At 45.4% G+C, this 57,671-nt stretch carries 56 protein-coding genes (2 of these 56 running past the window's edge); 17 read left to right on the forward strand and 39 right to left on the reverse strand.

The annotated features are described in order from the left end of the window. Positions 1-597: the 3' portion of an oxalate decarboxylase family bicupin gene (locus CGZ90_RS17040; RefSeq protein ID WP_094253727.1), read on the forward strand. It extends 606 nt beyond the left edge of the window; the window shows 597 of its 1,203 coding nt (coding positions 607-1,203); its start codon lies off the left edge, out of view; its stop codon occupies positions 595-597. 79 nt (positions 598-676) lie between these two features. Here the strand turns inward: CGZ90_RS17040 and CGZ90_RS17045 are convergent, their stop codons facing one another. The 13 genes from CGZ90_RS17045 to CGZ90_RS17110 all read right to left on the reverse strand — a co-directional run bounded on the left by CGZ90_RS17045 (position 677) and on the right by CGZ90_RS17110 (position 18,764). Next, entirely contained in the window at positions 677-2,122 is a 1,446-nt protein-coding gene (locus CGZ90_RS17045) for a S8 family serine peptidase (protein WP_094253728.1), read from the reverse strand. Positions 2,123-2,313: 191 nt separating this feature from the next. After that, complete coding sequence (locus CGZ90_RS17050; RefSeq protein ID WP_094253729.1) at positions 2,314-3,783, reverse strand: protein adenylyltransferase SelO; 1,470 nt, start codon at positions 3,781-3,783, stop codon at positions 2,314-2,316. 62 nt (positions 3,784-3,845) lie between these two features. Continuing rightward, entirely contained in the window at positions 3,846-4,985 is a 1,140-nt protein-coding gene (locus tag CGZ90_RS17055) for a Ger(x)C family spore germination protein (RefSeq protein ID WP_165766895.1), read from the reverse strand. Continuing rightward, positions 4,982-6,073 (reverse strand): GerAB/ArcD/ProY family transporter, encoded by a 1,092-nt coding sequence (locus tag CGZ90_RS17060; RefSeq protein WP_094253731.1) that lies wholly within the window; start codon positions 6,071-6,073, stop codon positions 4,982-4,984. Before CGZ90_RS17060 ends, CGZ90_RS17055 begins: the two co-directional genes overlap by 4 nt. A gap of 18 nt (positions 6,074-6,091) precedes the next feature. Next, complete coding sequence (locus CGZ90_RS17065) at positions 6,092-7,633, reverse strand: spore germination protein (RefSeq protein WP_094253732.1); 1,542 nt, start codon at positions 7,631-7,633, stop codon at positions 6,092-6,094. A gap of 468 nt (positions 7,634-8,101) precedes the next feature. Continuing rightward, positions 8,102-9,175 (reverse strand): D-xylose ABC transporter substrate-binding protein, encoded by a 1,074-nt coding sequence (xylF, locus tag CGZ90_RS17075; RefSeq protein ID WP_094253734.1) that lies wholly within the window; start codon positions 9,173-9,175, stop codon positions 8,102-8,104. A gap of 20 nt (positions 9,176-9,195) precedes the next feature. Further along, positions 9,196-10,716: a response regulator gene (locus CGZ90_RS17080; protein WP_094253735.1), complete on the reverse strand. Its 1,521-nt coding sequence runs from the start codon at positions 10,714-10,716 to the stop codon at positions 9,196-9,198. After that, the gene (locus CGZ90_RS17085) at positions 10,691-12,157 is read right to left on the reverse strand and encodes a sensor histidine kinase (RefSeq protein ID WP_094253736.1); all 1,467 of its coding nucleotides are present in this window, start codon (positions 12,155-12,157) and stop codon (positions 10,691-10,693) included. Before CGZ90_RS17085 ends, CGZ90_RS17080 begins: the two co-directional genes overlap by 26 nt. A 2-nt stretch (positions 12,158-12,159) precedes the next feature. After that, complete coding sequence (locus tag CGZ90_RS17090) at positions 12,160-13,131, reverse strand: sugar ABC transporter substrate-binding protein (protein ID WP_094253737.1); 972 nt, start codon at positions 13,129-13,131, stop codon at positions 12,160-12,162. Between the two features lie 467 nt (positions 13,132-13,598). Next, positions 13,599-14,774, reverse strand: a complete 1,176-nt coding sequence (locus tag CGZ90_RS17095) for a sugar ABC transporter permease (RefSeq protein ID WP_094253738.1) — start codon at positions 14,772-14,774, stop codon at positions 13,599-13,601. A 12-nt stretch (positions 14,775-14,786) separates the two neighbouring features. Continuing rightward, positions 14,787-16,307, reverse strand: a complete 1,521-nt coding sequence (locus tag CGZ90_RS17100) for a sugar ABC transporter ATP-binding protein (protein WP_094253739.1) — start codon at positions 16,305-16,307, stop codon at positions 14,787-14,789. A 96-nt stretch (positions 16,308-16,403) separates the two neighbouring features. Continuing rightward, entirely contained in the window at positions 16,404-17,504 is a 1,101-nt protein-coding gene (locus CGZ90_RS17105; protein WP_094253740.1) for a sugar ABC transporter substrate-binding protein, read from the reverse strand. Between the two features lie 297 nt (positions 17,505-17,801). Next, the gene (locus tag CGZ90_RS17110) at positions 17,802-18,764 is read right to left on the reverse strand and encodes an NAD(P)-dependent alcohol dehydrogenase (protein ID WP_094253741.1); all 963 of its coding nucleotides are present in this window, start codon (positions 18,762-18,764) and stop codon (positions 17,802-17,804) included. Between the two features lie 128 nt (positions 18,765-18,892). Between CGZ90_RS17110 and CGZ90_RS17115 the strand changes: the two genes are divergently transcribed. Then, a complete protein-coding gene (locus tag CGZ90_RS17115; RefSeq protein WP_205727418.1) occupies positions 18,893-19,513 on the forward strand; it encodes a DUF3885 domain-containing protein in 621 nt (206 codons plus the stop codon). A 151-nt stretch (positions 19,514-19,664) separates the two neighbouring features. On the opposite strand, the gene CGZ90_RS17120 is transcribed toward CGZ90_RS17115, so the two are convergent. Together CGZ90_RS17120 and CGZ90_RS17125 are read right to left on the reverse strand one after the other, a co-directional pair. Continuing rightward, positions 19,665-19,895: a hypothetical protein gene (locus tag CGZ90_RS17120; RefSeq protein WP_094253743.1), complete on the reverse strand. Its 231-nt coding sequence runs from the start codon at positions 19,893-19,895 to the stop codon at positions 19,665-19,667. Between the two features lie 35 nt (positions 19,896-19,930). Further along, the gene (locus CGZ90_RS17125; RefSeq protein WP_094253744.1) at positions 19,931-20,983 is read right to left on the reverse strand and encodes an LLM class flavin-dependent oxidoreductase; all 1,053 of its coding nucleotides are present in this window, start codon (positions 20,981-20,983) and stop codon (positions 19,931-19,933) included. Positions 20,984-21,110: 127 nt separating this feature from the next. Here CGZ90_RS17125 and CGZ90_RS17130 point away from each other — a divergent pair, with 127 nt between their 5' ends. Continuing rightward, entirely contained in the window at positions 21,111-21,482 is a 372-nt protein-coding gene (locus tag CGZ90_RS17130) for a VOC family protein (RefSeq protein ID WP_094253745.1), read from the forward strand. 496 nt (positions 21,483-21,978) lie between these two features. On the opposite strand, the gene CGZ90_RS17140 is transcribed toward CGZ90_RS17130, so the two are convergent. Further along, on the reverse strand, positions 21,979-22,386 hold the full coding sequence (locus tag CGZ90_RS17140) for a hypothetical protein (protein WP_094253747.1): 408 nt from the start codon (positions 22,384-22,386) through the stop codon (positions 21,979-21,981). A 227-nt stretch (positions 22,387-22,613) separates the two neighbouring features. Next, complete coding sequence (locus CGZ90_RS17145; protein WP_094253748.1) at positions 22,614-25,757, reverse strand: DEAD/DEAH box helicase; 3,144 nt, start codon at positions 25,755-25,757, stop codon at positions 22,614-22,616. Positions 25,758-25,924: 167 nt separating this feature from the next. Here CGZ90_RS17145 and CGZ90_RS17150 point away from each other — a divergent pair, with 167 nt between their 5' ends. Both CGZ90_RS17150 and CGZ90_RS17155 read left to right on the forward strand, forming a co-directional pair. After that, on the forward strand, positions 25,925-26,362 hold the full coding sequence (locus tag CGZ90_RS17150; RefSeq protein WP_094253749.1) for a GNAT family N-acetyltransferase: 438 nt from the start codon (positions 25,925-25,927) through the stop codon (positions 26,360-26,362). 102 nt (positions 26,363-26,464) lie between these two features. Next, on the forward strand, positions 26,465-26,851 hold the full coding sequence (locus CGZ90_RS17155) for a GNAT family N-acetyltransferase (protein WP_165766898.1): 387 nt from the start codon (positions 26,465-26,467) through the stop codon (positions 26,849-26,851). Positions 26,852-26,902: 51 nt separating this feature from the next. Here the strand turns inward: CGZ90_RS17155 and CGZ90_RS17160 are convergent, their stop codons facing one another. Beyond that, a complete protein-coding gene (locus CGZ90_RS17160; protein WP_094253751.1) occupies positions 26,903-27,880 on the reverse strand; it encodes a bile acid:sodium symporter family protein in 978 nt (325 codons plus the stop codon). 1 nt (position 27,881) lies between these two features. Then, the gene (locus tag CGZ90_RS17165; RefSeq protein WP_094253752.1) at positions 27,882-29,273 is read right to left on the reverse strand and encodes an FAD-binding oxidoreductase; all 1,392 of its coding nucleotides are present in this window, start codon (positions 29,271-29,273) and stop codon (positions 27,882-27,884) included. Positions 29,274-29,445: 172 nt separating this feature from the next. Between CGZ90_RS17165 and CGZ90_RS17170 the strand changes: the two genes are divergently transcribed. After that, positions 29,446-29,871, forward strand: a complete 426-nt coding sequence (locus CGZ90_RS17170; RefSeq protein ID WP_094253753.1) for a VOC family protein — start codon at positions 29,446-29,448, stop codon at positions 29,869-29,871. 65 nt (positions 29,872-29,936) lie between these two features. Next, positions 29,937-30,545: a cupin domain-containing protein gene (locus tag CGZ90_RS17175; protein WP_094253754.1), complete on the forward strand. Its 609-nt coding sequence runs from the start codon at positions 29,937-29,939 to the stop codon at positions 30,543-30,545. Positions 30,546-30,581: 36 nt separating this feature from the next. On the opposite strand, the gene CGZ90_RS17180 is transcribed toward CGZ90_RS17175, so the two are convergent. Next, on the reverse strand, positions 30,582-30,938 hold the full coding sequence (locus CGZ90_RS17180; protein WP_094253755.1) for a glyoxalase superfamily protein: 357 nt from the start codon (positions 30,936-30,938) through the stop codon (positions 30,582-30,584). A gap of 18 nt (positions 30,939-30,956) precedes the next feature. After that, entirely contained in the window at positions 30,957-31,418 is a 462-nt protein-coding gene (locus CGZ90_RS17185) for a hypothetical protein (RefSeq protein ID WP_094253756.1), read from the reverse strand. Between the two features lie 254 nt (positions 31,419-31,672). On the opposite strand from CGZ90_RS17185, the gene CGZ90_RS17190 reads away from it, so the two are divergent. Then, complete coding sequence (locus CGZ90_RS17190; RefSeq protein WP_094253757.1) at positions 31,673-33,184, forward strand: multicopper oxidase family protein; 1,512 nt, start codon at positions 31,673-31,675, stop codon at positions 33,182-33,184. A 43-nt stretch (positions 33,185-33,227) separates the two neighbouring features. Here CGZ90_RS17190 and CGZ90_RS17195 read toward each other — a convergent pair whose 3' ends face one another. After that, positions 33,228-33,623 carry a VOC family protein gene (locus CGZ90_RS17195; RefSeq protein WP_094253758.1) on the reverse strand — a complete coding sequence of 132 codons (396 nt, stop codon included), beginning with the start codon at positions 33,621-33,623 and terminating at the stop codon, positions 33,228-33,230. Positions 33,624-33,810: 187 nt separating this feature from the next. Between CGZ90_RS17195 and CGZ90_RS17200 the strand changes: the two genes are divergently transcribed. The 3 genes from CGZ90_RS17200 (at position 33,811) to CGZ90_RS17210 (ending at position 35,541) form a co-directional block, all read left to right on the forward strand. Then, the gene (locus CGZ90_RS17200) at positions 33,811-34,242 is read left to right on the forward strand and encodes an SRPBCC family protein (RefSeq protein WP_094253759.1); all 432 of its coding nucleotides are present in this window, start codon (positions 33,811-33,813) and stop codon (positions 34,240-34,242) included. Positions 34,243-34,631: 389 nt separating this feature from the next. Beyond that, positions 34,632-35,273: an HNH endonuclease family protein gene (locus CGZ90_RS17205; RefSeq protein WP_094253830.1), complete on the forward strand. Its 642-nt coding sequence runs from the start codon at positions 34,632-34,634 to the stop codon at positions 35,271-35,273. 25 nt (positions 35,274-35,298) lie between these two features. Next, entirely contained in the window at positions 35,299-35,541 is a 243-nt protein-coding gene (locus CGZ90_RS17210) for a hypothetical protein (protein WP_094253760.1), read from the forward strand. A gap of 77 nt (positions 35,542-35,618) precedes the next feature. Here CGZ90_RS17210 and CGZ90_RS17215 read toward each other — a convergent pair whose 3' ends face one another. The 3 genes from CGZ90_RS17215 to CGZ90_RS17225 all read right to left on the reverse strand — a co-directional run bounded on the left by CGZ90_RS17215 (position 35,619) and on the right by CGZ90_RS17225 (position 38,517). Further along, complete coding sequence (locus CGZ90_RS17215) at positions 35,619-36,326, reverse strand: DNA alkylation repair protein (protein ID WP_094253761.1); 708 nt, start codon at positions 36,324-36,326, stop codon at positions 35,619-35,621. Between the two features lie 199 nt (positions 36,327-36,525). Then, entirely contained in the window at positions 36,526-37,503 is a 978-nt protein-coding gene (locus tag CGZ90_RS17220; RefSeq protein WP_094253762.1) for a tRNA dihydrouridine synthase, read from the reverse strand. 129 nt (positions 37,504-37,632) lie between these two features. Further along, positions 37,633-38,517 carry a LysR family transcriptional regulator gene (locus tag CGZ90_RS17225; RefSeq protein ID WP_094253763.1) on the reverse strand — a complete coding sequence of 295 codons (885 nt, stop codon included), beginning with the start codon at positions 38,515-38,517 and terminating at the stop codon, positions 37,633-37,635. A gap of 116 nt (positions 38,518-38,633) precedes the next feature. On the opposite strand from CGZ90_RS17225, the gene CGZ90_RS17230 reads away from it, so the two are divergent. After that, complete coding sequence (locus tag CGZ90_RS17230) at positions 38,634-39,257, forward strand: class I SAM-dependent methyltransferase (protein WP_094253764.1); 624 nt, start codon at positions 38,634-38,636, stop codon at positions 39,255-39,257. A 229-nt stretch (positions 39,258-39,486) separates the two neighbouring features. On the opposite strand, the gene CGZ90_RS17235 is transcribed toward CGZ90_RS17230, so the two are convergent. Further along, positions 39,487-39,861 carry a hypothetical protein gene (locus CGZ90_RS17235; protein WP_094253765.1) on the reverse strand — a complete coding sequence of 125 codons (375 nt, stop codon included), beginning with the start codon at positions 39,859-39,861 and terminating at the stop codon, positions 39,487-39,489. A gap of 407 nt (positions 39,862-40,268) precedes the next feature. Between CGZ90_RS17235 and CGZ90_RS17240 the strand changes: the two genes are divergently transcribed. Beyond that, complete coding sequence (locus CGZ90_RS17240; protein ID WP_094253766.1) at positions 40,269-41,045, forward strand: hypothetical protein; 777 nt, start codon at positions 40,269-40,271, stop codon at positions 41,043-41,045. A gap of 147 nt (positions 41,046-41,192) precedes the next feature. Here CGZ90_RS17240 and CGZ90_RS17245 read toward each other — a convergent pair whose 3' ends face one another. The 4 genes from CGZ90_RS17245 to rlmD all read right to left on the reverse strand — a co-directional run bounded on the left by CGZ90_RS17245 (position 41,193) and on the right by rlmD (position 45,456). After that, positions 41,193-41,861, reverse strand: coding sequence for a Type 1 glutamine amidotransferase-like domain-containing protein (locus CGZ90_RS17245; RefSeq protein ID WP_094253767.1), 669 nt, complete (start codon positions 41,859-41,861; stop codon positions 41,193-41,195). Positions 41,862-42,017: 156 nt separating this feature from the next. Beyond that, positions 42,018-43,451: a DUF4367 domain-containing protein gene (locus CGZ90_RS17250; protein ID WP_094253768.1), complete on the reverse strand. Its 1,434-nt coding sequence runs from the start codon at positions 43,449-43,451 to the stop codon at positions 42,018-42,020. Further along, positions 43,417-43,962 (reverse strand): RNA polymerase sigma factor, encoded by a 546-nt coding sequence (locus CGZ90_RS17255; protein WP_094253769.1) that lies wholly within the window; start codon positions 43,960-43,962, stop codon positions 43,417-43,419. Before CGZ90_RS17255 ends, CGZ90_RS17250 begins: the two co-directional genes overlap by 35 nt. A 105-nt stretch (positions 43,963-44,067) precedes the next feature. Then, on the reverse strand, positions 44,068-45,456 hold the full coding sequence (rlmD, locus tag CGZ90_RS17260; protein ID WP_094253770.1) for a 23S rRNA (uracil(1939)-C(5))-methyltransferase RlmD: 1,389 nt from the start codon (positions 45,454-45,456) through the stop codon (positions 44,068-44,070). 139 nt (positions 45,457-45,595) lie between these two features. On the opposite strand from rlmD, the gene fosB reads away from it, so the two are divergent. Together fosB and CGZ90_RS17270 are read left to right on the forward strand one after the other, a co-directional pair. Then, positions 45,596-46,018: a metallothiol transferase FosB gene (fosB, locus tag CGZ90_RS17265; protein ID WP_094253771.1), complete on the forward strand. Its 423-nt coding sequence runs from the start codon at positions 45,596-45,598 to the stop codon at positions 46,016-46,018. Positions 46,019-46,044: 26 nt separating this feature from the next. After that, entirely contained in the window at positions 46,045-46,275 is a 231-nt protein-coding gene (locus CGZ90_RS17270; protein WP_094253772.1) for a hypothetical protein, read from the forward strand. 35 nt (positions 46,276-46,310) lie between these two features. Here the strand turns inward: CGZ90_RS17270 and CGZ90_RS17275 are convergent, their stop codons facing one another. Further along, positions 46,311-47,213: a diacylglycerol kinase gene (locus CGZ90_RS17275; protein WP_094253773.1), complete on the reverse strand. Its 903-nt coding sequence runs from the start codon at positions 47,211-47,213 to the stop codon at positions 46,311-46,313. Between the two features lie 159 nt (positions 47,214-47,372). Further along, on the reverse strand, positions 47,373-47,552 hold the full coding sequence (locus CGZ90_RS17280) for a hypothetical protein (RefSeq protein WP_094253774.1): 180 nt from the start codon (positions 47,550-47,552) through the stop codon (positions 47,373-47,375). A gap of 212 nt (positions 47,553-47,764) precedes the next feature. Here CGZ90_RS17280 and CGZ90_RS17285 point away from each other — a divergent pair, with 212 nt between their 5' ends. Beyond that, positions 47,765-48,253 carry a GNAT family N-acetyltransferase gene (locus CGZ90_RS17285; RefSeq protein WP_240515465.1) on the forward strand — a complete coding sequence of 163 codons (489 nt, stop codon included), beginning with the start codon at positions 47,765-47,767 and terminating at the stop codon, positions 48,251-48,253. Positions 48,254-48,317: 64 nt separating this feature from the next. On the opposite strand, the gene CGZ90_RS17290 is transcribed toward CGZ90_RS17285, so the two are convergent. Next, on the reverse strand, positions 48,318-48,821 hold the full coding sequence (locus tag CGZ90_RS17290; protein ID WP_094253775.1) for a GNAT family N-acetyltransferase: 504 nt from the start codon (positions 48,819-48,821) through the stop codon (positions 48,318-48,320). Between the two features lie 245 nt (positions 48,822-49,066). On the opposite strand from CGZ90_RS17290, the gene CGZ90_RS17295 reads away from it, so the two are divergent. Continuing rightward, complete coding sequence (locus CGZ90_RS17295; protein ID WP_094253776.1) at positions 49,067-49,510, forward strand: DinB family protein; 444 nt, start codon at positions 49,067-49,069, stop codon at positions 49,508-49,510. A 244-nt stretch (positions 49,511-49,754) separates the two neighbouring features. Here CGZ90_RS17295 and CGZ90_RS17305 read toward each other — a convergent pair whose 3' ends face one another. The 6 genes in view from CGZ90_RS17305 to CGZ90_RS17330 are tightly spaced (each overlapping or abutting the next) and all read right to left on the reverse strand, a layout consistent with a single transcriptional unit that may run on beyond the window. Further along, positions 49,755-51,554: an IucA/IucC family protein gene (locus CGZ90_RS17305; RefSeq protein WP_094253778.1), complete on the reverse strand. Its 1,800-nt coding sequence runs from the start codon at positions 51,552-51,554 to the stop codon at positions 49,755-49,757. Then, entirely contained in the window at positions 51,538-52,722 is a 1,185-nt protein-coding gene (locus tag CGZ90_RS17310; protein ID WP_094253779.1) for an MFS transporter, read from the reverse strand. The genes CGZ90_RS17305 and CGZ90_RS17310 overlap by 17 nt, the downstream gene beginning before the upstream one ends. Continuing rightward, positions 52,698-54,035 (reverse strand): lysine N(6)-hydroxylase/L-ornithine N(5)-oxygenase family protein, encoded by a 1,338-nt coding sequence (locus CGZ90_RS17315; protein ID WP_094253780.1) that lies wholly within the window; start codon positions 54,033-54,035, stop codon positions 52,698-52,700. The genes CGZ90_RS17310 and CGZ90_RS17315 overlap by 25 nt, the downstream gene beginning before the upstream one ends. After that, positions 54,001-54,594 (reverse strand): GNAT family N-acetyltransferase, encoded by a 594-nt coding sequence (locus tag CGZ90_RS17320; protein WP_379675190.1) that lies wholly within the window; start codon positions 54,592-54,594, stop codon positions 54,001-54,003. Before CGZ90_RS17320 ends, CGZ90_RS17315 begins: the two co-directional genes overlap by 35 nt. Next, positions 54,578-56,326: an IucA/IucC family protein gene (locus CGZ90_RS17325; protein ID WP_094253781.1), complete on the reverse strand. Its 1,749-nt coding sequence runs from the start codon at positions 56,324-56,326 to the stop codon at positions 54,578-54,580. The genes CGZ90_RS17320 and CGZ90_RS17325 overlap by 17 nt, the downstream gene beginning before the upstream one ends. Then, positions 56,323-57,671, reverse strand: the 3' portion of a protein-coding gene (locus CGZ90_RS17330) for a pyridoxal phosphate-dependent decarboxylase family protein (protein ID WP_094253782.1). 145 nt of this gene lie beyond the right edge of the window; the window shows 1,349 of its 1,494 coding nt (coding positions 146-1,494); its start codon lies off the right edge, out of view — the gene reads right to left on this strand; the stop codon is at positions 56,323-56,325. Before CGZ90_RS17330 ends, CGZ90_RS17325 begins: the two co-directional genes overlap by 4 nt.

The raw sequence follows: 57,671 nt of genomic DNA on the forward strand, positions 1-57,671 counted from the left end.
CCGGATAAACAGCTGTATATTTTCCAAGGGCAGATCCCAGGGCCAATTGAAACACAGGCAGTACCGGACCCCTATGGAACTGTGCCGCAAAGCTTCTCACACCGGCTGCTCGCGCAAAAGCCGCTCGAGTTTCCAGGCGGAAATGTTCGAATTGCCGACTCATCCAACTTCCCCGCTTCCGTTACAATCGCTACGGCATTTGTAGAAGTTAAACCAGGCGGAATGAGAGAACTGCATTGGCATCCAAATGCAGATGAGTGGCAGTACTATATCTCAGGTAAGGGGCGTATGACCGTCTTTTCGGGAGTCGGTACAGCACGGACCTTTGATTATCAAGCCGGCGATGTTGGCTATGTGCCGCGTGCATTTGGCCACTACATCCAGAACACAGGAACAGAGAGTCTTTGGTTTCTGGAGATGTTCAAGAGCAACCGCTTTGAAGATGTGTCGCTCAACCAGTGGATGGCACTCACACCGCAGCAGCTTGTTCAGCAAAACGTGAATGCAACCCCTGAACTGATGAACTCACTGCGCAAGGAGAAATGGCCGGTGGTGAAGTATCCGGGGTATTCGTATTATCCACGGTCGGGGAAATAACTAGTCGGGGTACGGTACACGCGGAAATGGAACGCAAAAAAGTGCACCCCTTTTCTAATAGGGGCGCACTCTTTTCGTTTTACTTATTACTCTTCAAGAAATTATAAATGTTAGCTTCTCCTGAACCATAAAGTGGATCAGCTCCGACCTTACCAAAATCAATTGCACTTTTTCTAATCGCGGCAGCAACTTGTGCTGGTGAATATTCAGGGTGCGCAGATTTAATGACCCCTGCCACTCCAGCAACTTTAGGGGCAGCCATTGACGTTCCGTGCAAGTAGGAGTAGCCGTGCCACTTTCCATCTGAAAATTGAGTTGTCGCATTTGAACCTACTGGATAAGAAGGATACGTAGACAGCGTTCTATAAGTAAAGTCACGCTTATTCAAATAATCCCCTGTTGGATTTTGACGGTACAAGCTGTCGTATACTGGCCCGTTATCTCCTCCAGGGCCTGCAACGTCAATCACACTTCCATAGTTAGAATAGAATGCAATGTTCTCATCTGACCACTGATTGGAAGAAGAAACCGTTACGACTCCTGGAATCTGTGCAGGGACTACACGAGATGGTCCTTTAATATCAAGGTTATATCTTGTCTTCCAGTATTCCTGCATGTCATGGATATTGTTAAGGTCCATAGAATCGTTACCAGATGATACAACAACCGTTGCGCCCTTTTTGATCGCATATTGAATTGCACGATGATAAGCGACCATTGAAGCTGAATCGCCTTTTTCATCTAAATTATGTGCCATCCAGCGCCAGCCGCCGATAGACATGTTAATGACTTCTACACCATCGTTTGCAGCAGCAACGATCGCATCTGTGATCCACGATTGCTGAGCACCGCCTGTTGCTCCAAAAACACGATATGCTCGAACCGTTAGATCAGGCCCTACGCCTTTTACTTTACCGTTTGCCGCGATGGAACCAGCAACGTGTGTGCCGTGCCCGTTTTTATCCCAAGCATCAGTCGTTCCAGGCACAAACGTCTTAGATCCCGCCAAGTCAGCGTTTGCCGCAAGATCCGGATGGCTAAAATCAATTCCGGTATCAATAACCGCAACAACTGTATCTTGATCTCCATCATTGATATTATATGATTCACCATTGTTGGTTAAACGGTGCATATCCCATTGCTTGTCCCAATAGCTAGGAGCTGCTGCGTCAAGCGTAACTTTATTTCCGTCGGCATTTCCTGGAGTAAATGCTGTTGAATCCTGGGGCTCTAAATAAGCCTCCAGCTCTCTGTCAGCAGCGTGTACATTGCTGTCTTTTTTTATTTTCGACAAAAATTCAGGATCGTTTGACTGAACTTCTACAATGCCTACTTCTTCTATGACTCGCTCTACTTTTCCGCCTGCTTTTGTAATCGCATTAGAAAAGTTAGCGGGAAGATTCCCTTTATAGGCAATCACATATTGATCAGACCCTGGAGCAGCATTTGTTTTTTCGGGCTGAACTCCAGCCAGTAAAGAAAAGGATAATGCCGTACAAACAGATAAAACAGCTAGCTTTTTCATCAACATCTCTCCTGCCATCCTTATTGTTTTTACTCACGCAATATTGTCATTTTAAAACCAAATCTATTAATTTATTGTCGAAAGATGGAGGTTAATAGATAGAATTTTTCGACAATAGTATTTTAGGATAATATACCTAAAAATGACTTGTCTCTGTAATGAGACAAGCCATCCATTTTACCTATTTTTTCTCATGTCCCGCAAAACGTCTTATAATCCCCAGCAGAAGGCCCCGGCGGCTTAGCATACTCCGCCTGCTCCGGAGTATGTGCATAAGGATTCTTCAGCACAGTAAGCAGTTTTTCCATCATACTATAATCTCCGATGTTAGCCGCAGCCAGCGCCTCTTCAACCCGGTGGTTGCGCGGGATGATGGCAGGATTGCTATTACGCATCAGCTCATCAGAATCAGCTTTTGACTCTTCCTGCCTGCCTCGTCTAGCTTCCCACTTTTCATGCCACTGAGTGAACTCCGCGGCACAGTTCATGCCCGTGTCCTCCAGCTTATTAAACGTCAGCGCCACAAGCGTATTCGTATAATCCGCTTTATGTTCCTGCATCAAATTAAGAAGCTCTCCGATCAGTGCCTCATCTTCTTTTTCCTCATGGAACAATCCAAGCTTAGCTCTCATTCCCGCAAGCCAATGAGCTTGATACAAGTCAGAGTAACCGTACATTGCCTCCTGTGCCATTTCAACCGCTTTCTCCTGCTCTTCATGGAACAGCGGCAGCAGTGTTTCTGCAAAACGGGCGAGGTTCCACCCGCCGATGCGCGGCTGATTTGCATAAGCATAACGGCCCTGTCTATCAATAGAGCTGAACACCGTCGCCGGATCATACGTATTCATGAACGCGCACGGACCATAATCAATCGTTTCCCCGCTGATCGTCATATTGTCCGTGTTCATGACCCCATGGATAAAACCGGCCAGCTGCCACTTCGCGATAAGAGCTGCCTGCTGCTTGATTACTTCCTTAAGCAGAGCCAAGTAAGGCTGATCCTCACCTGCCGCTTCTGGATAATGCCGCTTAATCGCATAGTCTGCCAGCGCTTTCACTTCGTCTACTTTACCTCTTACATGCGTTGCAAACTCAAACGTCCCGACACGAAGATGGCTCTCCGCAACACGAGTAAGAATCGCACCCTTCAGCTCCGTTTCGCGATAAACCGTCTCACCTGTTGTCACCACAGCCAGACTGCGGGTCGTTGGAATGCCGAGTCCGTGCATTGCCTCACTGATAATGTACTCACGCAGCATCGGGCCAATCGCCGCACGGCCATCTCCGCCGCGGGAGTAAGGTGTCCTGCCTGATCCCTTGAGCTGAATATCGAACCTCTGACCCTCTGGAGTGATCTGCTCTCCAAGCAAAATCGCCCGGCCGTCCCCTAGCATCGTAAAGTTGCCAAACTGATGACCAGCGTATGCCTGCGCCAGCGGCTCACCGCCAGCAGGAGCCGTGTTCCCTGCAAACACAGCCGCCATGCCTTCATTTTTCAGTTCTGCAATATTCAATCCAAGCTCCTTGGCAAGCTGCTCGTTCACCACAATTGTGTTTGGAGCCTCGACAGGATTAAAACTGACTTTTGTATAAAAAGCTTCCGGCAGCGAGGTGTAGCTGTTTTGTAAATTCCAGCCTGCTGCGTTTTGATTTGTATTCATGTGAGCTCCTTTAAGCTGTGACGTTTATTTACCGTGATTATACCCTGAACCCGGAGCAACCACTAATTTTGTGTATTCTTTTTCCCGATCATCCCGTAATCTTGAATGGTCAAATCCGCATGATATGTGACTTCCGCCTCGCTGAACGTTTTGTCCCAATCGCCCTTGACCTCATTCCATAATCTCGGATAATGGATGCGAAGCTGGCTGCCGAAGCCGGCAACGTCCACTTTATATTCTTCTTGCATCTTTTTGACGACATTACCGACGAGCCGCACTACTTCCTTTTCTGCCTCTCTTTCGATACTTCTCACATTTTTATTTTCAAACGCGGGGCGTTCATGCGGGTTCCAGTATTCTGCAACCCTTCCGTCTGATTTGATTTTCACGTCAAATGAGATTCGACCATTGATGACTTTCGGCGTTATCTCGCTATCTAACGTTTTTAATTGAAAAAAAACAGGATGCTCCTTTTTCGACCGGTATGCTTTGACCGTGCCGCTTTTACTGTCGCCTGTCAGCCAGTTGATGCCTTCAATCTCTTTTTTGTTAAACGTGCCGATCATCTTTCCGGTCTTTCCTTTAATAATGGCGGCACCATCAAATTTGACCTCGCCTTTTTTCGTTTTCACGATCTGCTGCATCAGGAAGCTCGTGCCGCTCTCGAGCTTGGCGAATGTATCTGTTAAAGTAACCGGTTTTAACAGGCGCGTGGTAAGCTGCTGGTTCGCAATTTCATTAATGTGCATAGCAGGTATGCTTTTGTCTGACAGCTCAAGAGTGTCACTCGCTCTTCCTTTGGCGATGAACACGTTCGCACTCCCGCGAATATCTACGTCTCTGTAATGCAAGTCCATGAGCTCTTCCAGGTTCAATTCTTTTGCTACGTCACTCGCTATCACGATCGTTTTCTGGTGAGCGCCGAATATGAACCCTTCTTTTTTCAGCGTCATTTCCCAGCCGATTGGCTCAAGTGAAACTCCTTTTTCTGTGATGTTCACATACGGCTTAACGGCCGTTCCTCCGCCTTTATTGTTTTGCAATGCTGCAGGAACGACATATTGCAGCGTCGAACTAAGTTTATTCCCTTCTTCCTTATCTACCGCGGACCCGACAATAATATTCAGCTCTTCAATCGGCTTACTGCTCCAACACCCCGACAGAAGCGGCACAAACAACAGCACATACAGACACCTTCTCATGTGTTCTTCCTCCTTATATACGATAAAAGGAGGAGCAGCCCCGGTATCGTACCAAACAGCACGAATCCGAACTTCGAGATCCATCCGCCGAACGCGAATAATGAGTTAATATTTTTCGGTGTCATAGCAATCAGATAAACAACTGGGAGGACACCCCAATAAAAGATTTTCGTGTCTTTTTTAAAAACTTGAGCGAGCCCCATCGCCACAGCAAAGTATGACACTATAAACGTTGAAAAGATCTCCATAATCCAAATGACAAGCAGCAGTGAATCGAACCGTTCAAAGAAAAGACCCGTAATCTCATAGCCTCTTATAAACGTTAAAACAGGCCACGTCTGGCTGAGCACACCTTCTACGGAGAGAGCCCCCACAATCACGACCAACGTCAACGTGTAAAAGATGAGAGGAACGCCGATTCCGATCAAGACTACTTTTTTCGCTTTCTCCTGGTTTTGCATGAACATGTAAATAATTAAGATAATTTCATAGCCGCTGTAGGATAAAGCGGTCGCCGGCACACCATCAATGATTGGTTTAATGCCCATACCGAGTACTGGGCGGAGGTTATCAAGCTCGAAAATCTTCAGTCCGAGAAAAACGACCACAATAAAAAAAAGGACGGTGATGGGAAAAATGATTTCCAGCAGCCGCGCCACCGCGTTTATGCCCCCTAGCGTCAAATAAAGCCCAATCCAGATAAACGGCATGATGATGGCCCATATTGGAGTTCCTTGCAGCAGAAATAGACCTGTCGTTTCCGCCATCACGCGAACCTCAAGGGCAGCGAGGAGAAGAAAATAAAAGACGACAGCCAAGCTGATAATTGATCCGAGCGTTTTACCGACGATCACCTGATTGTATTGATAAAATGTCTTGTCCGGATACTGTTCGCAAAGCTTTACCATGATTAGTGCGATGACCATTGATATGAGACCGCCGACAATGACCGCAATCCAGGCATCCGGTGTCATCATTTTTTCGGTTGCCACCCGCGGCAGCGTAAGTATACCGGCTGCGAGCATCATGTTAATTAATATAATGGTGGTCTGTGAAGTGCTAATCCTGTCAGCCGGAAGCCTGTTCATCATCTGCATCTCCTTTCATCACTTTCTAGTCTGGTCTTTTGTCTGAAGCTGATCTGGCCGCTTTTTCATTAAGAAGAGCGGTGCACGGATGATCATGTCGAGCCAATCTTTAACTCGATACGGCGAGACTGGGCTCAAGTACGGCATTCCAAAACTTTTCAGCTTCACCAAATGAGCTCCGAGCAGCAGGAAGAACAAGATGACCCCGTACAACCCGAACACAGCAGCAAAAAACATGGCAATAAAGCGCAGCATTCGCAGCGCGATGCCGGCGTTGTACTGCGGAATGGAAAAGGACGTGATCGCAGTGACCGCCACCACGATGACCATGATAGGACTGACGATACCGGCCTGAACCGCCGCCTCACCGATAATCAAGCCTCCCACGATTCCGATGGACTGGCCGATTGCCTTAGGCAGGCGCAGTCCCGCTTCACGCAGAATCTCGATCGAAACCTCCATGATCAAAACCTCGATTAATGGTGGAAAAGGCACCCCTTCACGGCTTGCAGCAATGGAAAATACGAGCTTCGTCGGAATCAAGCCTTGATGAAACGAGACAAACGAAATGTAAACAGCTGGCGTAAACAGCGAAATAAAGGCCGTTAAATAGCGCAGCATCCGGATGAGCGACCCGATCATCCACCGCTCATAATAGTCCTCTGGCGTTTGCAGCAGCATATTAAATGTGACCGGAGCAATCAGCGCGAACGGCGTTCCGTCCAGAAATATAGCCACTCGCCCTTCCAGCACCGCGGCAAGCACCCGGTCCGGACGCTCTGTGTTCTGCACCTGCGGAAATGGGCTTAGAAAATCATCCTCGATCAGCTGCTCGATGTACCCCGACTCCTGCAGCGCGTCAATCTTAATTCGTGTAATGCGCCTTTTCACTTCCTCCAGCAGCTTCGGGTCCACGATGTCACTAATGTACGCGATCGCGACCTCTTTTTTCGCACGATCGCCGATTTGGTACGATGTGATGGCCAGGCTGTCCGTTTTGGCTAGCCTTCTTAGCAGTGCCGTATTATGACTGAGACTCTCAATAAAGCCGATTCGCGGTCCCCGAACCATCGACTCTGACGGCGGTTCCTCCATGTTTCGCTTGAGAACCTGCGATTCGCCGAACGTGAACCCTCCGGCCACACCCTCTACGAGCAGTCCAGCAGCTCCCGTCATTACGCTAGACGTGAAACTGTTGATGGTGCTCGCTTCTTTCAACTCGCAGATCGGCATAGCGCGGTCAAACAAGTAATCTCTTAATTCATGGTTATTAATGTGACGGCCATCACCGTCCATCAACAGCATGTTCACGATATAGTCATTAATCAGCTCTTTATCGGATAAACCGGCCACATAAACCACCACAATCGGAATCTTGTCCGGTCCAAACCGGTACTCACGAAAACGGACATCGGAGTTGTGGCCGATACTCTCTTTGACCGCAGCTAAATCGGCTAATATAGATCCCGATATGGGCTGGTGATCAGGATTAGCTGCCGCATGCGGTTGTAACGATTCGTTTTGTACCCGTTTTGAACTTTTCCTGCCTCTCCACCTCATCTGCCTCACTCTTTCTCTAAGGAATGCATCCAGCTATAAAACATCGCGATGCAAAACGGCACCAGGAACACAACAATTGCCTGAAAAAACACGTATTTATCCGGAATAAAAGGGGCAATGACCTCCCACACACCCATCACCTCTCTGCAAACTTATCATTCTTACCCATCATCACCAGAAAAAGTGGGTTTTATACTAGATTGAGAGGATTTAGAGTTGTTAGATTCCGGGATTAAGAGGGGCGCAACGGTGTGTTTTGCTTGTTTGCGTGGGGATTTTACTTGTCGCGGGCGTGTTCTACACATTTGCGGCCGTGATTTGGCTGCGCGCGGGCGCGATCTCGATATTCGCGGGCGTAAACCAGACATCCGCGGGCGCAAACTGCCCATACGCGGGCATAATTCCGTTATTTTCCAAAAACTGCACCAACTCCTCCCCCAACAAAAAAAGCAAGGAATCTAGAATCCCTTACTTTTCAACCACCTTATAAACTTCTTCCTTCGAGTGAAACCCATCCGCAATAATCGTTTGATCAATATTTCTCTTATTCACCGCGATCGGTGAAAGCAGCACAGACTGCACCTCGATTTTCCCGTTGTTTATCTTTCGGTCTGCCTTAACTTCATCGCCTTTAGCCATCATGACCGCCAGCTCTGCCGCTTTTTCGGTCAGTGCTTTAATCGGCTTATACACTGTCATGATCTGTGTGCCTTGGACGATACGCTGTACACCTGCTAACTCTGCGTCTTGTCCGGCAACTGGAATTTTGCCTGCAAGCCCTTGAGCCGCCAGTGCCTGGATGACGCCGCCGGCTGTTGCGTCGTTTGCAGCAATTACCGCGTCGATTTTATTTTGGTTCGCTTTAAGAGCCGCAGTCATATTCACAAGCGCATTAGCCGGCGTCCAATCCTTAGACCATTGATCATACACTACTGTTATATCGCCTTTATCAATAAGCGGCTGCAGAACTTTAAAGACGCCTCTTTTAAACAAGTGAGCGTTGTTGTCCGTTTCCGCACCGCCAATGTACACATACTTCCCTTTAGGAACGAGCTTTGTTATGGCATTGGCCTGCATCTCCCCGACCTTTTCATTGTCAAAGGACACATACAAGTCGATTTCACTGTTCTTCACGAGACGGTCATACGCGATCACTTTAATGCCGGCCAGATGCGCCTTTTTCACGATTGCCGCCATCGCTTCGGCATTATGAGGAACAACAACAAGCAGGTCCACGCCTTGACTGATGAGTGTTTCCGCTTGCTCGATCTGTACAGCATCATCCCCATTGGCTGCCAGAATCTCTACTTCCGCACCGAGCGATTCGACTGCCTCTTTAAACAGATCACGGTCCTTCAGCCAGCGCTCCTCCAATAATGTATCCATTGAAAAGCCGATTTTAATTTTGTCTGTTTCTTTTTCCGCAGCTTTTGGTGCAGGAACCGCTTTACCATCATTCCCATTCTGGCTGTTGCTCTCTTCACAAGCCGAAACTGCAAAAATCAAAGCCATTAAAAGAAGAAGCTTTATCATTTTCCCCATCCATGATGCTCCTTCTGTCCTCATACTCTTTTACCAAGAACGGTCTTGCGGTATTCAGTAGGTGAAAGCGCCACCATTTTTTTGAACACTTTGCTGAAATAGTTCGGTTCGTGATAGCCGACCTCGAACGTAATCTCTTTTAAGCTTTTCTCAGGATCCGCCATCAGTTTCTTTGCCTTTTCGATACGGCATTCTGTCAAAAAATCGATATAGTTGATGCCGAGCTTTTCCTTAAACATCTTGCTGATATAGATCGGGCTCAAGCCGACTTTTCTGCTCAGTGCGTCAAGAGAAATGTCTTCATGAGAATGCTCTGTGATGTACCGCTTGATCTGCTGCATCGTATCGGCCTCAAGCTGTTCATAGTGGGCTTGGTACGACTGCTTCATCTGTTCAAGCAAGTGGCTTGTTTCATTGCGCAGCTGCCGGAAATCCTGAGATTGATAGGAAAAGAGAGGCGTTTCCGTTTCCACGCCGATCTCGCTCATCACCCTTGCTGCGATCCAGAGCAGCTCAAGGACACGCTGCTGTGTTTGCAGCAGATCAGCGCCTTCATTCTCGCAGCGCTGTATCAGGTCCATAACATGCGTACGGATGTTATCCCATTTTCCAAGCCGGATTTCATCAAAAAACTGTTTCTCACGCTGTTTCGTGAGCGGCTTGTCATCCGTATTGCCCGATACACGAACATCCGAATAAAAACGATATTTTACAGGCAGCGACGTATCCATCGTCGCAATAAGCGATTCTTGATAAGACTGGCGCACTTGATTTAAAGAGCATGATACGTTCCCGATCCCAACAAACCAGCCTGCTCCAGGGTTTGTTTTGGCAAGAGACAATATCTCGTTAGCAAGTGCTATCGCTTGAGAGCGAAACGACCGGTCTTGTTTCCGAAACACGATAATCGGCAGCTGGCGTCCGTACAAAGCACCAACCCAGGCACTTTCTGCCCGTCTGACCTTTTCTTTTACTGCGGTATAGAGGCTTTCCCCACCCTCTGGCAGCAGGATGCTCATCACAAACTGTTCGTCTGTTGAAGGGATGTCCAGCATTTCAACGAGCATATCAAGGTGAACGTCATGAACATGGTCGAACAGCAGCTGTGTTACGACATCCGTCTCAACGAGCGGCATCGCTTTTTCTAAAACATCCAGTGACCTCCGCTCTTCCCGGATCTCGTCGAGCACTTTTCCGACAGTAGCCACAATTTCGCTCACTTTGCTCGGCTTCAGCAGATAATCCTTTACGCCAAGCTTGATCGCCTGGCGGGCGTAATCGAACGTATCAAAAGCTGTAATCATCACAAATTTAGTCCAAGGATCGGCAGCCGTAATATGCTGTATCGCTTCAAGACCGTTCATCCCCGGCATCTGGATGTCCATTAACACTAAGTCAGGCTTAAGTTCATCTGCCATCTGTACGGCGACTTTACCGTTCTTCGCTTGAAAAATTTCAATTTCAGGAAATGACTTTTGCAATATGACTTGCAGCCCTTCTCGTTCAATCGGTTCGTCATCCACGATCATTAGCTTTAACATGCTGTTCGACCCCCTTTGTTTTCGGTATTTTCATTATGATTTTGGTACCGTACCCCATACGGCTATGTATCTCCATAACGTCCTCTACGCCGTAAAAAAGCCGCAGCCGCTTCACGACGTTCGTGAACCCGATACCCGTCGAAGCGCCGTCTGTGTGGACAACCTCACCCGCAAGTATAGGCTGAATCTTGTGCTCCGGAATGCCTGGTCCGTCATCTTCCACCTCTACCATGACCCGCTCATCGCTGTCTTTAATACGAATCCATATAACCCCGCCATCCTCCCGCGGTTCAACCGCATAGATGACGGCGTTCTCAATGATTGGCTGCAATGTCAGACCTGGAATCTGAACATCGAGGCATGATTCGTCTATTTCCATATTCAATGTCAGGCGGTCGGTAAACCTTGCTTTTTGAATGTTCATGTATTGCTGAATGACCATGACCTCATCACGAAGAGTCACGGATCGGTCCAGCCACTTTAAGTTATAGCGCAGCAAGCCCGCGACGTTCACGAGCAAATCGCTCGTTTCTTCTGATCCCTCCAGATACGCCTTTTTAGAAAGCGTATTGAGTGTATTGAACAAAAAGTGCGGATTGATCTGGCTTTGCAGGTTTCGCAGCTGGCTTTCCTTCAGCAATAGCTTGCTCTCCTGCAGCTCATGCTCGAGCTGTGCCTTCTGCTGGATTTCCTGAAAAAGATTATTAATGTTAATCCGCATACGGTTAAAGGTCTGTGCCAGGAAGGAAATTTCGTCGTTCGAGTCGACCTTGATCTCTTTATCAAACTTCCCGGCAGAAAGCTCGTTTGCTGCGCGGGTCAGCTGCTGCACCGGCCTCGTTATGCTTAGACTGAACCAATACGTGATCATGAGCAGCAGGAACGTGATGAGCAGCATGAGCCAGATGCCAAGCTTCTTTAATTCAGCTGACTGATCGATAATGCCTCGGTAAAAGCGGTCATACGTTTTCAGCTCAGTATCGATCAATGTGAGCGTCATCTCGGATATGTATTTTGAGATGCGCGTCGCTTCCGTAAACTCTCTGTTCGATGCCTCTGTATCGCTCTCCGAGTAAAACATGAGCGACCGGTCGGTTGTCTCGATTAAGCTGTCGATCAAGTTCATATAGTTGGTCAGCGCAAATTCGTTCTCAGTATTTTTTAATTGCTGCACGTCATCTTTTGCCCGCCTGATGTTCGCTTTGCTGTGGTCAAGCTTGTCCAGGTTCACTTCAGACGGCTCCAGCAAATAGTTATTCAAGTCCGTCACTACATGCTGGCTCGCACTGGTCACTTCATTCATCCTTAAGTATCTCTGCAAAATGTCGTTATATTGGCTCTGCGTTTTCTGGTTGTAGTATGTAAGCGTTATCCAAATAACCGCCATGATGACCAGAACGACCGCAGCAAGCATCCATATTTTCTTTTGAATTCTGTTCATGGCTAGTCCTTCGCCTTCAATATCCGAACATCGCTAAGGTAGCCATCCGCGTCGAGCGGAACCTTTTCGTTGCTCAGCCATTTGATCAATAAATTAACGCTCTTTCTCCCCATCATCTCTGGCGACTGTTCGATCATCCCGTCGATCTTTCCTGACTTAAGGAGTGAAATCGATTCAGAACCGTCGTCGAACGAATAAATATGATAAAGCTGAACCTGGCCGCGTCTGCCGATTTCCTGAATCATCGCGCCTGCGATATTCGCGTTTACGGCGATAAAGCCATTTGTATCTGGATATTGGTTCAGCAAATCCTGTGTTGTAGCGATTACCTGTTCCCTCGTATCAGCCGTTTCCGCATACACCGTCTTGACGTTTGGGTAATCACTGAACACTTCTCTCATGCCTTTTAGACGCTGCTCCTGATAATATTCCTTTTGGCTGTCACTCAACAAAACAACGTTCCCTTTAGGTCCCATATCAGACAGCATCAGCTGGGCGAGCATCTCACCAGCCAAGTATTGATCAGAGCCAACATACGTCTTTCGCAGGCTTTCCGCTTTCGGCACATCATTTGCTACCGTAATAATCGGGATTCCGTAAAAAGCCGCTTTAATTTTCGTCAAATCCTTAAACTTCTGAGTGTCGAGCCCTTGTACGATGATGCCGTCCACTTTTGACTGAATGGCTATTTCAAGCTTCTTTAAAAAGTCTTCTTGGTTTTTGCCGTAGCTTCCCCATACCTCAAGGCTCGCGCCATCTCTTTGCGCCTGTTCTTTTGCACCTGCTCCGACTTTGTCCCAGAACGGTGTTTCAAGTTCCTGCGTGATCAAAACAAGGCGGTAGCGCTCTTCTTTTTGAGTTGAAGCGGCAGGCAGCTCCCAATCTGACTGGAAGGCTTTTTGTGCTGTGATATATGTGAAATAACAAAGGATGATACAAAGCAAACTTAGTGTAATTATGCCAGCTTTCCGCAAGTGAAGTATCTCCTTTTTTTCCGGTAATTTACTATCCTTATTTTAGCATATCATTTGTGTAAAAATTTCTTTTCTGGTATCACAGGTTGTTTAATAAAAGAAACCGAAGAAGCCGTTGATCTCCGTTTCAGGCGCACGCTTTCCGCGGGGCGGGCGGTGAGCCCCTTTGCCGCTACGCGCCCTAAAGGGTCTCACCTGTCCCACTCGTCCCGCTGGACAAGGAAGGCTACGGCAGCAAGACATCGCACGAAGAAAATGTAATTTTCATTTTCGAGGAGTCGGCGCCTTACACTCCGATCAACTTATTCAAGGAAGCTTATGAAAGAAAAAACCTCAAAAATTTCCTGACAAAGATAGCATTTGTGTTTTGCAAGAAGCAGCAAAAGTGGATGTAGAGTTATACATTTAAACAGAAAGAAGGACGTTCAACGTGTGCATTGAACGCCCTTTTATTTGTATGAGTAGAACTATCCTCTCTTTTTACGTGTCATGACGTCAAAGAGTACGGCTCCGACGAGTACGCCGCCTCGGATGATGTATTGTGTGGATACGCCGACTCCTAGGAGGTTCATTCCGCTGGAGAGGGAGGCCATTACAATGGCACCGATGATGGCGCCGGTTACTTTACCTACTCCGCCGGCGGATGATACACCGCCTACGTATGCTGCAGCGATTGCGTCGAGCTCAAAAAGTGTTCCTGCTGTTGTTGTCGCTGACTGAAGTCGTGATGTGAATAGGATTCCGGAAAGGGCTGCGAGCATTCCCATTGATCCGAACACGATGTACGTAATTTTGTTTACGTTGATTCCGCTCAGGTGCGCTGCTTCCGGGTTGCTTCCGACTGCATAAATGTGGCGGCCGAGCACGGTTTTTGTTGTTAAGAAGTGATACGCGATTACGACGAGCAGCATGATCACAACCGTCCAGGAGAAGCCGTTATAGCCTGCTAAAATATAAGTAACATAAGCGATGATTGCTGAAACAAAGACTAGCTTAATTGAGAAAATCCCTTTAGATACCACATCAAATTGATACTTGATCTTGTTGCGGCGTGTAGAGATTTCGCTGTACACATAAAATAAAATAGAAATTAATCCTAGAATAAGAGATAGCAAATGCAGTCCGTTCACAACCATAAGTGACGGGATAAATCCGTTTCCGATAGCGTTGAACGCGTCGTCCTTAATAATGATCGTCCCTGTCTGCTCGGTTACCTGGAGCAGTGCACCGCGGAAGATCAGCATCCCTGCAAGTGTTGCGACAAATGATGGGATCGCGTATCGGGCAATCAGCAGGCCGTTGAACAAGCCAATTACGATTCCGAGTACGAGAATAATAGGAATAGTTGCGTAAATTGGCATTCCCATTTTTGTTAAAAGGATAGCTGTGATGGCGCCGAGGAATCCGGCAGCGAATCCAACTGATAAATCGATGTGGCGGATGACGATAACGAGTGTCATACCTACCGCTAATACAGCGATGTAGCCTGTAGAATCTAATAGATTGCTGATGTTTCTTGATGACATGAACAGCCCATCCGTCATGATGGAGAACGTGAGCATAATCACGAATAAAGCGATATACATCCCATAATCACGGATATTCTCTTTCACTAACGATCTTGCTTCATTGATAAATTGCATGATGTTTACCCCCTATTGCGTTGCAAGCTGCATGATGGATTCCTGACTGGCTTCTTCAATCGGCAGCTCGCCTTTAATCTTGCCTTCCGCCATAACATAAACACGGTCGCTCATCCCGAGCACTTCACCGAGCTCAGAAGAAATCATGATAATGCTCATCCCTTGGTCAATCAGCTTGTTCATGATTGTATAAATCTCAAATTTAGCACCTACGTCGATACCGCGTGTCGGCTCATCGAGAATGAGCAGCTTCGGTCCGACAAACAGCCACTTGCCGAGAGACACCTTCTGCTGGTTGCCTCCGCTCAGGTTTCCGACCGTCTGTTCAAGTGACGAGGCTTTAATGTACATCGACTGCTTATACTCTCCAGCTCTTTTCACTTCTTCATTCTCGTTAATGACGCCGTTATCCGCTACGCTGTTCAGGTTTGCCGCGGTAATGTTGTTCTTAATGTCCTGAATGAGGAACAGCCCGTCGCCTTTACGATCCTCCGTTACATATGCGATGCCCGACTTAATGGCGTCACTTGTATGCTTAAACGTCTTGACCGCGCCTGCGACCTTCAGCTGTCCTTCCAGCTTGTAGTTCTTCGGATTGCCAAAAACACTCAGCGCAAGCTCTGTGCGGCCCGATCCCATCAGACCAGCGATTCCGACAATCTCACCTTTTTTAATATTAAAATTAACGTCCTTTACGACATATCGGCCTAGCTCGGTACTGTAAGCCGACCAATTGCTCATCTCAAGGATTTTTTCGCCAATCTTTTTATCAGGACGCTTCGGATAAATATCATCAATATCGCGTCCGACCATGTTTTTGATAATCACGTTCTCTGTAATCTCACCTTTAGAAGCATCCAGTGTGCAGATGGTCTTTCCGTCACGAAGCACCGTCGCATGATCCGCGATCGCGATGACTTCCTTCAGCTTGTGCGAAATCATGATACTTGTGATGCCTTGATTCTTCAGCTCACCCAGCAGGTTCAGCAGGTTTTCGCTGTCATCCTCATTGAGTGCCGCAGTCGGTTCATCGAGAATAAGAAGCTTAACGTCCTTGCTCAATGCTTTAGCGATCTCGACGAGCTGCTGTTTTCCTACACTCAAATCTTTTACGAGTGTTTCAGGGTTCACGTCGAGCCCTACCCGCTTTAGCATTTCTTTCGCCTGCCTGATTGTCTGGTTCCAATCCACCAGATTTCCGCGCTTTACTTCATTGCCGACAAAAATATTTTCATAAACTGTCAGATCCGGAAACAGCGCCAGCTCCTGATAGATGATGACGATGCCTGTTTTTACGCTATCACTTATCTTGTTGAACTGCTGTACGCTGCCCTCGAACACGATGTCGCCCTCATATGTTCCATAAGGATATACGCCGCTTAGCACCTTCATGAGCGTGGATTTTCCTGCTCCGTTCTCTCCGATCAAGCAGTGAATCTCGCCTTTTTCGACTTTAAAATTAACATTGCTGAGCGCCTTCACTCCTGTAAACTCTTTGGAAATCTGGTTCATCTCCAAAATATATCCGCTCATCATGATCCCTCCATTCGCCAAACCATAGACAACATTGTGAAAATAGTGATAGACGAAGTATCTATCACTATTCCCGCGTCCTGCTATGCTATTTTCTTATTGAAGACCAGTGAACTCGTCAGCTTTGTAGTATTTAGAATCGATAAGCTCTTTCTTCACATTGTCTTTGTTTACAACAATAACGTTTGTCTGTTTCGCTTTAACTTCAACCTTGCCGTTGTCGTAAGAACCAGTTGTTTCCACTTTCTTATCATCAAGAATATCAACAGCCATTCCCATTGCATCCTTTACAAGCGTACGAACATCTTTAAATACTGTCATAGATTGCTTGCCATCGATTACGTATTGAATTGAAGCTTTCTCGGCATCCTGTCCTGTTACAAGGAAGCTAGTAACAGCGCTGTCAGATCCGAAAACATCTGCGATTGAACGAGCTGTTCCATCGTTTGGAGCAAGGATCGCTACATCACCTTTAGAGTCTGCAGCAGCAGCTGTCAAGTGAGTCTGTGCTTTGTTTTTCGCTTCGTTTGCATCCCAGTTTGTTGTAACCTGGCCGATGATCTTGCTTAGCTCATCGCGTGAAAGCTCAGCTTTGTCTTTTAGAGCTTCAGCTTCGCTAGAGTTAGCGATCTTGAATGTGCCGTCAGCGATTTTTGGCTGAAGAACTTTCCAAGCACCTTCGAAGAACAAGAACGCGTTGTTATCAGAAGCCGCACCAGCGTAGAGGTAAAGCGGCGTGTTAGCACCTTTAGCATTGTCGATCAAGTACTGACCTTGCGCTGCACCTACTGCAAGGCTGTCGAACGTTACATAGTAATCTACTGCATCCGTGTTAGTGATCAAGCGGTCATACGCGATAACCGTAATGTCATCCTTCTTTGCAGCTTCAACTGCAGCTGCAGCAGCACCGCCGTCTTGCGGGCAGATGATAAGAACATCAATACCTTTGTTGATCAAAGTCTCAACGTTTTCTTTTTCCTTAGCAGAAGAACCTTGGCTGAAAAGAATTTCAGTTGTGTAATCTGTACCTTTCAGCGCATCTTTAAAGCGCTGCTCATCCTGCACCCATCTTGGCTCATCTTTAGTTGGCAATACGATACCAACGCTAACCTTGCTCTTACTGTCACTGCAGCCAGCTGCAACGAGCATAACCATGATCACAGCAAGAAAAAGAGATATTAATTTACTATTCTTCATTTCAAATCCCCCTTTTGTAAGTGTTTACAAGTTAATTATAGGTACAGGGGAACCATGTTTGAAAGCGCTAACAATAGCACTCTTTTAACATTATCTGTACTTTTTTGTGGTTGGGGAATCTCAACATAAAAAAAGAGGCTGGCGTGGGCGCCAGACCTCTTTGGGATTTGTATGTTTTTAGGATTTGCCCGTAAATTTTAATTTTTGACCGCAAATTCAAGTTTTTAGCCGTAAAAATTGATATTTGTCCGTAAATCTACTTTTTTGCCCGCAAACGCCACAATCAGAACAATTTCATCACATCAAACAATTAACAACCACTTTCCCCTGCGCATGTCCTTCGGCAAAATAAGCGAATGCCTGCTGAATCTCATCGAGTTTATAGCGACGGTCGATAACAGGCTTTACTTTTCCCGCTTCAATTAGTTCTTTCATAATTATAAGATCGTTTTGATTAGGCCGCTGCAGAAAGGTTTTGATTTTCTTTCTGTTCGTTATACCCCGCACCATCGTGTTGAACATCTGCGAACCCGATCCGCCAACGTGAACAAACACGCCGCCGGGAGTTAGTTTACTTTTATAAACGGAAATTGGCTGTGATCCGTTTGTGCCAAGGATCAAGTCATATTGTTGTTTATGATTTTTAAAGTATTCCCTTTTATAATCAATCACGTGGTCTGCACCGATTTCTTTGGCAATGTCGACGTTACGGGTGCTGCACACCGCCGTGACCTCTGTCCCGTACGATTTAGCGATCTGAACGGCAAACGTGCCCACACCGCCTGAGGAACCATAAACAAGTACCTTGTGTCCGGACTGAATATTGCCTTTATCCCTCAGCGCCTGTAGCGCCGTGACGGCTGCCATTGGGACTGCAGCCGCTTCTTCATATGATAGATTAACGGGCTTATTAGCTAATGCACTTTCCGGAACAGCCACATATTGTGCAAAGCTTCCCCAGCCGCTGCTGGCGAGATCGCCATACACCTCGTCACCTGGCTTAAACTGCGTAACATCCTTGCCAACGGCTTCAACCCTGCCTGCCACGTCACCGCCAGGGATAGGGAATTTGGGTTTGGTAAGTCCAAAAGCAAATCGAGCCAAGAACGGCTCCCCTTTTAAAAGCACGAGGTTGCCGAAATTGAGGGATGCTGCATGAACTTTTACTAATACTTGATTGTCTTGAGGAACGGGCTTTTCCACTTCTTTTAACTCCAGAACTTCCGGCGATCCGTATTTGGCAGAGACGATGGCTTTCATTATATTCCTCCCAGCAATTTTGCTCATGAAATCTGATATAACATATTCTGCTGGAGGGGAATTATACCTTGGGGAAATGGTAAAATGAAAAAAACAATCGAGGTGTAAATGTGTTTTTAGATGACTTTATGAAAGAGAATTTTCCTAGCTTACAACTTAGACAGCCTTTGTTTTACAACTGGAAAAATGCGATTCGGTTTGAATTAGGAGTTGTGGAGCTTAGAGATTATGAGAGAGATAGTCTTTACCTTGAGAATGTTTATAATAGAGCGGTTACTATTTTTAAAGCTTTGCATTCAAATAATGGTGACATTTTTGTTGTAGCTAATGTGAGTGATTATGGATATGGCATAACACCGAAACATAAGATAAATATCTTCTCAAAATATGTAAAGAAAAAATCAGTGTTGAGTAAATTAACTCAAACTACAATCCCTTATGTTTATCCTGAAGATGATGATGAGGGAGATTGTAAAACACATAGATTTACCCTTAGATGTAAACCATCAGATATTAAGTTTCAATCGATGATAAGAGCAATCTGTAATCAGGATATAGGCGTTCGTCCAACAATTCCTCATGAAATTTACTTTATCAATATTAATAGTAAGACCATTTTCTCCGTATATGATGATAGAGGCTGTGATCTTGTGGGAAGTTGTGTAGACTCTATAAGGAACATTTATAAAGAATACAATGATTGGATTTTAGATTACGATCGGAATGAGATTGATAAAATTTTTAGATGATACATTGTGTTTACAGTATAAAATATAAGAAAATGACCAGATTTTCGTCTGGTCATTTTCTTATGCCCTTATTCAGCTAATTAAAAAATTACAATATGTTCTCAGTCCTAAACTGCTCATTTCTAAAATAACACCCTAAATTAATCCTTTACTAATAAATAAAGTAACCCAAACATAGAATGCATAACCCTAAAGAAAGCAGCATCATAAATAGTTTCTTTAAATACCACGGCAGTAAATTAATAATATAAAGCAATATCTCCCCTAAAATACCAGGATCGGCATTAAAAGATTCATTTTGATAAAACTCTTTATTTTTAACTGAAAAATAAATCAAACCTAAAAATGAAAAAACGCCAAATATAATCATTAAAATAGTCATATTGACCCCTCTGCAATTCCCTCTAGTTTACATTTCTATATCTGCTCCGCTTCCCACTGAGAAACTTCTTCCCTAACTCGGGGTGCGACTTCTTTTCCGAAAAGCTCGATTGCGTTCATGACTTGTTCATGCGGCATCGTGCCGACTGGGACATGCAGCATGAAACGTGTGACGCCGACATTTTTGCGAAGGTGGATGATTTTTTCCGCAACGATTTCTGGGTCTCCAACATATAGAGCACCGTTCATGCTGCGTGCTGCATCAAACGTGTCTCGTGTATACGGACCCCAGCCGCGCTCTTTTCCAAGCTTGTTCATCACCACGGCAGTAGAAGGGTAAAATTGATCTGCTGCTGTCTCCGTGTCTGCGGCAATAAAGCCGTGTGAATGAGACGCCACCTTTAGCTTGGATGCATCATGACCGGCGTGCTCGGCTGCTTTTTTATAAAGCTGAACGAGGGGAGAAAATTGCTTTGGACTTCCGCCGATAATCGCCAATACGAGCGGCAGACCGAGCAAACCAGCTCGCACAACAGACTCTTGATTCCCTCCGCTCCCAATCCATACGGGCAGCTGATCCTGCACGGGACGCGGATATATACTAAGGTTTTCAATAGCCGCACGGTGCTTTCCGCTCCAGTTAACGATTTCATTCTTTTGCAGCGTTAAAAGCAAGTCCAGCTTCTCCTCAAACAGCTCCTCGTAATCTCGCAGATCATAGCCAAACAGCGGGAAGGATTCGATGAACGATCCCCGTCCTGCCATGATTTCTGCGCGTCCGTTTGAAAGTCCGTCAAGCGTTGCAAAGTCTTGAAAAACGCGGACTGGATCGGCTGACGAAAGGACGGTAACCGCACTTGTCAGCCGAATTTTCTTCGTCTGCATAGCAGCAGCAGCCAAGACAACGGCTGGGGATGACGCCGCAAAGTCCTCACGATGATGCTCACCAACTCCGAATACATCAAGCCCCACTTGATCAGCAAGAACGATCTCCTCTACCACTTCACGCAATCGCTGCGCATGGCTGATCACTTTACCTGTTTCCACATCCGGCGTTGTTTCAACAAACGTGCTGATTCCTAGTTCCATAGATTGTTCCTCCTGCGTATTGTTCATGTTAAATCGAATTATATCATTTTTGGCATTCTTATCCTTTTATCTAGCATTCGTGTTGTATACTGATACTATCTGAAATTTCTTATTATAAGGAGGAACTATGAAACTAGGTGCGTTCTCAGTAAGTTTAACGGTGAAGGACATTAGCAAGTCAAAAGCTTTTTACGAGAATCTAGGATTTGAAACGCTGGGCGGCGAGCTGGCTAACAATTGGCTCATCATGAAAAACGGAGATACGGTCATCGGTCTTTTTCAGGGAATGTTTGAAAAGAATATCCTCACCTTCAATCCAGGCTGGAATCAAAATGCTGAAAATCTTGATTCGTATACAGACGTCCGAGACATACAAAAGCAGCTTCTAGAACAAGGCGTGACACTGCAGACGAAAGCAGATGAAACGACGGAAGGTCCTGCCCATATCACGCTGGAAGATCCGGATGGGAATGTTATTCTTATTGATCAGCATAGGTAGTCATTAAATTGATGAGAAGTTTAAACTGATTAAGTGGGTACGGCTGTGGCAGTAAGTATTAGCAAAAGCTTAATGAAAAGACAACTCTACGGCTATAGCTGCGAGTTGTCTCTTTTGTGGTTTATGATGTTTCAATATAGAATCTCTGCAAATACTCCATTAACAGGCTTCTCGTGAGAAACGTCAACTATTAAGAAGGGACTTAAATTAACCTTATTTTCATTTTATATAATCTTTATAAACTAAATAATGACTTACCGTTTTTAAATAGGTCTTCCAGTCTTTATATCGATTCTGGATTTTCTGCTCCAGATAAGAATCAATGTATTTTTCTTCGTTATAAATTTTATTTTTCCTCATACTTTTTAGCCTATTAACATACTGACCAGCCGAGATTTCTTTTAGCTCTCGTTCGCCCTTAATTAAAAGGTGCTTCTTTAACAGAAACTCTCTAAAATTCATCTAATAATCACACCTCTTAATTATTTCTAAACGATTAACTACACCTACATCTTTGAAATCCAAAGTTAAAATTAAACGGCGTATTACATGATGGACAAACTTTATTGGATTTAATTTTTTTCACTTTTTTATATCTTACATAGGGTGTTTTTTGAGCGCGATTTTTTAAGTCCTCTTGAATTAATCTAAGGCGTTCTTCTTCTTCCTTCTTTTTAATTAATTCCTCTTTATTCTTTCTTTCAATTTCGTCTCTCTTTGGGTTATAAGAATATTTATAAATTTCTCTTTTAACACTAACAAGCTTATTTTCTAATATTTTTAGCTCTTTTCTAATTGCTTTCTTTTTAGCTTTATCTAATTCATTGTTAAGTTTTTTTACAAGTTTTTTTATTTTATTTTCAATTTGAGATTTTTTCGATTTTGAATCTGCTAATTTTCGCATTGTATACCTCATATCAATTAGCGAATAACTTAAGTAGTTATCCTAATTTTAATCGCGGAATCAAGCGCCGTTTAACCTGATTTTTTTACTTATCGGTTTATTCTCTAATAATGTTTAATTTCCTTTGCAACATCTATATTGTTATTTACATAAAAAGACAACAACCACAATGGATGGTTGCCTATTTGCAAACAATTCCAAAGCAGATGCTGTCTATAAGAATCTCACTACATCAATATCTCCTGAATATCCTCTTCCGTCAAACTTGCTGAAGTTGCCTCTCCCGAATCAACCATCCCAGCAATCAAATCCCTCTTCTTCTCCTGCAGCTCGTACATCTTCTCTTCGATGGTCCCACGTGCCATGAGCTTGATCACCTGCACTACATTTTTCTGGCCCATGCGGTGTGCTCTGTCTGCGGCTTGCTGTTCGACGGCGGGGTTCCACCAGAGATCGTATAAGATGACGGTATCGGCGCCTGTCAGGTTCAGTCCGGTTCCTCCTGCTTTTAAGGAAATGAGGAACAGATCCCGCTCGCCGCTGTTAAATTGGTTGCAGATTTCCAGCCGTTCTTCTGAAGGGGTGTTTCCGTCCAGATAAAAGAACGTATGGCCCCGTGATGTCATCTCTCTGCCGATAATCTGAAGCATTTTCGTAAACTGAGAGAAAATGAGCACTCTTCTCCCCGACAGTCGGGCTTCTTCTATTAACTGCAGCAGCTGCTCGAACTTAGCTGAAGTTCCTTTGTAGCTGTCTACGAAAAGCGCTGGATGACAGCAGATTTGGCGCAGCCGCGTCAGCCCCGCTAATATGCGGATGCGATTTTTTCGGATCGTGTCTTTATCAAGGTTCTTGAATGTATCATGACGCAGTTTTGCCAAATAAGCGGCATACAGCTTCTTTTGTTCAGGCAGCAGCTCGGTTGATTCGTTCGTTTCAATTTTCTGAGGCAGTTCAGCCAATACATCTTCTTTTTTCCTGCGCAGCAAAAATGGCCGGATCCTCCGTGCGACCGTTTTATTCGTAAGGTAACTGAAGTCCCTCAGTCCTTTAAATAACTGCGGGAAGACAACATGATAGATTGACCAGAGCTCTTCGATCGAGTTTTCCACCGGTGTTCCGGTCAGGCCGAATACATGATCTGCCTGTATCCTTTTAGCAGCCTGCGCCGTTTGGGTGAGAGGATTTTTAAAGTATTGTGCTTCATCAAAGAAAACCGTATGAAACGTCTGATTGGTGTACCAGTTAATATCGCGGCGCAGCAAAGAATAGGAGGTGATTATCACATCTACGTCCTCCATATTTCTCTGCAGATTCTCGCGATCTCTTTTGTTCCCATCAACGACAATGGCCTGAATCTCAGGGGCGAATTTCATGATTTCATGCAGCCAGTTGTAGGTTAGCGATGACGGACAGACGATTAGCACCGGCATGTTTCGCTCTCTAATGTTTGCTAGCTCAGATACGATAAACGCGATGCTCTGAACCGTTTTGCCAAGTCCCATATCATCCGCTAAAACTCCGCCAAATCCGTAGCTGGCGAGCGTCTTCATCCATTGATATCCACGTTTTTGATAGCTTCTCAGTATGCTGTCTAAGCTCTCCGGTACTTCGAAATGCAGCTTACCCGGATTGCGTAACGCATCGAGAAACTCTTGAAACGACTCTTCTATTTTGAACACTTCGCTGTCATCCATGTTATCAAGATGTGCGAGGCTTTGAATGATTGGCATGTTCAGCCTGGCTTCATGATCGATTTCCTGAACCGGCGCTGCCATAAGAAAACGCTGGATCTCCTCCATTTCCTTCGTCTCCAATGAAAGCAAGGCGCCGTTCCTCAGGCGATAATATTTACGCTTTTCCTCAAGAGCGGCTAATATCTCCATAATTTCTTTATTCGCAATTCCGTCCATCTCAAACTTAAACTCGAGCCAGTTGTTTCGTTCTTTTTTCACCTTCACACTGATTTTCGGAAAGGTATTCTTCCTTACAATCCGGCTTCGCACAGATGTTGTGGCATAAACCTGAAGAAGCTTCTGCAGCCTCGGAAGGGTGTGGAAAAGAAATTCGTACTCGAGCGTCTCATTTTGCATTGAGTATCCGCCGTCTGTTTTGAAGAATCCGCTTCCCTCCATCAGTTGAAGAATCTTGTCTTCCTTCTCCTCATCCCTCACGATCATTGGTCCCGTTGTTGTATCGCGGGATTCCAGCGGCTGAATCACCACATTTTCATAATGAAACTCCAGCCCTGCAATGAGACGATTTTTGATGCGGTCCAAATACAGCTTGGCTGCGAGCGGTTTTTTATTTAACTTTTGCGACACGACATTATCCATCTTCACATCGCCGATCTTTTTCAGGCTCGGGACAATATTATGAAGAAAATGGTTCATCTGCTCTTGTGGAATCGGAACACGATTCGTACCCGGAGCTGACAGCATTTGCTTTAGCTCATACAATCGTTCACAATCTTCTTCTTTCAATCTGAAAATTTTCCCGTCAAATAAAACGGAATGATAAGCATTCAGCACAGTCATTCGATCGAATCCAGTTATCGCCAGCTCGTAATGAGAACCTTTTACTCCAAATGTAAACTGAATAGGCGGCGGACCATCGACCAATTGCAGCCCGGCAAAAGCAAAACCGCCTTGAATGACGTTTACGGATGGTGTTTCAGTGAGCATTGCAGCAAGACGCGCCCAAGAGGATGGCGGGATGAGCAGCGTTTGAGTGGAAGGTAACGTTTCGAGCTTCTCATCTCGAATCACAGCAACCAGCTCTTGTATGACCGCATCGTTTTCCTTTACAAAGCAATGCTGTCTCGGATCAAATAAAACGGTAGGCATCCCGTGCTTTACGTCCTGAAGAAAGGCTGCAATATTTTTCACCTGTTTATTGCCGACCTCAACCTCGATGCCGAATAAAACCTGTCCATTTTCCATCTCGACAGGTTTGCATGTAAACGTAACATCAATCACTTCTCTTTTTTCAAAATGAAGCTGATGTGCACTCGTTCTTGCCGGTCTGTCACCGAAAATGGTCATGAACCCGTTTGTCAGGTCAGAAGCCTCATTAGGAAACGTCCTCTTTCGCTTGTGCTCCTGAATGGACAGCAAAACTGCCGCCACGTGCTGGCAGTCTTTTTGGAAATTCGCAAGCGTTGGGCAGCTGCATGATGTTTGGATGCTTCCTGCACCATCTTTTTCAATCATGACGTGAAAGTCTTCTGTTCCATGAACGATCGCTTCACAAAATTCATCGCTATATGTGTTAAACGTTACTTTATTTGCTTGATAAAAATAGCTTCCCTTTTTAAAGGAGACGGTGCCGCACATTTCTTTTATCATGTTATGGTTCACTTTAATATCCATGTACTCCGCTCCTTGCGTTCAATCGAATTGCTTTCTTCATTCAACTTACATTTTATTGTTGGTGGAAGCAAGCCGCATAATGCTGGAATTGCAGTAATAAAGGATTAAAATTAAAATAGGCATTATCAGGAAAAACGCAAAATATGGGGAGAGGAGAACTAAATATTATGGAAATTAGAAAACCAAACGACTCGGAATATAAAAAGGTTTTATCACTTTCACCACAAGCATTATTCGATGGTACATTAGGCGAGGTAAAACCGTCAGATGATAAAGTCAAACAACTAATTGACCCATTATTGAAGAAAGGAAGCTATTATTTAATAGCAACTGAAGGCGATGATTTAATGGGTTGGATTCTTATAGGAACAAGTAAGGACCCATTTACTGAAGAGACATATGGATTTATTTACGAATTGTTTGTGAGAGAAGAATTTAGAGGAAATGGAATTTCAAAACGATTGATGGAGACAGGCATCAATCATCTCAAACAAGATGGATATTCAGAGATTCGTTTAAGTGTATATGCAGGAAATCAAGCCATTAAACTATATGAAAAATTGGGATTTAAAAATAGAACTATTACAATGAGTATGCCCATTTGAAACAACTATCAAGTAAAGCTGAACAGCAGGAGGTATTTTGTGAAGAAACAGCAAATCCTCATTACTACCTATCATCCCAAGTATGCCGAACAAACAGTAGCGATGTGGCGGGATAGCAAGGAACAGGCTATCGGCAAGAAAGAACTGCACAGTGTTGAAAGTCATCTTTACTTTTTAAATCATATACTGCCGGAAGAGTTTCAAATATATTTAGTTTTGATTGATGAAAAAGTAGTTGGAATGATTGCTTATAATGAAGGTGAAATCAGCCAGCTGTATATTCATATCAGGTACCAAGGTCTAGGTATCGGTGAACTGCTGCTTGATCAAGCAAAAGCGCACTCAACAGGCGGGTTAACTTTACACACCTTTGAAGTAAATAAAAACGCACAGCGATTCTATGAGAAGCATGGATTTAAGATAATAGGCAGAGGAAATGAAAATGAAGAAAATTTGCCTGATATTACATATGAATGGCTGCGGAAATAAAACAGCGCTCAGAAGGTATTTTCTTCTGAGCGCTGATGCATATTATCTCTATTAAATAACCTTTTTACGCTTAAAGCCCACAACTTCCTCTTTTCCCTCTACCCCCGCCGGTCTCTTCGACCAATACGTAGCCAGAATCGGCCCGGAAATATTATGCCAAACCGCAGCAACCGCACTCGGCAAGGCAGCTAGCGGTCCAAAATGGGCGCTCGCCAGTGCAACGCCCAGCCCGGAGTTTTGCATGCCGACTTCGATGGAAATCGCTCTGCGGTTATTTTCATCCATACCAAGCATTCGAGCTGTAAAGTACCCTAGGAACAACCCGATCGCGTTGTGAAGCATAACAGCTGTATAGATCAGAATTCCTGCCTTCGCTAGGTTTTCAGCATTCCCTGCGATTACAGCTGTTACGATAATTATGATAGCCAGAACCGAGATCAACGGTACCACGGCAATGCTTTTTTGCACGGTTTTCGGGAAAAACTTTCGGATCGCTATCCCTAAAATAATAGGAACGATGATGACTTGAAGAATGGATATAAACATCGCTTTCGGGTCGACCGGCATCCATTTGCCCGCTAGCAGCAACAAGATAAAAGGCGTTGCTAAGGGTGCTAATAACGTTGTAAAAGAAGTCATCGTAATCGACAATGGCACATTCCCTTTCGCGAGATACACCATCACGTTTGAAGCCGTCCCGCCTGGAACGGAGCCGAGAAGGACGAGCCCTGCTGCTAGTTCAGCCGGCAAATCCAGCACATAAGCAATTGTAAAAGCAGCCAGCGGCATGATGACGAATTGCGCGCAGATTCCTATGATGACAGGGATCGGATTCGTTAAAATGAGCTTGAAATCCACGGCTTTTAAAGTCAGACCCATCCCAAACATGACGACGCCGAGCAGGATGGCGATATACGCCCCAAATCCTAGAAAGGGTGCGGGGAAAAGAAAGGCGATCACGGCGGCCAACATGACCCACACCGCAAAATATTTACCGGCAATTGCACTGATTGATTCTAATAGTTTCATGTTATGCCTCCTTCTTCACGCTGAAAATTTTATTCGGATTCATGAGGTTCTTCGGATCCAGAGCCTGCTTAATCTGCTTCATCACCAAGTAGGCGTTTCCGTGCTCTCTCTCCTGATACTTCTGTTTACCGACACCCACGCCATGCTCTCCCGTACACGTCCCGCCGCGTTCTAACGCATAAAGCACGATTCGCTCATTGAACTCACTCGCTTTTTGAACCTCAGTCGGGTTGTTCGTATCAATCATCAGCAGCGCATGAAAGTTGCCGTCCCCGACATGTCCGACAATTCCTCCGGGAAGACCTAGTGCATCTAATTCCTCTCTCGCGTAGAGAATCGCCCCGGCAAGCTCAGAAATCGGCACACACACATCGGTTACCATCAGCTTTTTCCCTGGGTGGCCATGAACATAGGCATACGCTAGATTGTGCCGAGCTTCCCATAGCTTGTTTCGGCCGGCGTTATCGGTCTCGAATTCAATCTGCTCGCAGCGGTAATCCGCCACAATATCTTCCATGAACTTCACGTCCTGGTTCAATCCCGCCTCGTTGCCATGAAACTCTAGAAATAAGGTCGCCTGCTCGCGATACGCTGTTTCACTGTGCACGTTCAGCTGTTTCATCGACTGTTCATCGACAAGCTCACAGCGTGCGATTGGGATACCGGCTTGCAGGATGCTCACGACTGCACCGACTGCGTCATCGACCGTTGGAAAAGAAGCTCGGGCTGCGAGAATAAACTCTGGAATGCCATACACTTTGAGCGTCAGTTCCGTGAAGCAGCCAAGCGTTCCCTCAGATCCCACAAACAAACCGTTCAGATGAAACCCTGAGGAGGATTTTGCCGCTAAGCTTCCCGTATTCATCACCGTTCCGTCAGCCAGGACCACCTCTATGTCACGCACTTGATCGCGCATGACGCCGTACTTTACTGATGTTGTTCCGCTCGCATTCGTTGCGGCCATCCCGCCAAGCGTTGCATCCGCTCCTGGATCGACAGGGAAAAACAAGCCGTGCTTTTTCAGCGCGTTGTTTAGTTGCATGCGCGTCACCCCCGGCTGCACCTTAACGAGAAAGTCCTCCTCCCTTACCTCGAGGATTTTATCCATTAACGAAAAATCGATCGTAATCCCGCGGTCATAAGGAATGACATGGCCCTCGAGGCTCGTCCCTCTGCCAAACGGAACAACCGGCACATTGTACTGGTTGGCAGCTTTCATGATCTTAACAACTTCCTCTGTTGTGGCCGGAAAAACAACTGCTTCTGGCAAACTGCAATCATGATACGACTCGTCCCGGCTATGCTGCTCGAGAATCGTTTGATTGAAAGAAACTTGTTCTTCGGGAAGGATACTTTTCAGTGCTGCAGCCAGTTCTGGGTTTGTTGCGATCATTAAAATGTCAGCTCCTTTTTATAGTGGAATAACACACGTCCCCATCTGTTCCGACCATTATACAGAATTATCTGATATTAGTCACGGTACGGAAGGTTTCTTTTTAAAAAAGGAGTGATTCTTTTCCTAGCGAATTAGAATGACAGATGCTAACCAATCGGAGGTATGAGATATGACCATTAAAAAAATGAATCATATGGGTGTTATCGTGAAAGATCTCTCTGCAACTAAAACATTTTTTCTCGATATTGGCCTTGAGCTGAAGGGAGAATGGGAGGTTGAAGAAGAGTGGATGTATCATTTCGTTGGGCAGCATAACGTAAAAGCAACCTGTGCAGGATTCGGTGCGCCAGACGATCAGACATGGATTGAGCTGATCAAATTTCATTATCCTGAAGAAGATTCAGTTCAGCAGATGTCCCTGGCTATTCAGCATATTGCTTTTTCGGTTAACGATATTGAGGGCATTGTTGCATCATTGAAAGAAAAAGGGACAGGTGTTATTAGTGCGATTCAGCACTATAACGATAGCTGTAAGCTATGCTACGTTCGCGGGCCAGAGGGGATTATTGTGGAGTTGGCGGAGGAGATCAACTAAATAATCACGAACCATAGGCCTTTGCATACTATGCTAAGTATCCTTCATACATGAGGTGAAGACTTATGCGTTCATACATGGATTATAGTTCTCCTTCTGTTCAATATACGTTTGACGTTAATACAAGCCCTTTGTTTGTAAAAGATAAACAGAATTATATCAACATACTTGGGATTAAACAGCTGAATTCACTTGAAAATGTGTCTCTGCTCGACATTTTTATGAGCACGAATAATGTTGTGGAACCTCATTATCACCAAAACGCAGCAGAGCTTGTGTATTGTATTTCAGGCTCAGTACTAGTCGCTATCCTCAACCCTTTTACAAAGCAATTGCTCAATTTCCAGATAACACCCGGACAAGTAGCCAATATTCCACAAGGATGGTGGCACTATGAAATTGCTTTACAGGATCACACTCATCTTTTAGCCATTTTCGATGCTCCTACTCCAGCAGTAGTGCTAGGTTCCGACATCCTAAAATTCACTCCTGCCAATGTCATGGCGCATACGTATTGTCTTGACGAAAACCAGTGGAAGCAGGCAGTTGCACCTGTTAAACCTTCTACGTATATTGGGCCCTATAAAGACTGTAATAGAAGCTATGATTATATGAATACACAGCAGTATTCGCAAAATCCTTATGGTCAGCAATATTGGCATTATTGGGGTTAAGAACTATATTCAGCTATGGACATGGGAAAACCATGTCTATTTTTGTTTATCTTCATAAAATACGATGCGATTTGAGAAAGGATCGGCAACCGTCAGCTCCATCGTGTTCCATGGTGTATTTTCAATACGAGGCTTGGCGTATGCATACTCTTTGCTTGATAAAGTCGCATGATAACCTTTCAAATCACTGATTTTTATACGAATGGCACTGCCTGGAGAACAATCTCCATGATGTTCAGAAAGGTGTATGCTGTCGCCGTTTAAAGACACCTGAAAATAGATTGGCATGTTCTCAGCAAAACGATGCTCCCAATCTAAGGTAAAGTCTAAGTAGTCTATGTAAAAGGCATGAGCTTTTTCAATATCAAAGATTCGGAAGATGGGTGTGATCATTTTAGGAACTCCTTTTCCTTAATATTTAACAAAAGTTGTAACTCCAAAATGCGTAAGAAAATTTCGGTGGTTGAGTTCTTCTAACCATTTCTTAGGGTTTAATTGATATACGCCATAAATGGTTCGATAAGTATAGCTGCCTACATTTATTTCAATTGGTTCAGGATGTTCTTGCACTCTTTGTTTATATTCCTTGAATGCGTTTTGATTTGGTACTTGGTAAACTTCCAACACATCTCCTATTTCCAAATACTTTTCAATGTACATTAGGAATAACTTATTTCCCACGCCTTGTGCTTCGTAAATGTAGGGCATAGAAAACAGGTCTTTAATGTCGTACTCCCAATAATTATCAACCTCTTTTACAGAGAAATACATAACGTCTTCTTCACGTTCAAAAACTTTTCGGTTATTATATTCTTCAATTTCATCTGGTATTTGGAATGGCTTTGAAGAAGCTAAGAATGTAATTCGGGTCATATTTCCCCTCCTTTTACTTGAGATAATCCCTCCTACCATTTTGGATCCGACCTCATTTCTCCATTTTACTAAAAAAACCACTTTATGGGATAATTTCACTTTAAGCGAGCAGTACATATGCCCACACCCCGGATATAGACAAATATACAATTGCTATAAAAAAAGCTTCCTTGTTTGGGTATGTAAACAAGCAATCTCCTTCAATCGTTCATTCAATATAAAGTGATGAATCTTTTAAAAGGAGAATGAAATGTTTGGTATTACGAAAATTTGTTGATGCTCTTCCCATTCCTTCAGTAATCAAGCCGTGTGGCACACATAAGGGAAAACCGTTTTATAAAGTGCAGATGCTGGAGGCACTCCACCAGTTTCATCGAGATCTGCCTGAAACGAGAGTGTGGGGCTATAACGGGATGGTGCCTGGTCCGACGTTTGAGGTGGAGCAGAATCACCCAATTTATGTGAAATGGGAAAATAAACTGCCGTTAAAGCAGTTCCTTCCGCTCGATACAACGATTCACGGTGCACATGACACACCTGAAGTTCGAACAGTTGTTCATCTGCACGGAAGTCCTTCAGAACCGGACAGCGATGGTTTTCCAGAAGCATGGTTCACGCGGGACTTCCGGCAGACCGGTCCAGACTTTGTAAAAGAAACCTATTATTATACGAACAGCGAACGGGCGGCTGGCCTCTGGTATCATGACCATGCGCTGGGAATAACCCGCCTGAATGTGTATGCCGGACTTGCTGGACTGTACTTTATTCGTGATAAGCATGAACAGTCTTTGCCTCTTCCAAAGGGAAAATACGAAGTCCCGCTTGTTGTTCAAGATAAATCCTTCAACCCAGACGGCTCGCTTTTTTATCCGAAGCAGCCGGACAATCCATCCCCTGATCTGCCGTGCCCTTCCATCGTTCCGGCGTTTTTAGGCGATACCATTACCGTGAACGGAAAAGTCTGGCCATTTTTAAAAGTAGAGCCTCGCAAGTACAGATTCCGTTTATTGAACGCATCAAACACACGCACCTACAGATTCAAGCTCAGCAACAATCATTCATTCTATTTAATTGGAACAGACGGCGGCCTTCTTGCCCGTCCGATTAAAGTTACGAGTTTAGATGTTTCACCAGCTGAACGTATGGACATCGTCGTTGATTTTTCCGAACTAGAAGGACAAAAGATTATATTGCAAGATGCATTTGAAACAGGAAATCCAGTCGGCGAGATCATGGAATTCAAAGTAACAAAGCCGCTGTCACGCCCTGACCGCAGCAAAGTTCCTCCATTCTTATCCCACCTTCCAAAAATCCCGCTCGATCAAGTAAGGAAGATACGGCGCATTACGTTAAATGATTCTGAAGATGAATTCGGCCGGCTCATGCTTTTATTTGACGATAAAACCTGGATGGACCCTCCAACCGAAACGCCTTTGCTGAACTCTGTTGAGATATGGGAGCTCGTGAACCAAACGCCTGGAATCCACCCGATTCATATCCACCTCGTTAACTTCCGCGTCATCGGCCGTTTCACTGCAAACGGTACTTTGCTGCCTCCTCTGCCAGCCGATTTTGGGTTAAAAGACACCGTGCTGATTAATGGCGGAGAAACCGTGCGGCTCATTATGAAGTTTCAGCCTTATTCCGGAAAATACGTCTGGCACTGTCACCGCTTAGAGCATGAAGATCATGATATGATGCGCCCGCTGATCGTTTTGCCTGATAAGGATCATAAGGATGACCCGCAGGATCCTCACAATCATTAAAATAAAGAAGGCAGCTCCTACGGGAAGCTGCCTTCTTTCCTATTTACTTCGCATTCTCATCCGGCTGATGAATGCCAAACACATTGCCTTCAGTGTCGATGTAATATCCTTGCCACGCCATTCCTGGCAAAGCGTATTTCGGCATAGCAACCTTTCCGCCATGCTCCAAAATCTTAGCTTCTGTCGCATCGTAATCTGCCACACCCAACGTGCAAGAAAACCCATTCATCGCCTGACCGGGTTCAGGAGCATTACCCTGACGCTGCATCAACGCACCATTGATTCCAGGCTCCTTCTCATCGCCCGTCACTGCCCCAAAGTAAGGCATGCCCGCGTACTCACTCCAGTCTTGAAACGACCAGCCAAACACCTCACCGTAGAATTTCATAGCGCGTTCCATTTCACTTACATGAACTTCAAAGTGTATTAGTCTTCCCATGGTAGATTGCCTCCTGATTTTATAATTTGACAATAAAGTATTCTTCACTAGAACATACGTTTCCTTCTTGTAGTAAAAAAATAAAGGCAAACTGTGTCTAATGGGTAATAGACTGCTGAGGTTTGCAGGACATTCACAAAAAAAATTGAAAACAGTAGCATTCTATAATCGAAAGGTGGTAACAACATTGCAGACAAGTGATAAAACGACAATTACAGTTGAAACAGTTGTTCAAGCTCCGGTGGAAAAGGTGTGGAGATATTGGACGGAGCCGCATCATATCACTCAGTGGTCGTTTGCTTCAGATGACTGGCATGCCCCACATGCCGAGAATGATTTGAAAACTGGCGGAAGGTTCCTTACAAGAATGGAAGCAAAAGATGGCAGCTTTGGGTTTGATATGACGGGCGCTTATGATGAAGTCAGGAAAAACGAGTACATTGCATACACCATCGATGACGGAAGAAAAGTCACCATTCACTTTATCAGCCAGGGCAATGAAACGAAGGTTGTCGAGGAATTTGAAGCAGAAGGAACGAATTCAATTGAACAGCAAAGAGAAGGCTGGCAAGCGTTTCTCAATAACTTTAAGAAATACAGCGAAAGCCGGAACGGATAAACAAGTTTATAGATGTGGAATTGGTAATACAAAAACAAGGCAGCACCCTGCTGTATGTACTAGTGAAAAAAGCGAGTGCGAGACACAACGTTAGCCAGCTTCCCGTGAAGTAAACTATAATGAAATCATGAAAAACGACCCGTTTCACCAACGCTGGTCGTTTTTTTCTTTAAACACCTTCCTATAAACAAATACACCCCATATGTGTATATTGAATTGTTTCAATAATTAAGACGATATCCTTATTTATCTAGTAAATAGGTATAAAAGAATTATTTGGTTAAATTGGAAAACAAAACAAAAACTTAACTTTTTCCTCATTCAAGCAGAACAATATTATTTTAAAATTAAGAAGATTCACAAATACATACTGAGGAGGTTTCTTCATGATGATGAAGAAATTAAAGTTTTTGGCCGTTTTCTTTACGTTGGCATTAACGCTCCATCTTATTTCACTAAACGATACTCAAGATGCGTTCGCGCTTCCGCCAGGCACTCCCTCCAAGTCTACCGCTCAATCTCAATTGAATGCGCTTATTGTTCAGTCTGAAGGCTCTATGACCGGCTATTCTCGTGACCTGTTTCCGCATTGGATTTCTCAAGGCGGCGGCTGTGACACTCGACAAGTTGTTCTCAAACGTGACGCCGACTATTTCTCTGGAAACTGTCCGGTTACGTCAGGAAAATGGTACAGTTACTATGACGGTGTTATAGTGTATTCACCCTCTGAACTTGATATTGACCACATTGTCCCTCTAGCTGAAGCATGGCGTTCAGGAGCAAGCTCTTGGACGACAGCGAAACGTCAAAGCTTCGCCAATGACCTGAATGGTCCTCAGCTGATAGCCGTAACGGCAAGCACCAATCGTTCTAAAGGGGATCAGGACCCGTCAACGTGGCAGCCCCCTCGTGCTGGAGCGAGCTGTGGTTACGCCAAGTGGTGGATCAGCACGAAACACCAATGGGGTTTGAAATTGCAATCATCGGAGAAGACTGCCCTGCAAAGCATGCTAAATACGTGCACATACTAATGTTAACTGGAAAGGAGCCGCTCAAATGGAAGAGAAATCGTCCATCTTTACCGCAACACATGGTGTCATGACCAAGGAGGTCGGCGTCATCAGCGGAGAGCTTGAGCTGCGCACCACCTGCGATGACGAAGGAAATCTTAATCTCTCCATCACCTATAAGGGCGCTGCAGAGTGGTATACTTTGCCCGGTGATAATTATCGGCTGCACGATACACGTGATCACGAACTCGTCCACCGCATACTTGCAAATGCGCTGGAACGGCCATAACTGACCGATAAACTTAGAAAATATGCAAAAACGACCAGACGCATCTGGTCGTTTTCTTTTATCCTTTTGTCTACTGTTTAACACCTTACATACTTCCGTTTAAAGCCGATCCTCTCTTTATCCACTTCCTTTTGAATTCTCTCGGAAGCGACCAGGAAAGTGCTTTTTTTGCTGTCCTTTTTCACTTCTACTGGCCCTACAGCCTCTGCAATCTCGACCGCTTTATCGTGCTGCGGCACATACGAAGTTCCCACCGTGTAAATAAAATTATTCATCGCGTATTTTGTCCGCTCTGGAGAATCATGTATAGTGTTTTTCACCTGATCTAGCATATCGGAAATCTTACTCTCGGAAAATGCACTGTCTGGCCTATTGCCCAAAAGCCAGCAATAGCAGCTCCAGCCCGCTGACATTTTCAGCTCCTCACCGCTTGCGATCCACTTATCCGCAACATCTTGCGCAATGTCTGTTTCAGCTAACGTCACTGCAACCACATAATCAGACAGCATAAAGAAATACGCCCCATCGATCCAACGCTCAAAATCAGCCTCCGTCATAGCTTTTGGATCGGCTATCACCCCCGCAAAATACATCGCATCGTAGTTCCCAGTCGCGTAAAGCTTCTCAGCTAAGGGCTGGTTGATTTTAATTTTCTTAGCAATCGGCTTCATAGCCCCAGTCGCCACACCAAAAAGCGGTTCGTGCGCACCGTTGGATATGTACATTTTCTTCGTTCGTTCCTTGCCGAGGGCTTCGAGTTCTTGCATGACTGTTTGGAGATCCATTTAAACACTTCCTTCTATTTTATGATCTCTTAAAATTTCATAAGCAAAGCCACTGACTCAACTTAAGCTGAGTCAGTGGCAGCAATTTCGGAAAGACGCTGTAATAGTTATATACTGCGCTTCCTTAATATTCTCCTTTAATAACAAAAACGAGCCTCAAATCGTTCCAGCGAGTTTAGACTTTTCCCTGGCAAACTTTTCACTGCCCCGTCCCATCAAAATCCTTTTCAAAGCTATCAAGCAATCCACGCACTTCATCCGTCGACTTCGTATTCATCAACTGATTCCGCAGTTCAGCCGCTCCCGGAAATCCCTTAACATAAATCTTAAAAAAACGGTGAAGCCCTGAAATCGAACGTGGCACTTCTTCGGCATATTGATCCTGCAGGTCAAGCTGCAGTCTTAAGAGATCCAGGTATTCTTTACTGTTGTGCTCTCTTGGCTCTTTTTCAAACGCAAATGGATTCTTGAAGATGCCGCGTCCGATCATGACGCCGTCAATTCCGTACTGTTCTACAAGTTCCAGTCCTTTTTGTCGGTCAGGGATGTCACCGTTGATGGTAAGCAGCGTGTCTGGTGCAATCTCGTCACGCATTTTTTTAATTTCCGGAATTAGCTCCCAGTGCGCGGGCACGAGGCTCATTTCGTCTCTTGTGCGCAGGTGGATGGACAGGTTCGCGATATCCTGCTTCAGAATATGCGGCAGCCACTCTTTATACTCATCGATTTCCTTGAAGCCAAGGCGCGTTTTAACACTGACCGGCAGTCCACCCGCTTTTGCAGCTTGAATGAGTTCAGCTGCAAGGTCCGGCAGTAGAATAAGTCCGCTCCCTTTCCCTCTCTGCGCGACATTTGGCACAGGGCAGCCCATATTGATATCAATCCCTTTGAATCCCATCTCGGCCATGCCGATGCTCATTTGGCGGAAATATTCGGGCTTGTCTCCCCAAATATGTGCTACCATCGGCTGCTCATCTTCTGTAAACGTTAAACGGCCGCGGACACTATTCTTTCCCTCGGGATGACAATAGCTATCCGAGTTTGTAAACTCTGTGAAAAACACATCCGGCCGGCCGGCTGCACTTACGACGTGGCGAAAAACTACATCCGTTACATCCTCCATTGGGGCAAGTACAAAAAACGGACGCGGCAGCTCACGCCAAAAATTATTGCTCATGTTACTCAATCCTCTCACGATCTATGGGTACAACTTTTTAATTTTGGTTAATTATTCTTTTACACTTATAACATTTTACTAACTGATTATCAAACACTGTACATTTATAATTTATGGAAATTTCGTTCTTTATAACCGCTCCCTAAAAGCATGAACAAATGTCCTTGCTGCAGGAGACAAGCTTTGCTCCGTTTCTAAGCTCACCAGTGCGATTTCACGGTATAACGCTGGAAGATCAGCTGGCTGCAGTTGGACTAACTTTTTTTCTTCTAACAGATCAGATACCATCGGTTCCGTTAGAAGGGTTATTCCATTGTAGGCAAGAACAAAGTCCAATGCTGTTGCCGGGGGCAATTCTAAATAATCCACCCTGGGACTGATCATTGATTTTTGATAGTGTTTGCTTTCTTCACTCCAGTCTACAATGATATACGGTTTGCTTTCTTTTATAATCTCCGCACAACTGAGGTCCTTGACCGATGACGACACGATTGGATGAGAAGGGTGCGCGACGAGTACAAGCGGTTCCTTGAACGTTAAGATGCTCTTTATATCCGTATTGAAATAAGGTTTTGTCATAAATCCCATTTTGATAAACCCATCATAAAGCATTTCAATGATCTGCTGATTATGCCCCGTATGGATTTCTACTTTTATTTCAGGGTACTTTATATTAAGGTCCGCAATGACTGAACTAAACATGCCGGAAGTGTAGGAAGGCAATGTTCCAATGGCAACGTGTCCTGCCTTTCCCTCTTGCATCAACTGTGCTCTTTCTATCCCTTTTGTTACGATTTCGATGGCTTGTCTTGCATATGGCAGGAACGCCTTTCCCGCCTCGGTCAGCTCTATCCTTTTTCCAGCACGATAAAATAAACCTCCCCCAACCTCCTTTTCTAATCCTTGTATTCTCATGCTAATCGTAGGCTGCGAAAGATCTAAGTATCTTGCTGCTTTACTAAAACTCCCCAGTCTTACTACGTGTTCAAACGCCTTTAATTGATTGATGTCCACAGTATCTACCCTCTTCTTCCATAAAGAATCTTTATATCAACTATAACTGATATTACCTTGTTTAATATATGTGCTGTACTATACTTTTTTTATAAGAACGATGAGGGGGCTAAATAATGGTTTTGTTAAAACCGCTAAAGAAATGGGTGGATCTCCAATATCAGTCGCCAAGCGGCATATTGGGTTTGTATTTTGGAGAAAAAATGGTACTGCAGCATCAGCCGGAGACACTCTGGACCATTGAATTGCTGAAGTTACGCCATGAAGAAAGAGTGCTGGAAATCGGATGTGGGGCTGGATATGCGATAAAAAAGGTTCTTTTACATCCTCATGTTCAATTTGTGGCTGGGTTAGACATCTCCACATCTGTTCTGCGTTCAGCAAAATTAAGAAACAGGCAGTCGCTAAGGAAAGGAACAGCTGAAGTTCTTCTGGGCAATGTGAGTGACATCCCCCTCGACAATGAGTCATTCACCAAAGTATTCAGCATTCATTCACTCTACTTTTGGGACGTTTCTTCTCAAACAGTTTCTGAATTGTACAGAGTTTTAAAACCAAACGGAACCGTAACGCTGACAATTTGCAACGGTAAGGATGGAGAAACGTGGACCGGGGTGCAGAGCATGGTAGAAGAACTGTTGATTCCCTTGATGATTCAAACAGGATTTAAGGATGTGAAAATAGTTAAAGGGCCAAGTTCGAGAGGTTATCATACGATTGCGGTTGGGGGAGGAAAGTAAAACAATAAGCAATTGAATGTAATCATAACGAGTTCTCTTTCGGAGTACAACAAGTGAAGTAACATAGAGAATTGGTATAAAATCACAACCGAAAAAGCACTGCACCATCTTTATTCAATAATCCTGCCCGTTTGTTCAATAACTTCATTAAAAAGTGCGTTAATCCTTCTTGGACAACGCACCCTTTAGTTTAAGTGTAATTGTTCACAAACTTATTAATTAGTTACATCTATTTTTTTTCAATCGCCATACGCAAGTTCGAGATAACTCCAATAAGCAATACTAACGAACAAACCATTTTTTCAAAAGGTGTACCAAACAATTGTTGTATAAATCCAAAAGACCAAAGTACAACAAAAAACCAACATATAACGGTTATTCCTCTTTTGTATTTAAATAGTTTAATTCTACCAACAATCAACGTAAAAACTGCTCCAAAAATAGAAATAACGATACTTATAACAGATATTGGCAGCTGTTCAGCGAATGATTCAGACCTTCCACCATTAACCCATGTGAATGGAATACTTTTGCTTATAATAAGAAAGTGAATTAAGATAGTCAAAGAGTAAAAAATAATTCCCATAAATACAGCAGTTTTCATATTAATTTTCCTGAGTTTTTCTAAAATAAAATCACCTCATTTTTCTCCCTGTTTCAATTTTATTAATCCAGAAATATACTATTCCTATATCTCTTACCATTTGACAGTTAACTAAAAAATCACCATTATTCTTAAACAGAGCAAAAAACATCGACTAGGTATTCTAGTTGAACTAAACAGCACGTTTGTTCAATAAGTTTAATAAAAAAAGGCGTTAATCCTTCTTAGATCAACGCACCCGATTGTTGTGAACATTACCTTACATAAAATAAATCATCTTCGGTAGAAAGAAATTAAGGTTCATGATAAAATCACATTAGGAAAATAAAGGCAATGAAACCTTTGGGTTCAACCTCGCTGAAAAGTAGGTTGGGCCCTTTTTGCGTTAACCTAAAGGAGGACTTTTAATGTTGAGAACAGAAATGCTGTTGCATCGTCTTGACGAGATCGGCAAATCGCTCGAAAGAAAAGGAGGTGCACTATTATTGTTAGGTGTCGGTTCCGTTGGAATCGAGACTGCCCGGCTGGATGATTATTCAGATTTGGATTTCTTTGTCATTGTAAGGCATGACCAAAAAAACAGATACATCGACCATTTGGATTGGCTTGAAGAAGTTCACCCCTTAGCTTATTCTTTTAAGAATTCGGAGATTGGCTATAAAATACTGTTCGAGGACGGCATATTTGGTGAATATGCGGTTTTTGAGGAATCTGAGCTGATTAATGGTTCTTATACGGAAGGGAGAGTCGTTTGGAAGGATCCCTCCTACAACAATACCGGAATTTCAAAACCTTCTAACCCGATGCCTAGCCCCAAAAAAGACTCATTAGACCATCCTTTGAACGAGGCTTTAACTAATCTCTATGTAGGACTTGGCCGCTTTGCCAGAGGAGAGCGCCTATCAGCGACGAGGTTCGTACAAGGTTATGCTGTGGACAGGATTTTATCCGTACTTCATTTGATAGAGCAAGAGGTGGATTACTTTCCCGATCCTTTCGGAAACGAAAGACGCCTGGAAAAAAGATACCCTCGTTTCGCGGAAATGATTGCAGACATGGTACAGGGGTATGATCATGTACCTGAATCTGCACTACGTATTTTAAGCTTTATAGAAGAAGTGTATCCCGTTAATCGAAAGCTAAGCGTTGAAATACGACGTTTAGCCAAAATAAACTTCCGTTAAGGTTAGAAGCAAGCTAATTCATATGCGAATTAGCTTGCTATTTGCATTGCTTTTTTCTGTTTTGTACTCAAAAGAGAACCTATTACTGTAATCATCAGTTGCCTCTTTTTGAACAAGTTGATCCAAGATACTAGTTACATAGTAAAATCATAGCGTTAATCGTTTCCAATGCCCTTCGGAGATAACTTCAACCTCTCCATCGACTACTTTAATCGCGGTGTCATCGTCAATGGCATACGCCGGTCCACCGATCTCGGCGGCCCATTTTTCTGCAGCGGCCATAGTGTTATCTGGCAGCATTTCGTGTTCCAGGTGCGGGAACATCGCAAAATCGACCAGTCCGAGCGTTTCATCGCCGCCTGTAGGCGGCGTCCAGCCGACGAAGTCTTCTCCGATCCTAGGCGCCATCACCATGCTCCCGGCACTCATTCCCACATAGACGGCTTTTAGTGAAGGCAAGAGATCAGCGAGCCCGGACTGCTGCATCCAATAATTCAGGTAGAGAGCGTCCCCTCCTGATACCAGCAAGACGTCCGTCTCACGGACCAGTGGAACCCAGCGGTCTTCGCTGATACTTGGCAACGCCGTGAGCTCCAGTACACCGACAGACTTCCAGCCCAGGTCGACCATAGGATTCCCCGGGGTCCCCGTTATGAACTCCCAGGCTTTGACACCAGGACCGACCCAAGGGTGTCCGTACATCGCGGTGGGGATGCACAAAGCGTTACACTCAGCAATCGGCTTGTCCAGCATATCAACTAACGCGGCGTGAATGCTTTTGTTCAGGACGCCTCCAGATGTGAGGAGAAGTTTCATAATGTCACTCCTTGTCGTTATAACCTTTTATTTGCTTTATTCTGCAAGTGTGGTTGTTTTCCTCTTGTAACATAAACAAATAGACACATAAAAAAATCCCCCAAACTATGAGTCTGGGGAACATAAAACATTACTATTCACCGAAATGACCGGCAGCTATTGACGAATATCAATCCACCAGCGATCTTTTTTGTTCATATCTTCAATATTACCGAACCCGCAGTAATGGAAAGCATCAAGGAAGATTGAATTCAATTTATCCTCATCTACAAAATAACCTAGGCTTACCTTGATCGTTTGTCCTGGCGCGATGCTGCCAATGTTATAGAAGCTCTTTCCGTTTCCATGGGGCTCTAAATAATCCACTTCGCCCGTCATAATACTTTCTTCAGCAATCCCCTTTTTTCCGGCGTAGATCCATGCGTTATTTTCAGATTGACGAAGAACTTTTAAAGATGGATGCATATAGATCTCTTCCGTTGCCTTTTTACCTGTATTTTTTATGGTTGTGGTTAAGTGAACGAACTTAACATTAACAAATTTCGTCTCTATTAATTCATCAATCGAATCTTTGCCATCTCCGGCTTTAAATACATCCCGTTTGTAGGGTAATAATGTCTTAGTTTCGTTTATTGCCTTACTTTCATGTAGAATCTTAAGTCCTAATGGATTAAAGTTTTCTTGTTTGAAATCCTGCAGTGAATCAAAGACTTTCACTTTTTCTACAACATATTCAAGTTTACTTAGGGATTCACCCAAATTTATGGTTACTGGAACACTTTGTCCTACAGAAAACAGCTGCGGGCTGTCATTTTTCAAAGGAATGACCTTAGTTTCAATTGGTTTATCCTTTGGGATTGACTGAGCTTCATCATAATCGATTGTTTGTGATGCCGTTTCCTTTGAAGCGGTCTCCAGTGAAATGTTCTCAAGTACATCTATCATCTGCTCTTCACTTACATCGGTTCCGATATAGCTTTCTAACATGAATCCCTCTTTCTCAAATAAGAGAAAGACCTGTCTGTTAAAGGATAAATTGTCGTTTCCATTGTCTTTATTGACAATCACGGCTTTCCTGCCATTCATCTCTAATTCTTCATAGCTGTTTGAATATAACGTTTGAAAATCAGAGTCCTTCCCCAATCTCCAAAGAATGAAGGAGAACCCTCCGTTGGCAAAGTTATCTTTAAAAGAGTATTTCATAGCCGTTTCATCGATCGCTGCCATATTTTCCGGCATATGATTGAGCTTCAATTTATACCAGCTGTTTTTATTTTTGGCGGCATCATTTGTTACAGAAACATTCACCTCATAATTTTCCTTTTGGACGAACATATCATATACTTTTGCCGCGCCAAAAGCCGTGGTCGGAATGCCAATCAATAAGCAGGCAGCTGCAATCAAAAGGCAGTTCTTTTTCCGTTTAACTTGCGGCTGTCCGCCTTTACTCTGGATTTCCTTCAAAAACATTTTCTTTTTGTGCTTATAGGTATCTGAAAATGTATGGTGGTCAGCCACTTTATCAAAGTCTTCTAAAGCAATCTTTTCAGCTACTTCATCCATTATTTCTGAGCTCTTCGAATAGTTCATGTTTACCTCCTAAAATAGTTAGTACTTGCTTTCGTGCCCGCTCAAACTGCTTGCGTACATTCACTTCAGAGATTCCCATAAGACTTGAGATTTCCTGATAATTTAAGTCGTAAAAGACTTTGTACTTGAAAACAAGTTTGTAAGATTCCTTTAACGTTTTTAGCAGCGTATCCAATTGAATTTCAGACATAAAACTCTGTTCCCAGTTTTCAATTATTGCGTCTGCTTCGCCTTTCGCCTCTTTTTGATATTCTTCTATGAAGGTCCCATGGCGTTTATTTTTCCTATAGCTGTCGATTGCTTTGTTCTTCGCGATTCTTAAGATGTAGCGTTTAAGCTCTTGAGAGTTTAAGCTGCGAATGTCATCTAGATGACTGTAAAGAGTCATGAACGTCTCCTGGACGGCATCCTCCGCCTGCTGAATATTATGCAAAACAGAAAAAGTGACATAATAAACGTTTTGTTCATACAGCTCGTACAACTCTTCCATCTTTTCATAGTCCTTTTTCATGTGATTCCTCCTCACACTATGTATAACGAACGGTTGCAAATTTTTGTGACACAAATAAAAAAGAAGTTGAGTCATCAGAGGACTCAACTTCTTATCGGTAGAACTTTAGTTGTTTTCTTCTATTAATTTGAGTTGTGCTACGCACTCGACGTGCGTCGTCTGCGGAAACATATCAACCGGCTGCACTTCCACTGTCTTGAATCCGCCATCTTCAAGTACTCGAAGATCACGAGCCAGTGTCGCTGGGTTGCAGCTCACATACACAACTCGTTTTGGCTTCATCTCAATAATCGTCTTCAAGAGCTCTTCGTCGCAGCCTTTTCGCGGCGGGTCGACGACGATGACGTCTGGGGTGATGCCTTCTTTTTTCCACGCTGGAATGATGTCTTCTGAGTTTCCGACGGCAAACTCGGCGTTTGTGATGCCGTTAAGCTCGGCGTTTCGTTTGGCGTCTTCAATTGCTTCCGGCACAATTTCTACGCCGTACACTTTTTTCGCTTTCTGCGCGAGGAACAATGAGATCGTTCCGATGCCGCAGTATGCGTCGATAACGGTTTCGTCGCCGTTCAGGTCCGCGTATTGCAGCGCTTTTTCGTACAGCACCTTCGTCTGCGGCGGGTTGATTTGGTAGAACGATCGTGCCGAGATGGCGAACTGGATGTTGCCGATAAAATCATAGATGTACTCGGCGCCCCAGAGAAGCTTCGTCTCTTCGCCAAAGATGACGTTTGTACGCTTTTTGTTAATGTTCTGCACGATCGATTTCACGTTCGGCAGTACAGCTTGGATGTCTTCAATGATCTTGTTTTTGTGCGGTAGCTCTTTGCCGTTCGTCACGAGAACAACCATCAGATCGCCCGTCACGCGGCCGTATCGGGTAACGATATGGCGCAGCAGGCCTTTGTGGTTCTGCTCGTTGTATGGCGTGATGCTGTATTTGTTGAGTACTTCTTTCACGGCCTGTACAGCATCGTCGCTCGTATCGCCCGTTATGATGCAGCTGTCCATCTCCACGATCTCGTGGCTGCGTTTCTGGTAAAAGCCAGTGATCAGACGGCCTTCACGCTCGCCAACCGGCACCTGTGCTTTGTTGCGGTAGCGCCACGGCTCATTCCCCATGCCAAGCGTCGGCAGGACAGGTACATTCTCAATTTTACCAATGCGGGTTAAGACCTCTTCCACCTGCTTGCGTTTGTACTCGAGCTGCCCTTCATAAGAGAGATGCTGCAACTGGCAGCCTCCGCACATTTTATAGATCGGGCATGGCGGTTCGATTCTGTCTGGACTCGGTTCAATCAGCTCTATCAACCGACCAAAGCCGAACCCTTTTTTTAAGCCGATTACCTTAATTTGCGCACGTTCACCTGGGAGAGTGTTCGGGATAAACAGCGGGAAGCCGTCGATTTTCGCTACACCAGCTCCATCATGCGTTAAGTCGACAACGTCGACTTGCAATATGTCGTTTTTATTAATAGGCGCGTTTGCCTTTGTCATCACACATCGTTCCTTTGAGTTTGCTTTCCTGATTGTAGCATAAGTGGTGAGGGTGTCCAAATCCTCTCTGGTGATTTCATTTATGATAAAGAAGGAGTTGGCACCTCTCTTGTCATATTTCATTGTAGAGGTGATTTTAATGTCTAAATTTACGATCAATCATCTGCTGTTTTCGGTTTCTGATCTAGACCGGTCGATACAGTTTTATGAGACTGTATTTGATGCGAAGCTGTTAATGAAGGGTCACAGCACTGCATACTTTGATTTAAACGGCTTGTGGCTGGCATTAAACACGGAAATTGATATTCCGCGTAATGAAATCAGCAAGTCGTACACGCATATCGCTTTTTCGGTGGAAGAACAAGAATTGGAGTTGCTGGAGATAAAAATGAGGGATTTACGTGTGAACATCCTTCTTGGCCGTGAGAGAGATGAAAAAGACAAGAACTCCATCTACTTCACCGATCCAGATGGGCACAAGTTTGAATTTCATACAGGCACGTTACAAGACAGGTTGTCTTACTACAAAAAAGAAAAGCCGCATATTGAGTTTTTCGATTAACGGCTTTATAGGAGAGTGAAGCTGTAATGGACAAACATTCAACTCAGGTTCCATCCACACAAAACCAGTCAGACGAAGGAAAAATCTATTCTCCGATTGAAGACCTTCAACGAGCAGAAGGAATCCCGCCTTTAAACCGTGAAAACTTGAACCGTATCAGTGGCTTGCCTAAACCAATAAAGATTACGGGTTATGTTCTGTTTGGGTTGTTGTTTTTGGGAACGGCAGCTGCCGTCATATTGAGTTTTATAAAATAAACGAAGCCAGACACCCGTCTGGCTTCGTTTACTTATTAGATTTTTAAACGCTCTTTCGGTACGAGCATCGTAAAGTGGTGGTGCAGGTTGACGAATTCCCCCGGCAATACTCCGCCCAGCTCGCCGTCGAGGTTGATCTGCATTTTTTCGCGCGGCGTCACTTTCACGCGCTTCGCTTTTGCATAGATGATGTGCTCGTCGTGGATGTGTTCTCCGCGGATCGCAAGTGTCGCGATACGGACGAATTCGGCGAGGTTTGTTCTTTTCAAAATGATAAGATCGAACAAACCGTCATGGAACTCGGATGCCGGTGCAAGCTTTTCGAAGCCTCCGACAGAGTTCGTGTTGGCGACGAGGAACAGCATAACCTCGCCTTCAAATTTTTGCTCATCGTATTCGATCTCGACGTACGTTGGCTTGATGGACGGCAGCATCTCGATTCCTTTAAGGAAATATGCCAGCTGACCAATCATCGTCTTCAGCTTGCTCGGCACTTCATAAGTAAGCTCGGTCATGCGGCCCGCGCCAGCGATGTTGATGAAATAACGGTCGTTAACCTGACCGATATCTACAGGCATATCGATGCCTTCGCAAAGCACGTCACATGCGCCTTCAATCGTGCGCGGCACGCCTACTGCACGTGCGAAATCATTCGTTGTACCGACTGGAATGATGCCGAGCTTTGGTCTGTTCTCAAGACCAGCCAGGCCGTTGACGACTTCATAAATCGTGCCGTCGCCGCCAGCAGCGATAACAAGATCAAAGCCGCGCTCTCCCGCGAGCTTTGCCGCGTTCTGTGCACAGTTCGGCATAGGAGTCGTTGCGTGGCAAGATGTTTCATAGCCAGCGTTCTCGAGTCTGTTTAATATATATGGAAGCTGCTTTTTAATTGTTTCTCTTCCTGATGTTGGATTATAAATAAGTCTTGCACGTTTCATCCTTTTTCACCTGAATTCCTGACTTTTTAAAAGCTTTAACATAAATCCTTCTCTGTATAACCAGAAAAAACAGCCCATCATTGGACTGTCTTTTTTTATATCCTTCTATATTATAAGAATTCTCGCGGAAAAAAGCAAAAAGCGTTTTGGACATATTTTCTAAATATCGATTGTTTTTTCAAGGAAAACGAAATACACGGCGGCTCCGATCCAGATGACTCCTGAAAAGAGCAACACGGCTTTCATGCTCTGTTTCTTCAGCGCCCAGTAAGCCTGAATGCCTGTGACGACGAGAAACACCGTGATCAGCATCCACAAGCTGAAGTTTTCTTCGGGCATATGCTCACTTCCTTTCTCTCTGAAGTTTGTTGGGGGTACGGTACTCATGGCGTTGTTTCCGCTTCAGTGCTATGTTTTTGCTCCATGAGTACCGGACCCCAGGCCTTCCCCAGACCTTATTTATTCCCCCATTCCCTCCTCACACAGAGGCAAACTTCATATTCATGGTAAAATATGTGTAAAGAACATAGATAAAGAAAGGAATGCTGCAGATGAATTCCGTTATTTCCATTCGTTTCTCTAAGGAAGAGGATATGCAGGCACTCATGGAGCTAGATAATATCGCTTGGGTGAAGGGAACGACGCCCAGCGATGAAATTCATTGGGACAGTGCGGCGCAGTTTCAGATTCAGAATCCTCCTGGCAGTATGCTGGTTGCACTCGCTGCGAATGTAGTGTGTGGATACATTTTTATTAAAGACGTGACGCCTCTTCCATCCAATCGCCATGTAGCAGAGCTCGTGATGGCTGTTCATCCTGACTACCATGGCTCCGGCATCGGGCAGGAACTCATGGGGCATGCGGAGGATTGGGCGCGGAGCCTTGGGAAAACAAAGCTTTGCCTGCGCGTGCTTGCTGGCAACTCTAAGGCAGTGCGTTTTTATACGAAGTGCGGGTTTATGGAGCAAGGCCGTTTGATTGATGAGTTTTGTATCGACGGTGAGCTTGTTGATGATTTGCTGATGTATAAAATGCTGTAAGAGGCTGGGCTCCCCTCAACTGATGACCTTTTCTCCTTTTCCATAGTTTCGATTCAGGTCAAAGTTAAAGATCGCGTACGTTCCAAACTATTTCGCCGCGCTCGTCCCACGTGCTGTGGTGTCGCTCAAATCCTATCTTTTCTAGCACTCGAAAGGAAGCAATATTCCAAGCGCCTACAGTCGACCAAAGCCTGTGGCGCCCGGTAGCAATCGCAGCGTCCAGAACCGCCGATGCTGCCTCAGTCGCATATCCTTTACCGTGAACGCTTCGGAACAGTTCATATGCGATCTCCGGCTCTTCAAGTGTGGAACGACCGATTATCAAGCCACAGTATCCAATGAAATCGCCCTCGTCTCGGCGGCGGATAGTGAGAAGAGAAATGCCATTTTCGACTGCTCTCTTGCGCATCTCGATAACTCGGCTACGGGTTTCGTCAGGAGTCGGCATGTCCACACCACGTTCGCCAATTAGTTTTCTCATCCAGACAGAATCGGATTCCTCCCACATACTCAGCTCAAGTCGTTCGGTTTTCAGCTGGAACGCCATCGGTTTAAAGAAAGCTGTCATAGTGGAAACCTCCTATTTATGTCACCGCACTCATAATAGCTTCACAACTCATCACCACATCAGGTTGGAAACCGGTTGATTCGCAGATAAATTTTCCGAATCTTCGGTAATTTTTGTTCATTATAAAATAACCGTTCGAGCAAATCAAATAAAGCCTAATTTTTAAATAAACTGCTCGTCCTCCTGTTATTAAAGCTTATTACCTAGCATACAGTTTAACGATGGGGTAATAAGGGGGCGATAAGATGCAGGCGGTGACAAATAAATTATGCTATTGGCTGACCGAGGCGCCGGAGCAGTTCCAGCGGTTTAGTGAAGATGAGGCGTCTGCTAGGCCGGCGCCGGATAAGTGGTCGAAAAAAGAGATACTCGGACACCTATGCGATTCGGCGATCAACAATTTAAGCCGTTTTGTCCGGGCACAGTGCGAGCCTGAGCCCGTCATGCTTCATAAATATCAGCAGAACGACTGGGTCCGCGTCCAATGCTATGAAAAGATGAGCTGTGATGAGGTCTGCTCACTCTGGCTGACGCTGAACAAGCAGATCGCGAGGGTGATCGCGAACGTGCCGAGCGACAAGCTGCGCACAGCGTGCTGCGTGAACGGCACCGCAAACGTCACACTGCAGTGGCTCATTCAGGACTATTTAGATCATATGGAGCATCATTTTAAGCAGATATTTGGGTGATGTGATGGGGAAGAACCGCCTTGGTGGCGGTTCTTTTGTTTGTTGGGGGTGCTTTGGGGGCGAGGACCCGCAAATTTGGATTTAAAACCCGTAAATTTCAGATTAGACCCGAGAATTTCCCACATAGACCCGTATTTTCGGATTTAGACCCGCAAATCGCGCTCCAGCCAGCAGCACTACCCCAAAACAGCAAAAAAAAGCACCGAAGCACCCCCAAGGCACTCCGATGCACTAACCAACTAGCTTAAACCATCATCTTCCCAGCCCTAATCTCCGCCAAAACATTCTTAACCTTACCAAACTCCGACGCATGCGGCCGGTCGTCGCCATCACCGTAGCCATAGTCCACCATACGGTTGCGGTTCAAACACAATTTGGTCAGATCCGGCTTAAAGAAATCAAACAGTTTGAATCGTTCTTCTAAATGAGAGAACCGCTCCTGATATGCCTCGATACTCTCCACTAAATGAGACCAGAAAGCCATCTCCTCAATTAATCCGCGGCGCACCATGACGTTGGACATGTAGCGAAGGTGGCAGATGAAGAGTCCTGTGAAGATAAACTGCGTTAAGCCTTCAGGCGGCTCGCTGCGCAGCACCTTCCGCAACTCATCCGACACCCCTGCTAACTCCGGGAACGGCTGATCAGAAATGTTCACGTCGTCCACGTAATCTTTCACTGCGAGTCTCTCAGGCTGATAGTCTTTTAAAATTAGAATCGTGTTCTGGCCATGCGGCGAGAATACTGTGCCGTACTGATACAAGAAATGAAGCAACGGCGGCATGACGACACCGAAGAACTTCTTCACCCACTCATCGGCACTTAATCCGGACTTCTCTATCAAACTCTGCACGTACGGCTTGCCGTATGCATCCACATGGTGCAGCGCCGCGAGTGTGATCGGCTGCTCGCCTTCTTTCAAATACGAATAGATGCTTTCGCGCCAGATTGCCCCGAGCATTTCAAGATACTGATACGGCGCACCTTTTAAATTACTGTAATGCGCGTGATCGACATTCATACTCGCCACCTCGCCTGGCAGCACGACCTCGCACTCATCCTTCAAAAAGCTGTCTCCCTCAAAAATCCCTTTAATGTGCTCTGTCACGCGCGGTGCGATGACAGTGCGCTCAGACGGCAGGCCGCGGTACACGAGCGTGTTCAAAATGCTCATCGGCAGTTTCACATGTGCCTTGTTTTTATCCGTCATGTTAACAAACGTGCGAATCGATTGCTGCGGCAAGTAATGATCGCAGCCTTCCTCCAGCGGCACGATCATTCCCGTCGCCAGGTCCTCAGGGAAGTTTTGAATGAGCACGTTTTTCCACTGCCATTCATGAACAGGCATGAAATAATAATCAGCCGACGATTTGCCATTTTCACGCAGGATTTCGTTAAAACGCTCGATCATCCCCCCGTCCAGTTCACTTAAAATAAGCTTCTTATAATGCAGCTTGTTCACGGAATGGAACTGTGCACGGTTACGGTGAACGGCGATCCAGAACAGCCTCGTTTCCTGCTGGTTTTCCGGCGCATAGCTCATGTAATCATCGAAACCGAATCCGATCCGCCCCTTGTTGTACGTGATCCACGGGTGACCAGACATCTCCCCTTCAAGCTCGGCATAGTCCAGATCAGCCAATTCATCCGACGTTTTTTTATGGTGTGCCAGCAAGTTAGCGTCGGCAATCAGTGTGTGATTCAGCTCTTTAATAAGATGGCCCGCCGTTTCTGACGACATGCCGATGGAGTGCTGAATATCGAGCAAAAAGGTAATCGCACTTAAAGCCGGTTTCCACTCTCCATCAACCATCACTTCGATCGAGCCAGGTTCCACATCATAGCTGTCAAAGTAGCGTTTTTCCGCGGTGAAACGGTATTTGCGCTCTTCATTCACAGTTAACACATAGCTTCCATCTACAATCTCAGGCTGGATCATATCTTCATACATATACTCCGCCAGCATCTTAGCGAGCAGGTTTCGGTTCACCGTTTCCCACGTCTCTTTTTGCAGAATCGATTCTGTTTCATTTATATAAAGCATGCTTTTCCTCCTTATGTAATGTCACTTTTTCTTTTAAAAAGGTACCGGATAAGAAAATGATCAGGTGCAGCGCTGCGATCAGGCCGGCATAAAGGAAAACAGCAGATAATGAGCTGTTCTTCACAATCGATGAGGCCATAACCGGCGCGAGCAGCAGACCGATGTTCTGGATAGCGGATACCTTGCTGTAATCCTTGTCGGCATTTCGGCTGAATTGGAAAAGGACCGCATCCAGTCTGGCGAGGCACCATGCCGTTCCAAGACCGAACAGACAGCGGAACACGATAAGACAGAACACATTTGTCTCAAACATCTGTAAAAGTAAACCGGCAATGGCTAGGACCGCTGCTGCGGCATAGCCATTCGAGCCCCACTTTTCGCTGTATTTCTTAATAAAAGGCAGTGCAGCGATCGCCATCAGGCTCGGGATCAAGTACAGCAGACTGCTTGTGAAGGTATCTATTTGATAAACATTCTCAGTGTACGTCGTAAGAAAAGGCCGGATCATGTTCACGGCCAGGTGAAGCGTCAGAACGATTGCGCCGAACTTCAGAAGGTTCGGCATCATGCTAAGGGATTCGGTTCTGGTAACTTCAACAACACCAGCATCCGATTTCTTCAGCAAAAAATAACTCGCCAGCCCTAAAGCGCACTCCATAAGCCCGATGATCCAGAAGATCATGAGCGGGCTGTCCATCTGGATCACCCATCCGGACAGAACGGTCGCAGTGACAATGGCGCCTTGTAAGACAGCGTGGTAGCTGGCAGCCGCTCCTGCTGTCTCATTCTTGTTCTCCTGCATCAACAATGTGTAAAGCAGAAAGTACGTACTTTTAAAGATGAGCAGCAGCACGCTCGCGGCGACGAACATCTCGAAGCTTGGTGCAACGGCCATGAGAAAACATGAGAGTCCTGTCCCCCACTGTCCGATAACGAGCAGTCTGGCGCTGCTGCTATATTTATTGGCGATTAGCCCCCAGATTGGCGTGAAGATCACGACGACGAGGCGGCATGTCATAATATAAAATCCGGTTACGTCCGGGTCGGTGATCCCGTACACTTTTTCAAAAAACTGCGGATAGAACGGCGACAGCAGGACCTCTGAGCAGACGAACAGAAAGACGCAGCTTAACAGGAATGCGTTTAGCGGACTTCGGCGGTTTTCCATGAATGCTGGACTCCGAACTGCTGAAACACATTTTTCTCATTCAATTTGTACATTTCCTGTCCGAAAAGCTTGTTGATGATCACTGCATTCCGGTGCGCACCGAGACCAAGATCCGCGGCACCAACGCCGTGCGTGTGCAGTTCTCCGTTCTGAATGAAAATGTGGCTGTCCTCAAGCCCCTTCATTTTCAGCACATAATCGTTTGTAATCTGATAGCGGTTCTGCTCGTCCCAGTCGATCTTGTCCTGCATGTTCATGAGAAAATGCGGGAATGACGGTGCGTAGCCTGTTCCTAATATGACGACATCAGACTGCAGCTCAAACGTTTCATCTGTAACATTTTGCCGCAGACGAAGCTGATGGCTATCATCCTGTTTTTCAATGCTTTCAAGCTCTGTCATCGCCTGCAGATGGATGGCTGGCTTCTCTAATCCGACCGATTTTTCGTAAAGCAGGTCATAAATGTCTGCGATGGTTTCCATGCTGATTCCTTTGTACAGCAAGCCTTGGTTCGGCACCATTTCGTCCTTCTTAGACTGCGGCAGCTGATAAAAGAAGTTCGTATAGTCCGGCGAGAAATATTCTAGGCCGAGCTTGGAATATTCCATCGGGAAGAACCCTTTTGAACGCGTGAACCAGTTCAGTGAGAACTTGTCGTTGTCCTGGATTTGCGCAAGATCATAGAATACCTCAGCCGCACTCTGGCCTGAGCCAATGACGGTAATTGATTTTGCGTCGAGAAGCTCGTCTTTCATGTTCATATATTGCGCAGAATGAATGACGCGCGGGCCGAGGTTCTTCTCTAAGTGCGAGGGCACGGATGGACTGGAGCCGATGCCGACTACGAGATGGCGGGCGTAATATTTTATTGCCTCGCCTGAGACCTCTGACTTCACGGTAACTTCATACAAGTCATTTTCGATAGGGCGTATTTGCTCTACACCCATGCCGAAGCGGCAGTTGTGCAGCTGTTCCGCGACCCAGCGGCAGTAGTGGTTGTACTCGGTGCGCGGTATATGAAATTTCTCAAGGAAATAAAAGTGATACAGCCGGTTGTGCTCCTGCAGGTAATTCAGGAACGTGTACTTGCTCCGCACATCAGCCATGCTGACGAGATCGGCAAAGAACGGCACCTGCAGGGTCGTGCCATCGATCAGCATCCCTTTATGCCAGTTGAACTCTGTCTTTTTCTCAAAAAACAGCGTCTCTTTTCCTCCATTTTCCTCGAGCATTGCCGCTAGCCCCAAGTTAAACGGTCCGATACCTACTCCAATCAGGTCATACACTTTCTCCGGCTGCTGATTCAATGACATCACTCCATCTCCTCTCAAACGTTTCTCTATGGCAAAACATGAGCATGCCGGTCTTGTCCGGCAGCTGGATCGGCTTCACTTTTTCAAAGCCGCACGTTTCAAACACATGAATCATCTTGTCGTTTGTTATATCCGGCTCGGCGATCACTTTTTCCGTCTTTTTTGATAAAAACTGAAAAGCGACCATCGCGCGCAGCATAGGCAGGGCGTACCCTTTGCCAAGGTACGCTTCCTCGCCAATTAACAAGTGTATTCCCTGGTCATGAGGATGGTAATCATAGGTATCCTCGACCACATCGCCTTTCACCCAATACGCCTCCCAGTAGCTCATCGGCACACCGTCGATGAGACCGAGATAAAGTGTCTGGTGAGTATCAGCGAGGAATTTTTCAAGATGCTTCACATACGCTTCAAACGGAATATCCAGCTTCCAAAACGGGATGACGTACGGCTGCTGCTGCCATTCGTGCAGCATCGCCGCGTCACGCTCCAGCTCTACTTTTACAAAAGAGATCGTTTTTCCGATTGTGTTGTCATATAGACTAAATTCTGGTTGCATTCGATATCAGCACCTTTTGCAGCGGGTTTGGAATGTTCGTGTACACAGACTGCGTTTCGAGCGAGCCGACTAGCTCGTCCATATCATGGAAACGCGTGAGCAGGTTTGCCTTGCATGGCAAATCCTTTGTTTCTAGCAGACTAGTTAAAAGCGCCGATTTTCCGCCAGTGATCGTGTTATGGTGTTCAAGGCGATTGCGGAGTATTTTCATCAGCACTGCTTCATCAGCCAGACCTGCCGTGCCGAAACCGTTTATCAGGCCAAACAGATGATTCATGAAAAAGTAGTAGCGGAAGCGCTCGACTGCGACCTCGTCGCTGCAGATCGTAACGCTCTTTCGGTTCAAATCTGGCAGCTGTTCAACGAGCATATCGGCCTTCGATTCGCTGTAATAGTAGCCTTGGTTGTCGCGATAGTAGAAGGCTTTCGGATAGCCGTTCTCCAGCTGAACGACCGAGTTCTGCTGATGCGCCTCAAGCGCCACGCCGTACGTTTCATACAGCCAGAGCATCGGATCGAGTGAGATCGTCAAGTATTGCGCGAACCAATCAGCGCTCACCTCTTCTGGGGTACGGTACTCCTTCTCTGCCAGCTCTTTAATAATGGCAGCAATCCGTGAACGCCCGCCGTACGCGTGATCCTGACAGAGTCCTGCTATAAGACTCGCGTTCTGTTCGCTGCCGGCAAAGAACGGATTCTCTCGGATCACAACTTCAAAGCCTGAAGTCTCTTGATCAGTCGGGATGTTCAAGAATGCCGGGTCCTTAATGATCTTGAACGATGGGAAGAACTTGTCCAGCTGCTGGCCGATGCGCGACTGCATGAGCCTTGAAACCTCTACTCCTCGATGAAGCTCTTTTTCAAGGTTCACGCGGAGTGAGTTCGTGATCTTCACCGGCACCGAAAACTTGAACATGTACGGGAAGTTGGCGCTGTACACGCTGCGCATGGATGATGTCGCCGAGAACAGTTCGCTGTAGGGACCGATGTAGTTCAGCTTACCGGTGCTGATCAGCTCCTGTACAAAGGAGTTTTCTAGCAGGACAGGGACTTGCAGCGGGTGTGCAGGGATAAACACTGAATCCTCATCCGCCTCGATTGTTTCTGTAAAAAGCTTATCCTGCAGCAGCAGCTTTAGAGTGATCTCTTCTGCCGTCACGTTCGCTGCCGAATCTTGATCGACGATGGATCGGTGAGCTTGAAAGAAATGCAGCTGAAAGGAGCCTTTAAGCTCAGGTGAATAGCGCGTTTCCTGCTCACGGCTCATCCCCTGCTTGCTTTTTGGTGTCGGGTGTAGCAGGTGTCCGAAGATGAGCGACTGCTCGGCCTCAATAAATGAGAACTCGCTTCTTTCCAGCTTGTCAGAGTCTCCTTCCCTTTCCTCCACATATCGCTGGATGTTTTGCTTAGATAGAATCGTCCGCAGCATCAGCTCGTCCTCGCTGTCCTCGCGCCCTTGCTGCAGCAGCAATTCTTTCGAGATGAGCGATACCATCGTGACGTAATCAAGCGGCTTTTCCTGTCTGCCTGTTTTGTATGAGATTGGGAAGTGGAACAGATGCCTGCCGGTCAGCGACCAGTGCTTCAGGTCTGCCGTTATCGTGACATCTTGATTATCAAGCTTTACTATCAGCTTGCTTCCGTCTTGTATGAAGTTTTGTGTTTCCCGCAAGTAACAGTTCAAGAAGCTTTGCATGCTCGCTTTTTCTGCTGTTTGTTTCATATTGGTCATTGGGTGATCCCCCTGTTTTCGTACTCTGCCGCAAATTGAGAAATGCTGTGAAGAATATCTTCAATATCCGAGATCGTCGTCCGCGGATTCAGCAGTGTGAATTTCAAGTACACATCGCCGTTCAACTTCGTTTTGGCGACGAGCGCCGTCCCTGTATGGAGCAGTTTTTTGTAAATAAAAGTGTTCATTTCATTTCGTGCTTCTTCTGAAACGCTTGTGCAGCGGAACACCACCGCGTTGATCTCCGGGCTGAGGTTGGCCACTTCGATCGTACCTTTTCCGGTCATCACCCGTGCTGTCTGCTGCGCCAACTGGACCGTGTAATCGATCATACTCGCAAAGTTTCTTTCGCCGACAATGCGGAGCGACAGAAACAGCTTGAGCGCGTCAAACCGCCTTGTCGTCTGGATCGACTTGCTCACAAGGTGAACGAGGCCATCGTCTTCATCGTTTTCAGGATTCAGATAGTCGGCATGGTGCGCGAGATAGCGGAAGTTCGCTTTCTCTTTTACAAAAAACGCACCGCAGCTGATCGGCTGATAAAACTGTTTATGAAAATCGATCGTGATCGAGTCTGCGCTGTTGATACCGTAGAGCTTATGACGGTTCTGCTGGCTCATCATGAGCGCACCGCCATAAGCGGCGTCAACATGAAACCATAGACCGTGCTGTTCTGCGATTGCGGCAATGTCCGGAATGGAATCGATGCTGCCAAAATCCGTTGTTCCCGCTGTCGCGACAACACACATCGGCAGCAGCCCGCCGCTTTTCAAACGATCAACCTCATCTATCAGCGCACTGATTTTCATTCTTTTGTTTTCATCCGTTTCAATGGTCACGACCGCCTGCTCGCCAAGACCGAGCTGGTACGCTGACTTTTTCACGGTAAAATGAGCCGCCTCCGAGCAAAGAATGCGCAGCTTATGCGACTCTGGCGGTAAACCCTGCTGCTTCACATTCAAGTTCCACTGCTGATGGCAGAAGCGATCGCGGGCGAGCAGCAGCCCCATATAGTTGGACTGTGTGCCGCCGCTCGTGAACGTTCCGTCTGCTGTGGATGGCAGCTGCAGCTTTTCTGCCGTCCATCTGATCAGCCGCTCTTCCAGATACGTCGCCGCCGAGCTTTGATCCCACGAGTCCATGGACTGGTTCAGGGCGCCAATCATGAGCTCAGCCGCGATCGCCGGGATGAGTGGCGGGCAATGCAGATGACCGATGCTCGTCGGATGAGAAACATGGATGCTGTTCTCGACGATTTTCTCCTGCACCTCTTTTAGTACAGCCGTGACATCGTCTCCGTTCTTAGAGACAAGGCTCATCTCGTTTATTTCGTTTTCTATAGTGT

The organism is Fictibacillus aquaticus (assembly GCF_002245695.1).
Lineage (GTDB): Bacteria > Bacillota > Bacilli > Bacillales > Fictibacillaceae > Fictibacillus > Fictibacillus aquaticus.

Bases quoted from the DNA above. Each gene is read 5' to 3' on its own strand.
- CGZ90_RS17150 (WP_094253749.1), top strand. From the start codon at position 25,925: ATGGAAATTAGAAAACCAAACGACTCGGAATATAAAAAGGTTTTATCA.
- CGZ90_RS17050 (WP_094253729.1), bottom strand. From the start codon at position 3,783: ATGAATACAAATCAAAACGCAGCAGGCTGGAATTTACAAAACAGCTAC.
- CGZ90_RS17270 (WP_094253772.1), top strand. From the start codon at position 46,045: ATGGACAAACATTCAACTCAGGTTCCATCCACACAAAACCAGTCAGAC.
- CGZ90_RS17285 (WP_240515465.1), top strand. From the start codon at position 47,765: ATGAATTCCGTTATTTCCATTCGTTTCTCTAAGGAAGAGGATATGCAG.
- CGZ90_RS17210 (WP_094253760.1), top strand. From the start codon at position 35,299: ATGGAAGAGAAATCGTCCATCTTTACCGCAACACATGGTGTCATGACC.
- CGZ90_RS17085 (WP_094253736.1), bottom strand. From the start codon at position 12,157: ATGAACAGAATTCAAAAGAAAATATGGATGCTTGCTGCGGTCGTTCTG.
- CGZ90_RS17130 (WP_094253745.1), top strand. From the start codon at position 21,111: ATGAAACTAGGTGCGTTCTCAGTAAGTTTAACGGTGAAGGACATTAGC.
- CGZ90_RS17205 (WP_094253830.1), top strand. From the start codon at position 34,632: ATGATGAAGAAATTAAAGTTTTTGGCCGTTTTCTTTACGTTGGCATTA.
- CGZ90_RS17175 (WP_094253754.1), top strand. From the start codon at position 29,937: ATGCGTTCATACATGGATTATAGTTCTCCTTCTGTTCAATATACGTTT.
- CGZ90_RS17140 (WP_094253747.1), bottom strand. From the start codon at position 22,386: ATGCGAAAATTAGCAGATTCAAAATCGAAAAAATCTCAAATTGAAAAT.
- CGZ90_RS17110 (WP_094253741.1), bottom strand. From the start codon at position 18,764: ATGAAAGCCATCGTCTCTGCCAAATACGGATCGCCGGAAGTTCTGGAG.
- CGZ90_RS17235 (WP_094253765.1), bottom strand. From the start codon at position 39,861: ATGAAAACTGCTGTATTTATGGGAATTATTTTTTACTCTTTGACTATC.
- CGZ90_RS17230 (WP_094253764.1), top strand. From the start codon at position 38,634: ATGGTTTTGTTAAAACCGCTAAAGAAATGGGTGGATCTCCAATATCAG.
- CGZ90_RS17115 (WP_205727418.1), top strand. From the start codon at position 18,893: ATGAAAGAGAATTTTCCTAGCTTACAACTTAGACAGCCTTTGTTTTAC.
- CGZ90_RS17250 (WP_094253768.1), bottom strand. From the start codon at position 43,451: ATGAACTATTCGAAGAGCTCAGAAATAATGGATGAAGTAGCTGAAAAG.
- fosB (WP_094253771.1), top strand. From the start codon at position 45,596: ATGTCTAAATTTACGATCAATCATCTGCTGTTTTCGGTTTCTGATCTA.
- CGZ90_RS17155 (WP_165766898.1), top strand. From the start codon at position 26,465: ATGTGGCGGGATAGCAAGGAACAGGCTATCGGCAAGAAAGAACTGCAC.
- CGZ90_RS17195 (WP_094253758.1), bottom strand. From the start codon at position 33,623: ATGGGAAGACTAATACACTTTGAAGTTCATGTAAGTGAAATGGAACGC.
- CGZ90_RS17240 (WP_094253766.1), top strand. From the start codon at position 40,269: ATGTTGAGAACAGAAATGCTGTTGCATCGTCTTGACGAGATCGGCAAA.
- CGZ90_RS17065 (WP_094253732.1), bottom strand. From the start codon at position 7,633: ATGAGGTGGAGAGGCAGGAAAAGTTCAAAACGGGTACAAAACGAATCG.
- CGZ90_RS17060 (WP_094253731.1), bottom strand. From the start codon at position 6,073: ATGAACAGGCTTCCGGCTGACAGGATTAGCACTTCACAGACCACCATT.
- CGZ90_RS17125 (WP_094253744.1), bottom strand. From the start codon at position 20,983: ATGGAACTAGGAATCAGCACGTTTGTTGAAACAACGCCGGATGTGGAA.
- CGZ90_RS17245 (WP_094253767.1), bottom strand. From the start codon at position 41,861: ATGAAACTTCTCCTCACATCTGGAGGCGTCCTGAACAAAAGCATTCAC.
- CGZ90_RS17325 (WP_094253781.1), bottom strand. From the start codon at position 56,326: ATGACCAATATGAAACAAACAGCAGAAAAAGCGAGCATGCAAAGCTTC.
- CGZ90_RS17055 (WP_165766895.1), bottom strand. From the start codon at position 4,985: ATGAGAAGGTGTCTGTATGTGCTGTTGTTTGTGCCGCTTCTGTCGGGG.
- CGZ90_RS17045 (WP_094253728.1), bottom strand. From the start codon at position 2,122: ATGAAAAAGCTAGCTGTTTTATCTGTTTGTACGGCATTATCCTTTTCT.
- rlmD (WP_094253770.1), bottom strand. From the start codon at position 45,456: ATGACAAAGGCAAACGCGCCTATTAATAAAAACGACATATTGCAAGTC.
- CGZ90_RS17170 (WP_094253753.1), top strand. From the start codon at position 29,446: ATGACCATTAAAAAAATGAATCATATGGGTGTTATCGTGAAAGATCTC.
- CGZ90_RS17305 (WP_094253778.1), bottom strand. From the start codon at position 51,554: ATGCTTTATATAAATGAAACAGAATCGATTCTGCAAAAAGAGACGTGG.
- CGZ90_RS17275 (WP_094253773.1), bottom strand. From the start codon at position 47,213: ATGAAACGTGCAAGACTTATTTATAATCCAACATCAGGAAGAGAAACA.
- CGZ90_RS17095 (WP_094253738.1), bottom strand. From the start codon at position 14,774: ATGCAATTTATCAATGAAGCAAGATCGTTAGTGAAAGAGAATATCCGT.
- CGZ90_RS17220 (WP_094253762.1), bottom strand. From the start codon at position 37,503: ATGAGCAATAATTTTTGGCGTGAGCTGCCGCGTCCGTTTTTTGTACTT.
- xylF (WP_094253734.1), bottom strand. From the start codon at position 9,175: ATGGGGAAAATGATAAAGCTTCTTCTTTTAATGGCTTTGATTTTTGCA.
- CGZ90_RS17215 (WP_094253761.1), bottom strand. From the start codon at position 36,326: ATGGATCTCCAAACAGTCATGCAAGAACTCGAAGCCCTCGGCAAGGAA.
- CGZ90_RS17105 (WP_094253740.1), bottom strand. From the start codon at position 17,504: ATGAAGAATAGTAAATTAATATCTCTTTTTCTTGCTGTGATCATGGTT.
- CGZ90_RS17315 (WP_094253780.1), bottom strand. From the start codon at position 54,035: ATGTCATTGAATCAGCAGCCGGAGAAAGTGTATGACCTGATTGGAGTA.
- CGZ90_RS17185 (WP_094253756.1), bottom strand. From the start codon at position 31,418: ATGACCCGAATTACATTCTTAGCTTCTTCAAAGCCATTCCAAATACCA.
- CGZ90_RS17180 (WP_094253755.1), bottom strand. From the start codon at position 30,938: ATGATCACACCCATCTTCCGAATCTTTGATATTGAAAAAGCTCATGCC.
- CGZ90_RS17080 (WP_094253735.1), bottom strand. From the start codon at position 10,716: ATGTTAAAGCTAATGATCGTGGATGACGAACCGATTGAACGAGAAGGG.
- CGZ90_RS17145 (WP_094253748.1), bottom strand. From the start codon at position 25,757: ATGGATATTAAAGTGAACCATAACATGATAAAAGAAATGTGCGGCACC.
- CGZ90_RS17165 (WP_094253752.1), bottom strand. From the start codon at position 29,273: ATGATCGCAACAAACCCAGAACTGGCTGCAGCACTGAAAAGTATCCTT.
- CGZ90_RS17160 (WP_094253751.1), bottom strand. From the start codon at position 27,880: ATGAAACTATTAGAATCAATCAGTGCAATTGCCGGTAAATATTTTGCG.
- CGZ90_RS17295 (WP_094253776.1), top strand. From the start codon at position 49,067: ATGCAGGCGGTGACAAATAAATTATGCTATTGGCTGACCGAGGCGCCG.
- CGZ90_RS17255 (WP_094253769.1), bottom strand. From the start codon at position 43,962: ATGAAAAAGGACTATGAAAAGATGGAAGAGTTGTACGAGCTGTATGAA.
- CGZ90_RS17100 (WP_094253739.1), bottom strand. From the start codon at position 16,307: ATGAGCGGATATATTTTGGAGATGAACCAGATTTCCAAAGAGTTTACA.
- CGZ90_RS17320 (WP_379675190.1), bottom strand. From the start codon at position 54,594: ATGCAACCAGAATTTAGTCTATATGACAACACAATCGGAAAAACGATC.
- CGZ90_RS17310 (WP_094253779.1), bottom strand. From the start codon at position 52,722: ATGGAAAACCGCCGAAGTCCGCTAAACGCATTCCTGTTAAGCTGCGTC.
- CGZ90_RS17290 (WP_094253775.1), bottom strand. From the start codon at position 48,821: ATGACAGCTTTCTTTAAACCGATGGCGTTCCAGCTGAAAACCGAACGA.
- CGZ90_RS17280 (WP_094253774.1), bottom strand. From the start codon at position 47,552: ATGCCCGAAGAAAACTTCAGCTTGTGGATGCTGATCACGGTGTTTCTC.
- CGZ90_RS17120 (WP_094253743.1), bottom strand. From the start codon at position 19,895: ATGACTATTTTAATGATTATATTTGGCGTTTTTTCATTTTTAGGTTTG.